Origin of the sequence: Tardiphaga robiniae, from assembly GCF_013359755.1 — a bacterium.
Classification (GTDB): domain Bacteria; phylum Pseudomonadota; class Alphaproteobacteria; order Rhizobiales; family Xanthobacteraceae; genus Tardiphaga; species Tardiphaga robiniae.
The window spans coordinates 56,474-113,163 of the sequence record NZ_JABMCJ010000071.1 but is presented as its reverse complement, the minus strand read 5'-3'; the positions used below and the strand labels follow the sequence as shown (position 1 = coordinate 113,163).

Annotated in this window: 54 protein-coding genes (1 of these 54 cut by a window edge); 25 read left to right on the top strand and 29 right to left on the bottom strand. The window is 61.7% G+C overall.

The genetic code is table 11. The features are described from left to right. Both HP556_RS05210 and HP556_RS05205 read right to left on the bottom strand, forming a co-directional pair. Positions 1–3,208: the 5' portion of a bifunctional diguanylate cyclase/phosphodiesterase gene (locus HP556_RS05210; protein WP_175366154.1), read on the bottom strand. 269 nt of this gene lie to the left of the window's left edge; only the first 3,208 of its 3,477 coding nucleotides appear in the window; its start codon is at positions 3,206–3,208; its stop codon lies off the left edge, out of view. 326 nt (positions 3,209–3,534) lie between these two features. Beyond that, complete coding sequence (locus HP556_RS05205; protein ID WP_175366153.1) at positions 3,535–4,263, bottom strand: TSUP family transporter; 729 nt, start codon at positions 4,261–4,263, stop codon at positions 3,535–3,537. Between the two features lie 77 nt (positions 4,264–4,340). Here HP556_RS05205 and HP556_RS05200 point away from each other — a divergent pair, with 77 nt between their 5' ends. Further along, the gene (locus HP556_RS05200) at positions 4,341–4,727 is read left to right on the top strand and encodes a tautomerase family protein (protein ID WP_175366152.1); all 387 of its coding nucleotides are present in this window, start codon (positions 4,341–4,343) and stop codon (positions 4,725–4,727) included. Here HP556_RS05200 and alr read toward each other — a convergent pair. Further along, positions 4,724–5,914 (bottom strand): alanine racemase, encoded by a 1,191-nt coding sequence (gene alr, locus HP556_RS05195; RefSeq protein WP_175366151.1) that lies wholly within the window; start codon positions 5,912–5,914, stop codon positions 4,724–4,726. The genes HP556_RS05200 and alr overlap by 4 nt on opposite strands. 99 nt (positions 5,915–6,013) lie before the next feature. Next, positions 6,014–7,513, bottom strand: coding sequence for a replicative DNA helicase (locus tag HP556_RS05190; RefSeq protein WP_068731048.1), 1,500 nt, complete (start codon positions 7,511–7,513; stop codon positions 6,014–6,016). 357 nt (positions 7,514–7,870) lie between these two features. Here HP556_RS05190 and HP556_RS05185 point away from each other — a divergent pair, with 357 nt between their 5' ends. Beyond that, positions 7,871–8,101 (top strand): hypothetical protein, encoded by a 231-nt coding sequence (locus tag HP556_RS05185; RefSeq protein WP_175366150.1) that lies wholly within the window; start codon positions 7,871–7,873, stop codon positions 8,099–8,101. Positions 8,102–8,107: 6 nt separating this feature from the next. Here HP556_RS05185 and HP556_RS05180 read toward each other — a convergent pair whose 3' ends face one another. Then, positions 8,108–9,358 (bottom strand): SAM-dependent methyltransferase, encoded by a 1,251-nt coding sequence (locus HP556_RS05180; protein ID WP_175366149.1) that lies wholly within the window; start codon positions 9,356–9,358, stop codon positions 8,108–8,110. A gap of 289 nt (positions 9,359–9,647) precedes the next feature. Here HP556_RS05180 and HP556_RS05175 point away from each other — a divergent pair, with 289 nt between their 5' ends. Continuing rightward, positions 9,648–10,757: a hypothetical protein gene (locus tag HP556_RS05175; RefSeq protein WP_246297408.1), complete on the top strand. Its 1,110-nt coding sequence runs from the start codon at positions 9,648–9,650 to the stop codon at positions 10,755–10,757. 91 nt (positions 10,758–10,848) lie between these two features. Here HP556_RS05175 and rplI read toward each other — a convergent pair whose 3' ends face one another. The 4 genes from rplI to rpsF form a co-directional block, all read right to left on the bottom strand. After that, the gene (rplI, locus tag HP556_RS05170) at positions 10,849–11,433 is read right to left on the bottom strand and encodes a 50S ribosomal protein L9 (RefSeq protein WP_089263933.1); all 585 of its coding nucleotides are present in this window, start codon (positions 11,431–11,433) and stop codon (positions 10,849–10,851) included. A gap of 49 nt (positions 11,434–11,482) precedes the next feature. Further along, positions 11,483–12,451 (bottom strand): hypothetical protein, encoded by a 969-nt coding sequence (locus HP556_RS05165; protein ID WP_175366147.1) that lies wholly within the window; start codon positions 12,449–12,451, stop codon positions 11,483–11,485. Between the two features lie 124 nt (positions 12,452–12,575). Next, positions 12,576–12,815, bottom strand: coding sequence for a 30S ribosomal protein S18 (gene rpsR / locus HP556_RS05160; protein WP_002711478.1), 240 nt, complete (start codon positions 12,813–12,815; stop codon positions 12,576–12,578). A 5-nt stretch (positions 12,816–12,820) separates the two neighbouring features. Further along, a complete protein-coding gene (rpsF, locus tag HP556_RS05155; RefSeq protein ID WP_068731054.1) occupies positions 12,821–13,294 on the bottom strand; it encodes a 30S ribosomal protein S6 in 474 nt (157 codons plus the stop codon). A gap of 369 nt (positions 13,295–13,663) precedes the next feature. On the opposite strand from rpsF, the gene fabD reads away from it, so the two are divergent. From fabD to HP556_RS05095, 12 genes are all read left to right on the top strand, one after another. After that, a complete protein-coding gene (gene fabD, locus HP556_RS05150; RefSeq protein WP_175366146.1) occupies positions 13,664–14,623 on the top strand; it encodes an ACP S-malonyltransferase in 960 nt (319 codons plus the stop codon). A 21-nt stretch (positions 14,624–14,644) separates the two neighbouring features. Next, on the top strand, positions 14,645–15,382 hold the full coding sequence (gene fabG / locus HP556_RS05145; protein ID WP_089263936.1) for a 3-oxoacyl-[acyl-carrier-protein] reductase: 738 nt from the start codon (positions 14,645–14,647) through the stop codon (positions 15,380–15,382). Positions 15,383–15,678: 296 nt separating this feature from the next. Beyond that, entirely contained in the window at positions 15,679–15,918 is a 240-nt protein-coding gene (locus tag HP556_RS05140) for an acyl carrier protein (RefSeq protein ID WP_006020277.1), read from the top strand. 124 nt (positions 15,919–16,042) lie between these two features. Next, a complete protein-coding gene (gene fabF / locus HP556_RS05135) occupies positions 16,043–17,308 on the top strand; it encodes a beta-ketoacyl-ACP synthase II (protein WP_120292331.1) in 1,266 nt (421 codons plus the stop codon). A gap of 114 nt (positions 17,309–17,422) precedes the next feature. Beyond that, positions 17,423–18,706, top strand: a complete 1,284-nt coding sequence (gene mltG / locus HP556_RS05130; RefSeq protein WP_175366145.1) for an endolytic transglycosylase MltG — start codon at positions 17,423–17,425, stop codon at positions 18,704–18,706. A gap of 120 nt (positions 18,707–18,826) precedes the next feature. Next, positions 18,827–19,714 carry a YicC/YloC family endoribonuclease gene (locus HP556_RS05125; protein ID WP_175366144.1) on the top strand — a complete coding sequence of 296 codons (888 nt, stop codon included), beginning with the start codon at positions 18,827–18,829 and terminating at the stop codon, positions 19,712–19,714. A gap of 2 nt (positions 19,715–19,716) precedes the next feature. Beyond that, positions 19,717–20,391: a guanylate kinase gene (gene gmk, locus HP556_RS05120; protein WP_089263940.1), complete on the top strand. Its 675-nt coding sequence runs from the start codon at positions 19,717–19,719 to the stop codon at positions 20,389–20,391. Between the two features lie 4 nt (positions 20,392–20,395). After that, entirely contained in the window at positions 20,396–21,016 is a 621-nt protein-coding gene (locus tag HP556_RS05115; protein ID WP_175366143.1) for a TIGR00725 family protein, read from the top strand. Between the two features lie 85 nt (positions 21,017–21,101). Further along, positions 21,102–21,890 (top strand): ABC transporter permease, encoded by a 789-nt coding sequence (locus tag HP556_RS05110; RefSeq protein WP_116662420.1) that lies wholly within the window; start codon positions 21,102–21,104, stop codon positions 21,888–21,890. Next, positions 21,887–22,927, top strand: coding sequence for an ABC transporter ATP-binding protein (locus HP556_RS05105; protein ID WP_089263943.1), 1,041 nt, complete (start codon positions 21,887–21,889; stop codon positions 22,925–22,927). Before HP556_RS05110 ends, HP556_RS05105 begins: the two co-directional genes overlap by 4 nt. Before the next feature lie 11 nt (positions 22,928–22,938). Beyond that, entirely contained in the window at positions 22,939–24,018 is a 1,080-nt protein-coding gene (locus tag HP556_RS05100; protein WP_089263944.1) for an extracellular solute-binding protein, read from the top strand. 72 nt (positions 24,019–24,090) lie between these two features. After that, positions 24,091–24,915, top strand: a complete 825-nt coding sequence (locus HP556_RS05095; RefSeq protein ID WP_175366142.1) for an ABC transporter permease — start codon at positions 24,091–24,093, stop codon at positions 24,913–24,915. A 13-nt stretch (positions 24,916–24,928) separates the two neighbouring features. Here HP556_RS05095 and HP556_RS05090 read toward each other — a convergent pair whose 3' ends face one another. The 5 genes from HP556_RS05090 to HP556_RS05070 all read right to left on the bottom strand — a co-directional run bounded on the left by HP556_RS05090 (position 24,929) and on the right by HP556_RS05070 (position 29,901). Next, on the bottom strand, positions 24,929–25,405 hold the full coding sequence (locus tag HP556_RS05090) for a hypothetical protein (protein ID WP_175366141.1): 477 nt from the start codon (positions 25,403–25,405) through the stop codon (positions 24,929–24,931). 27 nt (positions 25,406–25,432) lie between these two features. After that, positions 25,433–25,900, bottom strand: a complete 468-nt coding sequence (locus HP556_RS05085; RefSeq protein ID WP_147421726.1) for a hypothetical protein — start codon at positions 25,898–25,900, stop codon at positions 25,433–25,435. 59 nt (positions 25,901–25,959) lie between these two features. Next, positions 25,960–27,339, bottom strand: a complete 1,380-nt coding sequence (locus HP556_RS05080; RefSeq protein WP_120292551.1) for a caspase family protein — start codon at positions 27,337–27,339, stop codon at positions 25,960–25,962. Positions 27,340–27,410: 71 nt separating this feature from the next. Next, complete coding sequence (locus tag HP556_RS05075) at positions 27,411–28,469, bottom strand: alcohol dehydrogenase (RefSeq protein ID WP_175366140.1); 1,059 nt, start codon at positions 28,467–28,469, stop codon at positions 27,411–27,413. Between the two features lie 118 nt (positions 28,470–28,587). Beyond that, positions 28,588–29,901 (bottom strand): HdeD family acid-resistance protein, encoded by a 1,314-nt coding sequence (locus HP556_RS05070; protein ID WP_175366139.1) that lies wholly within the window; start codon positions 29,899–29,901, stop codon positions 28,588–28,590. 95 nt (positions 29,902–29,996) lie between these two features. On the opposite strand from HP556_RS05070, the gene HP556_RS05065 reads away from it, so the two are divergent. Then, complete coding sequence (locus HP556_RS05065) at positions 29,997–31,166, top strand: MFS transporter (protein ID WP_175366138.1); 1,170 nt, start codon at positions 29,997–29,999, stop codon at positions 31,164–31,166. Here HP556_RS05065 and rsmA read toward each other — a convergent pair. From rsmA to lptF, 6 genes are all read right to left on the bottom strand, one after another. Beyond that, a complete protein-coding gene (gene rsmA / locus HP556_RS05060; RefSeq protein ID WP_175366137.1) occupies positions 31,150–32,022 on the bottom strand; it encodes a 16S rRNA (adenine(1518)-N(6)/adenine(1519)-N(6))-dimethyltransferase RsmA in 873 nt (290 codons plus the stop codon). The genes HP556_RS05065 and rsmA overlap by 17 nt on opposite strands. After that, complete coding sequence (gene pdxA / locus HP556_RS05055; protein WP_175366136.1) at positions 32,019–33,023, bottom strand: 4-hydroxythreonine-4-phosphate dehydrogenase PdxA; 1,005 nt, start codon at positions 33,021–33,023, stop codon at positions 32,019–32,021. Before pdxA ends, rsmA begins: the two co-directional genes overlap by 4 nt. A 42-nt stretch (positions 33,024–33,065) precedes the next feature. Further along, positions 33,066–33,995 carry a SurA N-terminal domain-containing protein gene (locus HP556_RS05050; RefSeq protein WP_420878646.1) on the bottom strand — a complete coding sequence of 310 codons (930 nt, stop codon included), beginning with the start codon at positions 33,993–33,995 and terminating at the stop codon, positions 33,066–33,068. A 94-nt stretch (positions 33,996–34,089) separates the two neighbouring features. Further along, on the bottom strand, positions 34,090–36,540 hold the full coding sequence (locus HP556_RS05045) for an LPS-assembly protein LptD (RefSeq protein WP_175366135.1): 2,451 nt from the start codon (positions 36,538–36,540) through the stop codon (positions 34,090–34,092). Positions 36,541–36,590: 50 nt separating this feature from the next. After that, the gene (gene lptG, locus HP556_RS05040; protein ID WP_175366134.1) at positions 36,591–37,688 is read right to left on the bottom strand and encodes an LPS export ABC transporter permease LptG; all 1,098 of its coding nucleotides are present in this window, start codon (positions 37,686–37,688) and stop codon (positions 36,591–36,593) included. After that, complete coding sequence (gene lptF / locus HP556_RS05035; protein ID WP_068731073.1) at positions 37,685–38,854, bottom strand: LPS export ABC transporter permease LptF; 1,170 nt, start codon at positions 38,852–38,854, stop codon at positions 37,685–37,687. The genes lptG and lptF overlap by 4 nt, the downstream gene beginning before the upstream one ends. A gap of 499 nt (positions 38,855–39,353) precedes the next feature. Between lptF and HP556_RS05030 the strand changes: the two genes are divergently transcribed. The 3 genes from HP556_RS05030 to HP556_RS05020 all read left to right on the top strand — a co-directional run bounded on the left by HP556_RS05030 (position 39,354) and on the right by HP556_RS05020 (position 41,996). Continuing rightward, a complete protein-coding gene (locus HP556_RS05030) occupies positions 39,354–40,856 on the top strand; it encodes a leucyl aminopeptidase (RefSeq protein WP_175366133.1) in 1,503 nt (500 codons plus the stop codon). A gap of 9 nt (positions 40,857–40,865) precedes the next feature. Beyond that, complete coding sequence (locus HP556_RS05025; protein WP_175366132.1) at positions 40,866–41,318, top strand: DNA polymerase III subunit chi; 453 nt, start codon at positions 40,866–40,868, stop codon at positions 41,316–41,318. Between the two features lie 84 nt (positions 41,319–41,402). Next, positions 41,403–41,996, top strand: a complete 594-nt coding sequence (locus tag HP556_RS05020; protein ID WP_246297406.1) for a hypothetical protein — start codon at positions 41,403–41,405, stop codon at positions 41,994–41,996. Positions 41,997–42,036: 40 nt separating this feature from the next. Here the strand turns inward: HP556_RS05020 and HP556_RS05015 are convergent, their stop codons facing one another. The 3 genes from HP556_RS05015 to HP556_RS05005 all read right to left on the bottom strand — a co-directional run bounded on the left by HP556_RS05015 (position 42,037) and on the right by HP556_RS05005 (position 44,590). Continuing rightward, the gene (locus HP556_RS05015; protein ID WP_089263954.1) at positions 42,037–43,899 is read right to left on the bottom strand and encodes an ABC-F family ATP-binding cassette domain-containing protein; all 1,863 of its coding nucleotides are present in this window, start codon (positions 43,897–43,899) and stop codon (positions 42,037–42,039) included. A gap of 85 nt (positions 43,900–43,984) precedes the next feature. Then, positions 43,985–44,161, bottom strand: coding sequence for a hypothetical protein (locus HP556_RS05010; RefSeq protein WP_175366131.1), 177 nt, complete (start codon positions 44,159–44,161; stop codon positions 43,985–43,987). A gap of 180 nt (positions 44,162–44,341) precedes the next feature. Next, positions 44,342–44,590 carry a sulfur globule protein precursor gene (locus HP556_RS05005; protein WP_175366130.1) on the bottom strand — a complete coding sequence of 83 codons (249 nt, stop codon included), beginning with the start codon at positions 44,588–44,590 and terminating at the stop codon, positions 44,342–44,344. Between the two features lie 278 nt (positions 44,591–44,868). On the opposite strand from HP556_RS05005, the gene ndk reads away from it, so the two are divergent. Beyond that, positions 44,869–45,291, top strand: a complete 423-nt coding sequence (gene ndk / locus HP556_RS05000; RefSeq protein ID WP_068731078.1) for a nucleoside-diphosphate kinase — start codon at positions 44,869–44,871, stop codon at positions 45,289–45,291. An 83-nt stretch (positions 45,292–45,374) separates the two neighbouring features. Next, positions 45,375–46,208 (top strand): TerC family protein, encoded by an 834-nt coding sequence (locus tag HP556_RS04995; RefSeq protein WP_089263957.1) that lies wholly within the window; start codon positions 45,375–45,377, stop codon positions 46,206–46,208. A gap of 74 nt (positions 46,209–46,282) precedes the next feature. Here the strand turns inward: HP556_RS04995 and HP556_RS04990 are convergent, their stop codons facing one another. Continuing rightward, on the bottom strand, positions 46,283–47,449 hold the full coding sequence (locus tag HP556_RS04990) for an autotransporter outer membrane beta-barrel domain-containing protein (RefSeq protein ID WP_175366129.1): 1,167 nt from the start codon (positions 47,447–47,449) through the stop codon (positions 46,283–46,285). Between the two features lie 463 nt (positions 47,450–47,912). Between HP556_RS04990 and HP556_RS04985 the strand changes: the two genes are divergently transcribed. Continuing rightward, positions 47,913–48,116, top strand: a complete 204-nt coding sequence (locus tag HP556_RS04985; RefSeq protein WP_089263958.1) for a cold-shock protein — start codon at positions 47,913–47,915, stop codon at positions 48,114–48,116. A gap of 119 nt (positions 48,117–48,235) precedes the next feature. Here HP556_RS04985 and HP556_RS04980 read toward each other — a convergent pair whose 3' ends face one another. Further along, positions 48,236–48,619 carry a hypothetical protein gene (locus HP556_RS04980; protein ID WP_093758309.1) on the bottom strand — a complete coding sequence of 128 codons (384 nt, stop codon included), beginning with the start codon at positions 48,617–48,619 and terminating at the stop codon, positions 48,236–48,238. 285 nt (positions 48,620–48,904) lie between these two features. Between HP556_RS04980 and HP556_RS04975 the strand changes: the two genes are divergently transcribed. Both HP556_RS04975 and HP556_RS04970 read left to right on the top strand, forming a co-directional pair. Then, a complete protein-coding gene (locus HP556_RS04975) occupies positions 48,905–50,872 on the top strand; it encodes an adenylate/guanylate cyclase domain-containing protein (RefSeq protein ID WP_175366128.1) in 1,968 nt (655 codons plus the stop codon). A 57-nt stretch (positions 50,873–50,929) separates the two neighbouring features. Continuing rightward, complete coding sequence (locus HP556_RS04970) at positions 50,930–51,511, top strand: TetR/AcrR family transcriptional regulator (protein ID WP_175366127.1); 582 nt, start codon at positions 50,930–50,932, stop codon at positions 51,509–51,511. Here HP556_RS04970 and HP556_RS04965 read toward each other — a convergent pair whose 3' ends face one another. Both HP556_RS04965 and HP556_RS04960 read right to left on the bottom strand, forming a co-directional pair. Beyond that, positions 51,512–52,462 carry a fatty acid desaturase gene (locus HP556_RS04965; RefSeq protein ID WP_175366126.1) on the bottom strand — a complete coding sequence of 317 codons (951 nt, stop codon included), beginning with the start codon at positions 52,460–52,462 and terminating at the stop codon, positions 51,512–51,514. It abuts the gene before it with no gap. A gap of 20 nt (positions 52,463–52,482) precedes the next feature. After that, positions 52,483–53,520 carry an alpha/beta fold hydrolase gene (locus HP556_RS04960; protein ID WP_175366125.1) on the bottom strand — a complete coding sequence of 346 codons (1,038 nt, stop codon included), beginning with the start codon at positions 53,518–53,520 and terminating at the stop codon, positions 52,483–52,485. A gap of 337 nt (positions 53,521–53,857) precedes the next feature. Here HP556_RS04960 and HP556_RS04955 point away from each other — a divergent pair, with 337 nt between their 5' ends. Continuing rightward, positions 53,858–54,682 carry an alpha/beta fold hydrolase gene (locus HP556_RS04955; RefSeq protein ID WP_175366124.1) on the top strand — a complete coding sequence of 275 codons (825 nt, stop codon included), beginning with the start codon at positions 53,858–53,860 and terminating at the stop codon, positions 54,680–54,682. Positions 54,683–54,876: 194 nt separating this feature from the next. On the opposite strand, the gene purN is transcribed toward HP556_RS04955, so the two are convergent. Then, entirely contained in the window at positions 54,877–55,533 is a 657-nt protein-coding gene (gene purN / locus HP556_RS04950; RefSeq protein ID WP_175366123.1) for a phosphoribosylglycinamide formyltransferase, read from the bottom strand. Between the two features lie 7 nt (positions 55,534–55,540). Continuing rightward, positions 55,541–56,614, bottom strand: a complete 1,074-nt coding sequence (gene purM, locus HP556_RS04945; RefSeq protein WP_175366122.1) for a phosphoribosylformylglycinamidine cyclo-ligase — start codon at positions 56,612–56,614, stop codon at positions 55,541–55,543. Between the last annotated feature and the right edge of the window lie 76 nt (positions 56,615–56,690).

Sequence of the window (56,690 nt, the reverse complement as noted above, 5' to 3'; positions counted from 1 at the left end):
GTGCGAAGGATTTGTCGATCTTGATCCTGTCGAACGGGAAATTGGTCAAATAACTCGCCGTTGAATAACCAGTGCCAAAATCATCGAGCGCTATGGAGATGCCGAGATTCTTCAGCTGCCGTATCGTTCCCAGATGCGCCGTCGCGTTCTCAAGAAGAGCCGTCTCCGTAATTTCCAACTCCAGCCGTTCAGGCGAAAGACCAGTCTCCATCAGAGTATCCAGCATGACGTCGAGCAGCTTTCCCTTACTGACTTGAACCGCAGAGATGTTGACCATGATCTTGAGGTGAGCCGGCCACGACGCTGCATCCGTGCAAGCCTGGTGCAGGATCCACTCGCCAAGAGGAAGGATCAGCCCCGTCGCTTCCGCGAGCGGAATAAATTGATCGGGAGCGACGAGTCCTTTCGACGGATGCCGCCAGCGGACCAGCGCCTCGGCGCCGCGGATCTGCCGTGTCTTGGCGTCAACCACCGGCTGATAGTGCACTTCGAATTCATTTCGCGCGATCGCGTCTCGCAGTTCGTTTGCCAATATCTTCTGCGAGTGGGCAGCCTCGATCATTTCGGACTGGAACAGGCGGAAATCGTTTCGCCCGCCCGTCTTGGCGTCGTAGAGCGCGAGATCTGCTTTTCTCAACAGGTCCTCGGGATCGACGCCCTGTTCCGGAGCGAGGGCAATTCCAATGCTGATCCCGATGCTGGCCTGGTGGCCGTTGAGATCAAATGGCTGAGCAATGGCATCGATGATCCTGAGGGCAAGCACTATTGCACCCTCCTGCGGATTGGGTCCTCCGTCCTGGATGATCGCAAACTCGTCACCCCCAAGGCGGGCCAGCACATCGGTTTCGCGAGTCGATGATTTCAGCCGTTGAGCGAACTCAACAAGCAAACGATCCCCTGCAGGATGTCCCAGCGTGTCGTTGACGGTCTTGAATCTATCGAGGTCGAGCATGACCACGGCAAAGCCATCGTCATGGCGGCTAAGACGCTGGCTCGCCTCCTCAAGTTTCTCGGTAAACAGTGTTCGGTTGGCAAGTCCCGTGAGCGCATCGTGACGCGCCAGGTGAACGATCTCGGCCTCTGCGCGCCGCCGTTCGGTGATGTCTTCGTGCGTTGCAACCCAACCGCCGTCCTTCATCGGCTGTCGGGTGACGAGCATCAATCGCCCATCCGCAAATTCATCGACCCTGGCCGAGCTTGAATCGGTCGAGTGCTGGCCCAATTCAGCTATCTTTTTCCTGATGGCTGGTTCGCTCGTCCCGCCCTTGAGAATGCCACGGGAGACGCGATCGGCGATGATAGCCTCATGAGGCGTCCCGACTTTCAACAAAGCCGCAGGCAACTGGTATAGTTCCGCATAACGATCATTCCAGACAACGAGCCGTTTCGCTCCGTCGAACATGCAGAGACCCTGCGACATGTTGCTCAGCGCAATGTCGAAGCGTTCGTTGGTCTGCTCCAGCTCCACGGCTTTCGTGGCCAGCAACTGCTCCCTGTGTTTTTGCGCCGTGACATCTTCATGAGTCGCCAGCCACCCTTCGGTCGGCATCAGATGGCGCGTCATCGAAATGAGGCGCCCGTCGACAAGCTCCTGGACCTCTTTCTCCAGTTTCAGTTTGGCGTCGACAAGGACATCCGCAGCCATTTCGCAATTTGTTCTCTTCGCCCGGCGATATTCAATGATTTGCCGCAGCGTAGTCCCTGGCTTCACCTGTTCCTCGCTGAGGTGATAGATTTCCGCATAGCGCGCATTTGAAAGAATGATCCTCTGCTCACCATCAAATAGCGAAAGACCCTGCGACATGTTGTTCATCGCGGCGTCGAAGCGCATGTTGATCCGCTCAAGTTCAGCAGCTTTATCAGTCAACAAGCGCTGTGCGCGTTTCTGCTCGGTGATGTCTTCATGGGTTGCGACCCATCCGCCATCCGCAATCGACCTGCGTTGAATTAAAATCACGCGACCGTCGGCAGTCATAAAAATCTGTCTTTGCTTCGTCGGAATCTCCTGAACATCCCCCTCGATGGACAAATCGTGCTTTCCGCGATCTTTGAGGGCCTGCAGCATGAGAGACAAAGGTGTTCCGGGCCTGACGAGTTCTTCCGGGAAACCGTACATCTCGCGGAAGCGGCCATTCGAAACCACCAGATTCTTGTTCGCGTCAAACAGGCAGAGCCCTAGCGACATGTTGCTCAAGGCAGCATCGAACTGCATGTTCGTTCGTTCCAGAATCCTAGTTTTCACGGCAAGACTATTCGTCTGGCGCAAAATCCTAAACGTGCCGAACAAGATGACGGCAACGATCATGGCGACGAGCGGGCCCACCATGTAAAGGTGCTGGCGCCATGGTCCCAGCACCTCACTGCGGGCGTATGTGATGACCAAGACCAGCGGCAGTCCGGGCACAGCCTTGTACCCCGCGAGGCGCGCGATGCCGTCGATAACGCCTATCGTCTCGTAGGTGCCCGCTTCCGATTTTGGCAGATATTCGGAGACGAGCGGGCTATCCGCGAAAGATTTTCCGATGGCTCCTTTTCTCGCGGGCTCTCGCGCAAGAACCCGCCCCGTGCCCGCGCGATGCAGCAACAGCACGGATCCGCCCTTGCCGACATCGATCGCGCGATAGACCTGCGTGAAATGTGTCGGGTCGAGCGGCGCAGTTACGACCCCTGCAAAGCTGCCGTCGGCGTTGCTTAACCGGCGCGACGCCGCCGTCAACCATTTGTCGGTGACAGCCGAGGGATAGGGGGGCGCCATAAACAGCCGGCCATCGGCCTGATCGCGTTGAGCGGTGAAGTGCAACATGTCGGAGATATTGCTTCGCGGCGGCGTGCGATCGTAGGAATGCGCCAGAAGGTTACCGGCTGCATCTGTCCAGCCGACGGCAACGACGATCGATGAGGCCTTCTTGAGAAGACGCAAGGCGGTATTTGCGGCTTCGGGCGTTGCATACTTTCCCGAAAGGTTATCTTCGCGAATTCTCTCGGCTTCGAGCAGTGTTCGATCGATCCCCTCAAAGGTCAGCGCCGTGTGTTCGGCGAGAATCTCGGCGATGTTCAGTGCTGCCTTTCTTGCCTCAGAGAGCGCCGCATGATGGCGCGCCTGCAGATCCACCAAAAACACAACGATGATCGACGTCGCAAAGAAGACGCCGAGCACCACCAATGAAAATCCTGGCAGCCGGGCCAGTCTTCCATAGAACGCGCGCATGAAGCGTCCAGTAGTCGTTACAAATGAAACAAATGAAATTCCGGATTTCAGCGTGGATGACGAACCTTAATAATAGGTTGGAAATATTGGCTTTACTGTACGCGGCGAGGCAAAGGATTATGTTGCACTGCGCACGTTGGAAATGCGGATTCGCGAGATACTAATACCTGTTGCTGGTTGATCGCCATCTATGAACATCAGTCGTGCGTACTTGTAAGTAATAGATACAACTTTAAACAGCGCCAGTTTTCAGCGGCCTGCTGTCCGGTTGAGGCTGCAATTAGCGGGGTAGCGGACATACTTACCGCGATTTGTGAGTCCACTCCCTAGATCAGCGCCATGCCTGACAGCACCAGGCTTGCGCCAGCCAGAAGCATGATCCCGTCCATGACCAGGCGGAACGTCTCGACGCTCAGTTTCAGTACGTAGCGCTTGGCGATGAACGCGCCGGCCATCAGCGAGGCGCCGGCGATCAGGCCTTTCACAAGCACGTCGAGATCGAGGGCGCCAAACCGCTGGAAGGTGACAGACTTGCTGAGATACAGGCCGAGCGAACTCGCTGCTTCGGTGGCGAGGAAGGCGCCCTTGGCGAGGCCGTAAAACAGAAACAGCGGCACGCTGAGTGGGCCGCTGGAAACGACGATGCCGGTGAGATAGCCGATGATCGCGCCGCCAAGCGCGAGTTGCCACAGGCTGATGGTGAAGGAGCGCCGCGCCAACCAGTGGCGCAGCGGCACCATGGCAATGAAGAACAGTCCGATGGTGAGATCGACCACATGCGACGGCAGCACCAGCAGCGTGCGTGCGCCCAGGGCTGCAGCCGGAATGCCGGTGAGCGAATAGGCGGCGGTGGCGCGCCAGTCGACCTCGCGCCACCAGGCGAGGATGCGCGACAGGTTGGCCATTACGGCGGCGACCGCCATGATCGGCACGGCTTCCTTCGGGCCGAACTGCCAGACCAGCACCGGCATCAGCATAATCGACGAGCCGGTGCCGACGATCCCGGAAATGGTGCCGGCGATAAGGCCGACCGTGCAGACGAAGATGAAGTTCACGGCGCGACTCCCCAAGCGCGGGACGTTACAAGAGCGCTCCAGTCGTGTAGGTGCAACCGGTCCAATGGGAGAGGGCGATGCCAGTCACAAGAATTGTCACCGGAGATTGGGCGCGGGGCCGCGAGATCGAGGTCATCGAGGCCGTGCAATCGGCCATGCTGGCGGCGCTCAAAATTCCCGACTGGGACCGCGACGTGACGGTGGACACCTATAGCGACACGCAGCGCATCGTGCCGACCGGGCGCTCGCAGCGCTTCACCCGGGTCGAGATCACGATGTTTGCCGGCCGCTCCATCGAGGCCAAGCGCAGCCTCTACAAGATGATCGTGCAGAACCTTGCGGCGCTCGGCGTGCCGGAACTCGAGATCAAGATCGTGCTGAACGAACAGCCGTTGGAGAACTGGGGCGTGCGCGGCGGCTTGCCGGCCTCCGAGATCGAACTCAGTTTCAAGGTCGAGGTCTAGGACGCGGCAGCGGGCTCTGCGGCGGCGGTGCCGTCGCCGCCCGTGTAGACCCGCAGGTAGCGTCGGCCGAGGCTGGTCAGCACCTCATAGGCGATGGTGCCGTAGTGATGCGCGAGTTCGTCGACAGTGATGCCGTCGCCGATCAGCGTTGCCAGATGGCCGCGGCGGGCGGCGTTGTGGGGCAGGTCGGTGATATCCACCGCGAGCAGATCCATGGAGATGCGGCCGGCGATTGGGCAGCGCTGGCCGGCGATAATCACCTCGGCGCCGCGGGTGCCGTCGCTGCTGCCGGCAGCGCGGAAATAGCCATCGGCATAACCGGCCGCGATGACCGCAAGTCTGGTCGGACGCCGCGCCACCCAGGTGGCACCGTAGCCGACGCTGTCGCCGCGCTCGACACTGCGGGTCTGCAGGATGCGCACCTTGAGATCGACCACAGGCGCCATCGGGTTGTCGGCTTCCGGCGTCGGATTAACGCCGTAGAGCGCGGCACCCGGACGCATCAGATCGAACTGATAGGCCGCGCCGAGATAGATGCCCGACGAATTCGCGAGGGATGCCGGCACGCCGGAGAACAGCGAGGACGCCTCGCGGAAACTGGAATATTGCCGGGCGTTCATCGGATTGTGTAGTTGTTCAGCACAGGCGAGGTGGCTCATCACCAGCGTGAAGCCGTGATCGCCCGAGCCGAGGCGCGGGATTAGGCCCTGGACGTCAACCAGGCCGAGGCCGAGCCGGTTCATGCCGGTGTCGATATGCACCGCCGCGCCGCCCTTCCAGCCGGTGCGGCGGCAGAACATGTCCCATTCGGCGAGTTCGTTGAGATCGCCGATCACGGGCTGCACATTGATGGCGGCCAGCGCATCGCCGGAATTTGGCGGGAAACCGTTCAGGAGATAGATCGCGGCTTCGGGTGCGGCCGCGCGGGCGGCGCGAGCTTCGTCGAAGGTCGCGACAAAAAAGGTCTTGCAGCCCGCCTTCGCCAGCGCGCGCACCACGGGGGTGATGCCGCAGCCATAGGCGTCTGCTTTCACCGCTGCGCCGCATTCGGCGGGCACGCCATGCTTTTCGAGCCTGCGCCAATTGGCGACGATGGCGTCGAGATCGATGGTCAGGATGCCGCTGGCGTCTGCGGGCAACTCCGTTTCAGTGGGAGTTGTCGGTTTCGGGTCGGAGACGCTGGTCATCGAAATATCCTGGCGCAGGGATCGCGCGATGGGAGCACGCGGTCGATCTTCTGCGCCGCACAATATGCGCGCGTCAGAGCCGGTTCAACCGCACCCGCGTCACTCCTGCGGGGCGCGGAACTGGGCGCCACCGGCGAGATCGCTGAAGCGGGTGAACTGGCCTTCGAACTGCAGGTCGACGGTGCCTGTGGGGCCGTGACGCTGCTTGGCGATGATGACTTCGGCCTTGCCGTGCGCAAGATCCATCTCGAGCTGCCATTTCTCGTGTTCGGGAGTGCCGAGTCGCGGCTCCTTGGCCTGCAGATAGTATTCCTCGCGATACACGAAGACCACCACGTCGGCGTCCTGCTCGATCGATCCGGATTCACGCAAGTCGGACAGCTGCGGATGCTTGTCTTCACGATTTTCGACCTGACGCGAGAGCTGCGACAGCGCGACTACCGGGCAGTTCAGTTCCTTCGCCAGCGCCTTGAGGCTGGTGGTGATCTCGGTGACTTCCTGCACGCGGTTGTCGGAGCGCTTGCCGGAGCCCTGCAGCAGCTGGATGTAGTCCACCATGATGACGTCGAGGCCCTTTTGCCGCTTCAGGCGGCGGGCGCGGGCGGTGAGCTGCGAGATCGACAGGCCGCCGGTTTCGTCGACGTAAAGCGGCAGGTTCTGCAGCTTGATGGTGTAGTCGCGGATCTTGTCGAATTCGGCTTGGGTGATGCCGCCGCGGCGGATCGCGCTGGAGGAAATCTCGGTCTGCTCTGCGAGAATACGCGTGGCGAGCTGTTCGGCGGACATTTCGCAGGAGAAGAAGCCGACGACGCCGCCATTGATGGTCTTCATGCTGCCGTCGGGCTGCACTTCGGACTGATAGGCGGCAGCGATGTTGTAGGCGATGTTGGTGGCGAGCGAGGTCTTGCCCATGCCGGGACGTCCGGCGAGCACGATCAAGTCGGAGCGCTGCAACCCGCCCATACGGGCGTCGAGGTCGCGCAAACCGCTTGAGATGCCCGAAAGCTTGCCGTCGCGCTGATAGGCGTTGGCGGCCATGTCGAGCGCGGTGGTCATCGCCTGGGAGAAGCGCTGGAAGCCGCCGTCATAGCGGCCGGCTTCGGCCAGCTCATAGAGCCGGCGTTCGGCATCCTCGATCTGGGCGCGGGGAGCGAAGTCTACCGGCGCGTCATAGGCGACGTTGACCATGTCCTCGCCGACATTGATCAGCTGGCGGCGGATTGCCAGTTCGTAGATCGTGCGGCCGTAATCCTGCGCATTGATGATGGTGGTGGCTTCGGCGGCGAGGCGGGCGAGGTATTGGCCCACGGTCATGCCGCCGAGATCCGTGTCGGTCGGCAGGAAGGTCTTCAGCGTCACGGGTGTGGCGATCTTGCCGGCGCGCACGATGGCAGCGGCCGTTTCGAAGATCGTCTGGTGGATCGGCTCGAAGAAATGCTCGGCCTTGAGGAAGTCCGAGACCCGGTAGAAGGCGTCGTTATTGACCAGGATCGCGCCCAGCACGCCCTGTTCCGCCTCGATATTGTGCGGCGCCGACCGATAGGCCGGGGTGCCCGCCTCGGGGGTGAGCTTGAGAACGTTCGAATCGAATGCGGCCATGGTCTCTATTGGGTCTTCCGAATTGGGCGGATGAACGGCGTGGTCACGCGGGCGTCGGCGACTAAGCGCCTGACGGTCTCCGAGTGGAAGGACGAAGCGGCCTTATGCACGATTCACACATCAAGGCGGGGGAATTCCGGCCGGTCGCGCGCATTGCGCTTGACGCTTCCACCGCAGCAAGGGGAGGGGTCTGAATCATTGCTTAAGGAACCCGGAAAAATTGCGCCCCGCGCCTGAACCGAATGGCGATCTCTCGCACTTATAAGAGAGCCAGCCGCTGGCAGGCACGGCAGTGCCGGAACCCCGCGGGGAGCCGGGCGTTGGCTTAAAAACGAATAAGAGGCGAAGGATAGATCCATGGGCCAGCGTCACCAGCATCCCGATGCCGGAACTCAGGCTACCGGAACCGATGGTTCTGCGTGGTTGTCCACGCTGATCGACACGTTCGAGCGCACCGCGCAGCTTGAAAATGTCCCATGCGATACGAAAGCGCTCTCCGCCGCTAAAGCGCGCCTCCAGCGCCCCGCCATTTTGCGGCCACGGCCTGTCTTGCGCCGCCGGCAGGCGACGCTCCTATTCCAGCACTAAACCAGCCTATTCGCCGGCAATTTGCAGACGCGGTTGCTGGGTCCGTTCCCTGGCTCGAAGCCGATCTTCCTCCCGCCCGATATAATCCCGCGTGAACGGCACCACGTCCTGACGTTTGGTGAGCTGGATCTGGAAGTTCATCACGTTCTGCATGCGAAACGACATTTCGGACGCCGCCAGATAGAACTCCCACATCCGCGCAAAGCGCTCGTCATAGAGCCGCACGGCTTCCTCGCGTCGTGCCATGAAGCGCTCGCGCCATGCCTTGAGCGTCTCGGCATAATGCAGCCGCAGGATTTCGATGTCCGAGACCAGTAACCCGGCCCGTTCGATCGCCGGGAGAACTTCCGACAAAGCGGGGATGTAGCCGCCGGGGAAAATGTACTTGGCGACCCATGGATTGGTGATACCGGGTCCCTCAGGGCGGCCGATGGAGTGCAGCACCATGACGCCGTCCTCTGTCAGGAGTTCAGCGCATCGCTTGAAGTAGGTGTCGTAATGGTCGACGCCGACATGTTCGAACATGCCGACGGAGACGATGCGGTGGAATGGACCGGGGATGTCGCGATAGTCCTCGAGCAGGAATTTTGCGCGGTATTTGAGGTTTTTCTCGCCGGCCCGGGCATTGGCGACCTGCAGCTGTTCGGTGGACAGCGTAACGCCGGTGACATTGGCACCGGTCATCTCTGCCAGATAGAGCCCAAGCCCTCCCCAGCCGGAGCCGATGTCGAGTACGCGTTGGCCTTTTTCGATGAGCATCTTGGCCGCGAGGTGGCGCTTCTTGGCGAGCTGGGCGTCGTCCAGGGTCGCGTCCGGTCCTTCGAAATAGGCGCAGCTATATTGCTTGTCGGCATCCAGAAATAATGAATAGAGCCGGGCGTCCAGATCGTAGTGATGGGCAACGTTGTTGCGGGAGCGCTTGCGGGGATTGAACTGCTGGGCGTGGCGCAGGACGTAGCGGAGCCACCATTGCAGCTTGGCCCAGCGGGGCGCCATGTCGGGCTGGTTCAGGGCGATCGCGAGCAGGTCGGCAATGGTGCCACGCTCCATAACGAGGAGCCCGTCCATGAATATCTCGCCGAGCGCCAGTTCGGGATCGAGAAGTAGTCGGCGTTGGGCGGCTTTGGTGACGAAGCGGGCAGAGACGGGAGGCCCGGAGCCATCACCGAAGGTAAACTGTTGGCCGGAGGCCGTGGTGAAGGTTATTGCCCCTCGGCGAATGTACTGACTCAGGAAGAATCGCAACAGACGGTCCATCGAAATCACCCCAATGATCCGATCACGCGCAAACTGAAGCAACAGCGTAACTTCCCGCCGTGCACGAGATCAACTGTCTCCCTAGCTCTTGTGTAGAAGATAGTAGCGGTGCACCGCCTGTGCCAATGCGCACGCTGCAATGCCGCTATCCCGATTGTTCCGATCACATCGTTGCGATATGTCGATGCTTCCATTCACGTCACAATCGGATACAAGGTGATCCGCGTGATTAAGCTAGCCACATCAGGAGATTGAAATGTTGAGCCGAGCGCTCAGTTTAGCGACGGTGATGCTCCTGATTAGCTTCGCGGCAGTCCCGGCACAGGCCCAAAACCTCGAAGCCGGAAAGTCACCCTCCCAGATTTTCGCGGGCGGCTGTGCCGTCTGCCATAAAAGTCCGCGCGGGCTGCTGAAGACGGTGGCGCCCGGTCAGTTGCCGGCCTTCCTGCGCCAGCACTACACCACAAGTACAGATATGGCGGCGTCCATGGCCGCTTATGTCGTGTCCAACGGGGCGGCCGACCGCCGTCCTGCCGGGGATAACCTGACGCGTCAGGGCCGTGAACTCACGACCGAGCAGAGGCCGGCCCCGGCCGATGCCAAGCCGGGTGCTGCGCCGCCGCCCGAGGCTCCGCCGCCGGGCCGCCGGCTACGTCCGCAGGAGGCCGCCAAGCCCGAGGCCGATGTTGCACCAGCTCAGGCCGAGCCCGGCACGCGCCAGGGCCGCAATGCCCGGCGACAGGCGCGCCCGGCGACAGACAATCCGGAAGCGAAGCCCGATGCGGCCAAGCCCGTAGACGCACAGTCGCCGGCTGCCGCCGAAGCAGAGCGTCCCGCGCAGAAGCAAAAGCTCGGCAAGAAGGGGCGCCGTCATCAGGAAGAGCCGCCGAAGGCCGAACCTGTGAAGGACGAGCCCAAGGTCGAACCCAAGACTGAGCCGAAGGCTGAACCCAAGTCTGAGCCACGGCCGGAGCCAGCCAAGACCGAGCCTGCGAAGCCCGCTGAAGAGAGCAAGCCTGAGGCGAAGCCCGAAGCCAAGCCTGAGACGCCGGCACTTCGTCCAGATCCCGTTCCGTCGGTCACGCCGGCACCGAAGGCGCCTGAAGGGGAAAGCCGTCCGGCGCCAGCCGAGCCGGCGCGGCCTGCGCCGGCAGCCCCAGCGTCTCCGCCCGCAGCAACGCCGGCCCCGGCACCTGTGGCTCCAACGCCTCCGCCAGCCGCTGCTCCGCCGCCAGCGGTCGTGCCTCCCGCCACTCCGCCAGTGCCCGCGCCGACTCCTGTAGCTCCAGCTGCGCCTTCGCCGGCACCGGCCGCGCCGCCACCACCGCCTCCGGCGTCGGCTGCACCACCGGCGCCTCCGGCCTCGTCAGGCTCGCCGGTGCCGCCGATCTCGCAGTAGACGGTTCAACCGCCTCTCAACAACGGAACAAAAAAGCCCGGCCAATCTGGCCGGGCTTTTCTCGTTTGAGCAGAAGCTCCGAGGTGCGTGCTTAGCCGTTGTCTTCTTCGGCATTACCCTGTGCGTCCGGATCGAAGAACTCGCCGGCGGCGGCAAGTGCTTCGGCGGCTGCGTCCTGATCTTCCTGACGGCTCGAAATGTCTTCGCCGCGGTTGATGCGCTCGGCTTCGTCGGCCGAACGGGCAACGGTGACGCTGACGCTGACTTCGACTTCCGGATGCACGGCGATCGAGATCTTGTGCTGGCCGATGGTCTTGATCGGCGCGTCGAGCAGCACCTGGCTGCGGGCGAAGGTGACGCCGTCAGCTTCGAAGGTGGCGATGATGTCGCGCACCGACACCGAGCCGAACAACTGACCGGTTTCCGATGCCTGACGGATGATGACGACGTTGCGGCCGTCGATCTTCTCGGCAACCGTGGTGGCTTCCGCCTTGGCCTTGATGTTGTTGGCTTCGAGATCAGCCTTCATGCCGTCGTACTTGGCGCGGTTGTCGGCGGTGGCGCGCAGCGCCTTGCCACGCTTCAGCAGAAAGTTGCGGCCGTAGCCGTCCTTGACGCGGACGACTTCGCCCATCTGGCCGAGCTTGGCGACGCGTTCGAGCAAAATGACTTCCATAATCGTTCTCCTTTAAGTGTTGAGCAGGTGTTGAGTTGAGGTGAGTTGGTCAGGCCACCGTCGAAGAAGGTGGCTTGCGTGCGAGAAAACGTTGGCGAAATCCGAAGAAGGCATCGGCGAGGCCGAGGCCAACCATGGTGAGGATGGGCCAGCCGAGGACGAGCACCATGGCGTAGGTCAGACCGAGCACCATCACGCGGCTTTTCATGCCCATGGTCAGCGTATGCAGCGCGGCGAAGCCGGTGAGGGCATAGGCCATCATCAGCGCCGAGGTGACGATCTGCGAAAAGATGCCGACGATGCCGCCCATGAAGGACAGCGCGATGGCCAGACACAGCGCGACCATCGTCATCGGCGGCAGTGCTGCGGATTTCAGCTCAGGCCACGGCCGATTCAGCCGGCCCGATGTCACGATGATGCGGCCGGCAAGCCAGAGATTGAGCGTCAGCGTCATGATCGCGACGATAGCGGCAGCAGCCGGCGCGATCGTCACCAGCGCATTGATGACCTGTTCGGAGTCGCCAGCGCCGCCGCGCGATCCCAGGATGCGGGTCAGAGCGCGGCGCAGCGCCGAGACGATAGTGTCGCCATCGGTGCCGAGCGTCAGCAGCGCGCCCATGGTCGTGAATGCGGCGAAACCCGCGGTCCACAGTAACATGCGGCCGACCGGATACCATTCGACCACGGGGGGTGTCGCGGCTGCGCCATTCACGCCCGGCACTTCTGCAGCAACAGGGCGGCCGAGCAATGCGAGATGGCCAAGCCACCAGGCGGGCAGGGCCACAGTGAAGACGAAGGCGGCGAGATAGGGCATGCCGAACAACAGGCCGAGCGAGGTGCCGGCTGCGATGCCGCCGATGGCAGCAGTCACCGGACCCCAGCCGAGAGCGGCCACCATCAAGGGCAGCGGCGCGAGATAGAACAGCAAAAGGGAAATCAACGCGCCCGAAATGATCGAGGCGAACATCAGCGCTGAGGCAGCGCCGGCGGCAAACGCGATGAGAAGACTTGCGATCATCAGCTGTCCCGCCCCCTTTGAGCGGTTAGAGGCACTTGCCCCAACCATCGGCGACCGGACGACCCGGAAGCCTTATGAGAAATAAAAGCGACCGGCGGCACGAGGCCGCCGGTCGAAAACCGCCTTAGCGGATAACGTAGGGCAGCAGACCGAGGAAACGCGAGCGCTTGATGGCGCGAGCGAGTTCCCGCTGCTTCTTGGCGGAGACGGCCGTGATGCGGCTCGGCACGATCTTGCCGCGCTCAGAGACGTAACGCATCAGCAGCTTGGAATCCTTGTAGTCGATCTTCGGCGCGTTCGGACCTGTGAACGGGCAGGTCTTGCGACGGCGGAAAAACGGACGACGTGCACCAGCTTCAGCCATTATTCTTACTCCTCAACCGATGCTGCTTCGTCGTCACGCGGACGACGCGGACCACGATCACCACGGAAGCCACCGCCTTCACGGTCGCCACGGAAACCGCCGCCTTCGCGGTCGCCACGGAAGCCACCACCACGGTCGTCGCGTTCACGATCACGATCAGCCTTGCGCATCATGGCGCTCGGGCCTTCCTCGTGCTCTTCGACGCGGACGGTCAGATAACGGATGACGTCTTCGCTGATACGCTCCTGGCGCTCAATCTCGGTGACCGCCGCGGACGGGGCATCGAGGTTCATCAGCACGAAGTGCGCCTTGCGATTCTTGTTCATGCGATAGGTCAGGGAGCGCACGCCCCAGTTTTCCATCTTCACGACCTTGCCGCCGAGACCTTCGACGATGCCGGTCATCTGGGTGGTGAGGTCTTCGACCTGCTGTGCGCTCGCATCCTGACGTGCGAGAAATACATGCTCATAAAGAGGCATGGCTGTCCTTTCCAAGGTTAGCGCGTTTCCCGGCGGCAAGCCCTTCGAACCCTTATGGAAAGGACTCGATATTGCTCAGAAGGCGGGAGCACGGGACGACGGACCAACTGGCCCTATCGCAACAAACCTGTGTGTGATTTTGCTGTGACCGTCCGTTCAGCTCCCGGCCGGGATCTGCGGATCGGGGCCTTATACGGATTTTCCCAGTAATGGCAAGCGAAACGGGGGCCAAATGAGCGGATTCCGGGAGCGGGCGGGAACCCGGATCGTGGTGCATCCTGGGCGCTGCGGCTTGACATTCCCCGTCGTGCCAGTGTCTTACGGCGCACGTTTGAACGAGTTTAAGCCAAAAAACATGACGGGGCGTCAATGACCGCAGCATTTACCTTTCCGGGGCAGGGGTCCCAGGCGGTCGGCATGGGCAAGGCGCTTGCGGATGCATTTCCCGCCGCCAGGGCCGTGTTCGACGAGGTCGATTCGGCTCTCAGCGAGAAGCTGACCGGCATTATCTGGGACGGCCCGGCCGAAACCCTCCAATTGACCGAAAACGCCCAGCCGGCGCTGATGGCGGTGTCGCTGGCGACCATGCGAGTGCTCGAGGCCGAGGCCGGCATCTCGCTGGCCCGGGACGCCGCTTTCGTGGCCGGCCACTCGCTCGGCGAATATTCGGCGCTGGCAGCGGCCGGAAGCCTCTCAGTCACGGATGCGGCCCGCCTGCTGCGGACCCGTGGTCTGGCCATGCAGAAGGCCGTGCCGGTGGGTGTCGGCGCCATGGCGGCGTTGCTCGGCCTCGATTACGAGACCGCCGTGGCCGTGGCTGAAGAAGCTGCACAGGGCGAAGTGTGCCACGCCGCCAACGACAATGGCGGCGGTCAGGTGGTGGTGTCCGGCAACAAGGCTGCGGTCGAACGCGCGCTGGAGATAGCTAAGACGAAGGGCGCCAAGCGTGCGATGTTGCTGCCGGTGTCGGCGCCGTTCCATTGCAGCCTGATGCAGCCCGCCGCCGACGTGATGGCGGAGGCGCTGGCCAAGGTCACGATCAACAAGCCGGTGGTGCCGCTGGTGTCCAACGTGTTGGCCGCGCCGATCTCGGATCCCGATGAAATCCGCCGCCGCCTGGTCGAGCAGGTCACCGGCACCGTGCGCTGGCGTGAATGCGTGTCCTATATGGCAGGCCAGGGCGTGACGCGTTTCCTTGAGGTCGGCTCCGGCAAGGTGCTGAGCGGGCTCGTCAAACGCATTGCCGAAGGCGCCGTCGGCGTCGCCGTCGGTGGACCCAATGACATTGCCACCGCCAAGGATGCGCTCGCAGCAGCGCGTTCGGCGTAAGCGGCCAGAGGAGAAGACAAGATGTTCGATTTGACAGGAAAGACGGCGCTCGTGACCGGCGCGACCGGTGGCATCGGCGAAGCCATCGCCACGGCTTTGCATGCGCAGGGCGCGACGGTGGCACTGTCCGGAACGCGCAAGGCGGTTCTCGAAACGCTGGCCGCGAAGCTCGGCGATCGCACGCATGTGCTGCCGTGCAATCTTTCTAACGCCGCTGAGGTCGAAGAGTTGGTGCCGTCAGCCGAGAAAGCCATGGGCCAGCTCGACATCCTCGTCAGCAATGCCGGCATCACCCGCGATAATCTGTTCGTCCAGTTGAAGGACGAAGACTGGGATGACGTGATCAACGTCAATCTGACCGCGACCTTCCGCCTCGCACGCGCCGCGACCAAGCTGATGATGCGCAAGCGCTTCGGCCGCATCATCGCCATCACTTCGGTGGTTGGCGTCACTGGAAATCCCGGGCAGGGGAATTACACCGCGGCGAAAGCCGGCCTGATCGGCATGATGAAAACGCTGGGCGCGGAATACGCCAAGCGCAATGTAACGGCCAATTGCATTGCACCCGGTTTCATCGCAACGCCGATGACCGATGTGCTGAACGACAAACAGCGCGAAACGATTCTGACCAAGGTGCCGGCAGGGCGTCTCGGCTCGCCGGAAGATATTGCGGCAGCAGCGGTCTATCTGAGCTCAAATGAGGCGGCTTACGTCACCGGACAGACGATTCATGTCAATGGCGGCATGGCGATGATCTAAGCGTCGGGGAACCCCAACGTCGTGATTTAATTGAGGTTTGGACAGTCGCCGGGTTATGTGGCCAAGCCAAATGAAGTATGGTAACCGAACCTCCAACGGTGGGGCAAAGAAGGCCATTGCAGGAATTTGAAACCCTGTATATTGGCGGGGACGAGCCTGCCGTTTTCGCGAGGCTCCGTCCGGGACGACGGGGTCAATCCAGAGGCGCGCAACTGCGCAAGGTTTAACGAGTTAAACGCTCCACGATGGCTCGTATCGTCTGCGGACGGGCCCAATGTAACAAGCACGAGGTTGATATGAGCGAGATTGGCGAGCGAGTGAAGAAGATCGTGGTTGAACACCTTGGTGTTGAACCCGAGAAGGTGGTCGATGCCGCGAGCTTCATCGATGATCTCGGCGCTGACAGCCTCGACACGGTCGAGCTCGTGATGGCGTTCGAAGAAGAGTTCGGCTGCGAAATTCCGGACGATGCCGCCGAGACGATTCTGACCGTCGGCGACGCAACCAAGTTTCTCGAGAAGAACGCAAAGAGCTGACACCTTCGCGCGACACATTTTGAAGCCGGCCGGATCGCGTTTGTGCGATCCACCGGCTTCTTGCTGTGACGCGTAGGCATTGCTCAAAGGCATTGGCTCAAGGATGGGCCATGGAGGTACGACAATGAGGCGGGTGGTCGTCACAGGCCTTGGCATGGTGTCGCCACTTGGCTGCGGCGTCGAGCCGACCTGGAAGCGCATCCTCAACGGTGAGAGCGGCGCAAAGCGGATCGATACATTCGATGTATCCGATCTCACCAGCCAGATCGCCTGTGTGATTCCACGCGGCGACGGCACGGGCGGTACCTTCAATCCCGACCAGTGGATGGAGCCGAAAGACCAGCGCAAGGTCGACGACTTCATCATCTATGCGATGTGCGCCGCCAAGCAGGCGCTCGACGATGCCAACTGGCACCCCGACAATGAAGACGATCGCTGCGCCACCGGCGTGATGATCGGCTCCGGCATCGGCGGTCTGTCCGGCATTGCCGATACCGCATTGCTTCTGAAAGAGCGCGGCCCGCGCAAAGTGTCGCCGTTCTTCATTCCCGGCCGCCTAATCAATCTCGCTTCGGGATATGTCTCGATCGAGCACGGCCTTAAAGGCCCCAATCACTCCGTCGTCACCGCATGTTCGACCGGCGCACATGCGATCGGCGATGCCGGCCGTCTGATCGCGCTCGGCGACGCCGATGTCATGGTCGCCGGCGGTACCGAGTCGCCAATCAGCCGTTTGGCGATGGCCGGCTTCGCGGCAGCACGCGCGCTGTCGACCAATTTCAACGAAGCGCCGGAGAAAGCGTCGCGGCCTTACGACAGGGATCGCGATGGTTTCGTCATGGGCGAGGGTGCCGGCGTCGTGGTGCTCGAAGAGTACGAGCACGCCAAAGCGCGCGGCGCACGCATCTATGCCGAGATCATCGGCTACGGTATGTCGGGCGATGCCTATCACATCACCTCACCGACGCCCGATGGCGATGGTGCGTTCCGCAGCATGAACGCTGCGATGAAGCGCGCCGGCATTGCCGCGGCCGACATCGACTACATCAATGCGCACGGCACCTCGACGCCACTCGGCGACGAGATCGAACTCGGCGCGGTTCAGCGCCTGCTCGGCAATGCCGCGTCAAAAGTGTCGATGTCATCGACGAAGTCGTCGATCGGCCACCTGCTCGGTGCGGCTGGTGCGGTCGAGGCCATCTTCTGTGTGCTTGCGATTCGGGATAACATCGCGCCGCCGACGATCAATCTCGACAATCCGTCGGTGGAAACTGCGATCGATCTCGTCGCATTGACCCCGCGCAAGCGCGAGATCAACATTGCCTTGTCGAATTCATTCGGTTTCGGCGGTACTAATGCGTCCGTGATCCTACAGCGCGTGGCTGGTTAGAGAACCTCCACCGTTTCGCCGTATTCCGCGCTAATTCCTACACTGGGCGTATGTTATTGACGGGGATCGTGTTTGTCCCCGTCACGATTGAACCGACAGGATCAGGTACTATCGATGAGTGAGAGGCCGCCCATTTCGCCGAGGAGTCCGCGTGCCGCGCTGGAGCCGGAGCAGGTTCCGCCGCCGCCGAAGCGTTCTGATCATGCGCGTAATCCGCTCGTGGTTGCCGGTAATGCCATCATCACCATCATTATCGTCGCCATGCTCGGTGCTGGCGGCGCGTATGTCTATGGTCGCCAGGCGCTGGAAGCGCCGGGGCCGCTGCAGGAAGAGAAGGTCGTCAATATCCCCGCGCGTGCGGGCAAAGGCGACATCGCCGAAGCGTTGCTGCGCGAAGGCGTGATCTCAGCCAATCGCTGGGTTTTCATCGGCGCCGTGTTTGCGTTGAAGGCCAGCTCGGAACTGAAGCCCGGCGAATATCTGTTCCAGAAGAACGCCAATCTGCGCGATGTCATCGGCACCATCGTCGAAGGCAAGGTCGTGCAACACTCCATCACGATTCCCGAGGGCCTGACCTCCGAGCAGATCGTCGCGCGTTTGACCGATAACGACATCTTCACCGGCTCGATCCGTGAAATGCCACGCGAAGGCACGTTGTTGCCCGAGACATACAAATTCCCCCGTGGCACGCCGCGCGACCAGGTGATCCAGCGCATGCAGCAATTGCAGAAGCGCGTGCTGGCCGAAGTCTGGGAACGCCGTAACGCCGACATTCCGGCGAAGACGCCTGAACAACTGGTGACGCTCGCCTCGATCGTCGAGAAGGAAACCGGCCGCGCCGATGAGCGCAGCCGGGTGGCCGCCGTGTTCGCCAACCGCTTGCGCCAGAAGATGAAGCTGCAGTCGGATCCGACGATCATCTATGGCATCGTCGGCGGCAAGGGCACATTGGGCCGTCCGATCAAGCGCAGCGAGATCCAGCAGCCGTCGCCCTACAATACCTATGTGGTCGAAGGCCTACCGCCAGGCCCGATCGCCAATCCGGGCCGTGCGTCGCTCGAAGCGACCGCCAACCCGGCACGCACCCGCGACCTCTTCTTCGTTGCCGATGGCACCGGCGGTCACGCCTTTACCGAAACCTACGACGCGCACCAGAAGAACGTCAGCAAGCTGCGCGCGCTCGAGAAGGCCGTCCAAAACGACGCTGTCGAGCCGCCGGAAGAGGCTACTGCTGCGCCTACCGGAGCGGCGACGGATCCTGCCGCCGCGACGGGTACAAGTCCGGTCAGGCCCGCCGCACCGGCCAAACAGCGTGCCCGTACGGCTCCTGCGCCAGCCGCGCCGGCCCGTCAGGGCGCTGCGCAGTCGACGGGTACACCGCCGGTTGTCCAGCAATAGGCCGTACCACCAAGCCCTGCGCTGGCTTCTGCTTCGAATTCCCCTTGGCCTGAAAAGGCCCTAACCTGAGCCGGTTCGCGCCTTGCGAATCTTACTCGTATTCTTTGGAGACGTTCCGCGATGGCGTTGTCGAGCATGACCGGCTTTGCGCGAAGCCACGGCACCAGCGGGCCTTATAGCTTCGAGTGGGAGCTGAAATCCGTCAACGCCAAGGGCTTCGATTTGCGCTTCCGGATGCCCCCGGGTTTCGACGAAGTCGAGGCGGTCGCCCGCAAGCGCGCCACTGAAGTGCTGTCACGCGGCACGGTTTACGCGAACCTCACCGTTAAGCGCAGCAATGCGGCTTCGACCGTGCGGATCAACGAAGAGGTGCTGAATTCGGTGCTGCGTATTGCCGCCGAATTGGCCAGCAAGATCGACGCCGTCGCGCCGAGCGTCGATGGCCTGATGAATATCAAGGGCGTCATCGAAGTGGTCGAGCCCGAGGCTGACGAGGCCGAGGACAAGGCGGCGAAGGCTGCCGTGACCGCAGCATTCGAAGAGGCTCTCACCGCGCTGGTCGCCATGCGCAAGCGTGAGGGCATGACGCTTGGTGACATCCTGTCCCAGCGTCTGAACGAGATCGAGGCATTGTCGAAGAAGGCCGAGGCGGCACCCGGCCGCAAGCCGGAAGCCATTCGTGCACGGCTTGCCGAACAGATCGCGACGTTGCTCGAGGCGTCGGATCGTTTCGATAGTGATCGGCTGAATCAGGAAGCGTTGATGATGGCGACCAAGGCCGACATCCGCGAAGAACTCGATCGCATCGCGTCGCATATTTCGCAGTCGCGCGAGATGATCAAGAAGGGCGGTCCCGTGGGGCGGCGGCTGGATTTCCTGTCGCAGGAGTTCAACCGCGAGGTTAACACCTGCTGCTCGAAATCCAACGATCTGGAATTGACCAGCACCGGCCTCGAAATGAAGAACGTGGTCGAGCAATTCCGTGAACAGGTACAGAATCTGGAGTGACCATGTCCGGGGGCAGCCGAAATTTTCAAGAAGCTGGCTTTGACGGAGTCGAGCGGCGCGGGCTGATGTTCGTGCTGTCATCGCCATCCGGTGCCGGCAAGACGACGCTGACGCGGCTGCTGATCGACCGGATGCCGGGGCTGCAACTGTCGGTCTCGGCCACGACGCGCCCGATGCGGCCCGGCGAGGTTGACGGCAAGGACTACATCTTCGTCGACAAGCCGCGCTTCGAGAAGATGGCCAAGGGCAATGAACTGCTCGAATGGGCCACGGTGTTCGATAACCGCTACGGCACGCCGCGTGCGCCAGTGGAAGCCGCGCTCTCAGCCGGCAATGACGTGCTGTTCGATATCGACTGGCAGGGTACGCAGCAATTGCGCGAGAAGGCGCGGGCCGACGTCGTCAGCGTCTTCATCCTGCCGCCCTCGGCGGCCGATCTCGAAAAACGACTTCATACCCGCGCGCAGGATTCGGACGAAGTGATCCGCGGGCGCATGAGCCGCGCCAGCCACGAGATGAGCCACTGGGCCGAATACGACTACATTGTCATCAACCACAATGTGGAAGAGGCCTATAGCGAGGTGCAGTCGATCCTCAAGGCCGAACGTCTGAAGCGCGAACGTCGTACCGGGCTGACATCTTTCGTCCGCGGATTGCAGCAAGAACTCGAAGGCTAATACCATGCAGGCATTATTCTGGAATGAGCGCACGCAGCAGCTCAGCGATGGTGCACGGGTATTCGATCCGCTGGCGTTGAATTGGCACGATAGTGCCGCGCAGGGCGGCGAAGCGGTGACCGCTTCCGAAGCACTGCTGCGGCTTGCAGCAACGCGAAAGCTGCGCCGTGTGCCCATCGGCATCATCGGGCCGCGAGACGCGACACAAGCGCAATACGATCTCGCCGAACAGATGGGCGCGGCATTGGCGCGCCATGGCCTGCAACTGTTGTGCGGCGGCAAGAACGGCGTGATGGAAGCGGCGTGCAAGGGCCATGCACAGGAGGGCGGCATGCCTGTTGGTCTGCTGCCCGACGAGGAATGGCACGCAGCCAATCCCTATGTGGCTATTCCGATCGCGACGGGCATAGGCCCCGCACGGAATGCCATTATCGCGCGCGCATGTCTCGTGCTGGTCGCGATTGGCGGAGGTGTCGGGACACTCTCGGAGATGGCGCTCGGACTACAATTCAATCGCCTGGTGTTGGCGATGGCCGATGCGCCTGAGGTGAATACGGTCGAGCGCGTCGCTGATGTCGACGGCGTCATCGCTCGCATCGCAGCACGCCTTCTCGCAAATGCATAACTTTGCCGCTCTGTCATAAAACTGATATGCCGCCGTTATACTGAGGCGCAGACTTCAGCATCACATTTGACAGGGGACATGGCTCGTGCCGTTCGTCGCGATCGCCTATCTGATTTTTCTCGCGGCGCCAGTCCTGTTGTTGTTCGTCGGCTCTTTTGGAGAAGTCTGGAGCGGGACGCTTCTGCCGTCAGGCTTCACCTGGCGCTGGTATCAGGAAGTCGCCGGTGATCCGAGCTTTCGCCGCGCTTTCACCACCAGCCTGAAGATCGTCGCGACCACCTGCATTCTCAACATCCTAATTGGACTTCCGCTGGCCTACGCCATTCATGCCGGCGCGCGGGGTGGTGTGCGGCTTGCGGCGCGGATCGTCACGCTGATGCCGATTGCCGTGCCCGAACTGGTTCTGGCTTTCGGCTTCATCCTCGTCTTCTCGTCGGACGCATTGCCGTGGCTCGGCAGTTTTTGGCTGCTGGCGGCGGGGCACCTCGTATTGACGCTGCCCTATACGGTGACGGCTCTTGTCGCCGATATGGATCAGCTCGGGCTCGCCGAATATGAGCACGCAGCCGCAACGCTCGGCGCATCGTTTCCGGCACGTATGTGGGACGTCACACTGCCGCAGCTGCATACGAGCCTGCTGTCCTGCATGCTGACAGTGGCAGCGCTGTCGATCGGTGAATTTCAATTATCCAATCTGGTCTCTGGCTTTCTGTCGCGCACCTATCCTGTGGTGCTGTTGCAGGCGTTCTATGGCGCGACGGGCTTTGCCTGCGCGGCCACCGTCGTATTGCTTGGGCTTGCGATGATCGCATCGCTGACCAGCGGGCTGACGGCGCGGGTCACCGGCCGGCGTAAAGTGGGGGCAGGCGCGTGACGCTGCGATACGATCAAGTGAGCTACAGCTATCCCGGCACGAGCACTGGTGTGTTCGACATTGCCCTGGAGATCGGCCGCGGCGAATTGCTGGCGATCATCGGCGCGTCGGGGTCGGGCAAGTCGACGATTTTGAAATTGCTGGCGGGATTCCTCAAGCCTGACACCGGGCGCATCCTGATCGATGGCAAGGATGTCGGCGCGTCGCTGCCCGAGGCGCGTCGTCTGGGTGTCGTGTTTCAGAACTATGCGTTGTTCCCGCATATGCGGCTGTGGGAAAACATCGCCTATCCACTGAAGGTGCGCGGTATCGCCAAGCAGGAACGGCGCGCGCGGGCCATCGAGATGCTGGGACGTGTCGGCATGGGCAAGCGCGCGGAAGACTATCCAGCGGAATTGTCGGGCGGTCAGCAGCAGCGCGTCGCGCTGGCGCGTGCGTTGGTGTTCGAGCCGCAAGGCCTGCTGCTCGACGAGCCGCTGTCGGCGCTCGATGCGGGGTTGCGACTGGAAATGCGTGACGAAATTCTGCGTGTGCAGCGGCAGGCAGGAATCGCGACATTGCTGGTGACGCATGATCAGGAAGAGGCGTTGTCGATTGCCGACAAGGTCGTGATGATGCGCGACGGCCGCATCGTGCAGATCGGCACGCCGCGCGAATTATACGAGACACCGGCCGATGCCAGTGTCGCGGCCTTTGTCGGTCAATCCAACCTGTGGCCCGGCAGCATTTCCGGTGACGGCATGGTGACAACGCCGGTTGGCGCGCTGGCCTGCGACACGCAGGGCAAGAGCATCGGTGCGAAGGTCACTGTGTTCGTGCGTCCTGAACGGGTCGAGCCTATCACAGGACCCGTCGATGCGAGCAATCCATGTTGCTTCGCCGGCTCCATGTCCGCCGACCGTTACCTCGGCCCTGTCAGGCGCATCGATATGGCCGTCGCCGGCGGGGCCATCCGTCTCGAAACCCATCTGCGCGGGCCAATCACCGGCGTGACGATCCCGCACGATGCCATCCGCCTTCTTCCCCCGACCTCATAAAGGAGATCGACATGAACCGACGCAAGTTTCTGAGCGGCGTTGCCGCAGCTTCCCTCACGATTGCCATCAGCCCGGCCGCATGGGCCTTCGAAGGCGCCGAACTCTATGCCGGTGAAAAGGCGCTGTACGAAGCCGCCCGCAAGGAAGGCCTCGTCGTGTCGTTCGATACCGGGCCGACCTGGGCCAACTGGGCCAACCAGTTCAAGGCCTTCCAGAAGCGCTATCCCGGCGTCGAGATGGTCTATAACGACCTCGGTTCTGCGGCGACCGTCGTTGCCCTCGACAAGGCGCGCAATCGTCCGCAGGCCGATACGGCCTATTACTTTGCAGCGTCCGCTCTGGACGCAGCAAAGGCCGGCGTCGTCGATGGTTTCAAGCCGGTGAATTTCGACAAGCTCGCCGATCCGCTGCGCGAGGCCGAAGGCCGCTGGTTCACCATCCACACGCTGAGCGTGGCGTTCCTCGTCAACACCAAATTGGTCAAGACCGTGCCGCAGAGCTGGGCGGATCTTTTGAAGCCGGAATACAAGAACGCCATTGTGTATCAGGACCCGCGCTCGACGGGGCAGGGCCAGGTGGTGGCTTTCGCTGCGGCTTTCGGCAATGGCGGCAGCATGGACAATGTCGCGCCGGGTATCGACTATCTGGGCAAGCTGACCAAGGCCGGCAACGTGCTGCGCACGGTCGGCACCACGCCTTACGCGCAGTTCCTGAAGGGCGAGATCCCGATCTGGATCGGCTACGAGAACGACGGCCTGAAAGCCAAGTTCACCGACGGTCTCGGCGATGGCGTGTCCGTCGTCATTCCGAAGGAAGCCTCAGCCGCCGCGCCTTACGCGATCTCGCTGGTGAAGAACGGCCCAAACCCGAATGCCGGCAAGCTCTGGCTCAACTTCATCATGAGCGATGAGGGCCAGAAGATCTTCGCCGAGGGTTATGTGCGTCCGGCCGTGCCCGGTGTCGCCCTGCCGCCGAGCGTTGCCGACAAGATGCCGGCCGCGCCGCAGGTGCAGGCGATGGATATCGCCAAGGCCACCGCGAAGAAGGCCGAGATCGATGCCGGTTGGGCCAAGGCCGTTCTCGGCCAGTAAGCCGAACTCACCAAAGCGATCTCCGCGATAGCGCGGGGATCGCGTTTTCGTCATTACGGAATAAAGATCACGATGAGCGCGCGCGTTCCGACATCCATGCTCGCTGCCTTTGCCGTTCCCGGCAGCGTGGTGCTGGGACTGTTCTTCCTGATCCCGGTTTGCGCGGTGCTGGTCGGCGCTTTCGCGGATAGCGGCAGTGCGTTCGGCCGACTGGCTGGTGATCCGGTGTTCTGGAACGGCCTGCGCGGCACGATGGTGCTGGGCACCGTCGCGCCGCTGTTCTCGCTCGTTGTCGGCTTCTGCGTTGCACTTGCACTGGCGCGGTTCGCGCCAGGCCTCCGTACGGCAGCCTTGATCGCGATCTCGCTACCGCTGACATTCTCCGGGCTGATCGTCGCTTACGGTTTCATTCTTCTGCTCGGCCGCGCTGGCTTCGTGACGCTGTTGCTCGCCAAACTGGGCTTCGATCCCGCTGTCATCGGTGGCTTCATCTTTTCACCGGTGGGACTGGGTCTGGCTTATTCCTATTACTTGGTGCCGCGCGTCGTGTTGATCGTGCTGCCGGCGATCAGCAATTTCGATCGTAATCAGATGCTCGCTTCGCGCTCGCTCGGTGCAGGGAGCTTCCGCACGCTGACTGAAGTGATGCTGCCGCAGATATTGCCGAGCCTGATCGCAGCCTATTGCCTGACGGCAGCGGTCGCCGTCGGCGCCTATGGCACGGCGCTGGCGCTGGCCGGCACGCAGGTGAACATCCTGCCGCTGGTGCTCTACAGCAAAATCTCGGAGACGGGGACCGATCTGCCGGCCGCATCCGCAGCATCCATCGTGCTGGTGGCGATCTGCGCCGTCGTGGTGTCCATCGGCGAAGCGATGCGTCCGCAGCGCAAGTCGTAGTCGCTGCCGCCGATCATTGCTTGCCGGCCGTCCAGCGACCGGTGCAGCCATTCGACATTTGCATCGAGCCGCCGCCACCGCGGCCGGACAGGCGGCCGGTCATGACCGCGCTCACACTGCCGTTGCTGCCGACCCCTTGCAATACGCCGCTTGGACTGATGCTACCGCCCCCGCCGACGCTCCCACCGGAGATCGTCAATGTGCTGCTGGCGGTTTTGCCCGCGCACACCGCCGACTGACCGGTGAAAGTGATCTGCCACATGCCGTCGAATCTGGCGGCGCTGCCGCCCTCACCAGCGCCGCGGCGGGCTGGAGCTGCACGCTGCTCGGATCGCTCGCGGCGGGCTGGCTTGGCGGCAGGCGGCTCGGAAGACGAGCCGGACAGCGTCTTGTTGTCATTGCCGAGGCTGCCGCCGGTTGCGCCCTGACTCCATGCGTCGCTGCCGCCGAGTGCGATGATGAGCAGACAGGGGAGGATGACGGATTTCATGATGATCTGCGGGATTGTCATGGGCGGTTACTGCTTGCTTGCGACCCAGCGGCCCGAGCATCCATCGGATCGCTGGAAAACTCCCGAACCGGTACGGCCGGAGAGGCGACCCTGGCTGGTGACGCGGATGCCGCTGTAGTTTCCGCTTCCGCGCACTGTCCCGTTGGCGCTGACCGGGGCGCTGCCGTCTTTGCCGATCATCCTTCCGTTGGCCACGACGAAGCTTTCCGTGAATGTGTCGGAACAGCCGGAGGTGCCTACGCTCGATATCGACCAGGCGCCGTCGAAATTTCCGCCGCCTCCCGCGCCCTCGCCACGGTTGCGCGGCGCGGTCTGACGGCGCGGCGCGCGGCGTTCGGAGCTTTCGCGTTGGGCAGGCGCCGCTGATCGGGATTCGGGGGAGGAGCCCGACAGCGTCTTGCTGTCATTGCCAAGGCTGCCACCGGTTGCGCCCTGTGCCAGAGCTGTGTCTCCCGAAAATATCAGAATGGCCAAACCAATCAGAAGTCCAGATCGAAAAATCATGTTCAATAACTTTCAAAAAAAGATCGAACTTACAATTTCGCGTCAGGCCCCATCGTGGCGTTGGCGCAGATGGCGCCGACAATCGGACATGATTTTCCTGTTTTGGTGCATTGATCGATGGCCGCATCGCGCGCCTGTGCAAGCGTGGGCCGCGCGACAAGCGACCAGTTGCCGCCGAGAGCTGCGAAGGCGCCGCAATTCGCTCCGTAAAACGACAGTTCGAGCGGGCAGGGAGCCGTGCCGCATTGGGCGCGTGCCTTGGTCACGGCTGACTTGCGGGACGGTTGATCCCACGACATGCCCCATTTCTTGTTCTTGATGTCATAGACGATCGAGCCCCATTGTTTCTGGTCGCTCGCGCTGCGCAAACGCTGCAGCAGGCCCTCGGTCGCTTCTCCCGTTGGTGGCATGCCGCCCTTGACCTGGAAATCGCGGATCGCAACCGCGATTCCATTCTTGCTGTTCAGCGGTTCGGGATCGAAATTCAGCTCATAAAGCCGATCGCTGATTTCCGTAAGCTTGATTGGATCGGTGATCGGCAATTTGTCGAAGTCGATCCGTGGCGCATCGGGCAGGCGTGCTTCCTGCACGGCCTTCTGCGGCACGACGAGCGGCACGGTGGCGGTTGGTGCCACGAAGTAGAATGTGCCATCGATCGGCGATGACGACACCCAAGGCTGTTGCGAGCCGCCGGTGGCGCGCTTCACGGCAAGGCCGACCTGATTGAAGGTCTGGAAAATATCAAGCCCAGCCTGACGCACGGTACTCGCCAATGCCTTGGTATAGGGGCTGTTACCATCGCTGCCGTCCTGCGCCACGCTGCCGGGCTGGGTCGCATAGGAGATCAGGGTGCCTTCCGGTGCGCGCATCTGGGCAAGGCCGCCTTCCGAGGCGCGCAGGCCACGCGACCCGAACGGATTGTTCCGGCATGCGTCCAGGATAACCATGTTGAGCCGCGTGCCGGAGCCCTGCATCTGGCGCAGCACCAGATTGATATCGACCATCTGGAAATCGACATCCGCCTCGCGGGTCGGATTGGCGTTCACCGGCACGAGGTAATTGGAGCCGCTGACCTGCACGCCGTGGCCCGCGTAATAGAACAGGGCGACGTCAGCGCCCTGAACCTGCCGCCCGAAATTCTGCACGGCGAGATCAAGTGCGCTTTTGTCCAGGTCCAATTGCGCAGTGCCGCCGATCAACGTGAAGCCGAGACCGCTCAGCGTCTCCGCCATCAGCTTCGCGTCGTTCTTCGGGTTATCGAGGCGGGTGATGTTCTGGTAGCCGGAGTTGCCGACCACAAGCGCAATGCGCTTCTCGGCCAATGCAGCGCTGACCGAGAGCAGCAAAGTCAGGGCTATCAGCGCGGCAATTCGCGCAAGCGACCTGACCGGTTGGACGAAATGGTCCATGAATCCCATCCTGCAATGGGACATATCCTAGCCCGGATCGCATGAAGCGCAATCCGGGCCAAGGCCTCAGCTCAGTTGGTCAGCATGATCCGGCCGACGACCTTGCCGGCGCGCAGTTCATCGATCCACTTCTGGGCATCGCCCATCGGTTCCGCCTTCATCGGCGTCGGCTTGAGTTTGCCGGCGCGGGCCAGAGCCATCAGCTCCTTGGCTTCCTCAAGCGTGCCGACCATGAAGCCCTCGACGGTCATACGCTTGTAGATCCATTGCACCATGGGCAGGCTGAACTCGCCGCCCATCAGGCCGGACACTACGATCTTGCCGCCCCGCGCCACGGTGGCCACCGCGAAGTTCATGGATTTGTCGTTGCCGGCAAAGTCGACCACGCCATCGAAGCCGCCATCGTTTTCCTTCACCATGCGCCTGGCGACATCGGGCTCGGAAGGGTCATAGGCGAAGGCGGCGCCGTTCTTGAGCGCGGCTTCGCGTGCCGCCGGATTGAGATCGGCCACCGAGATCGGCTGCTTGAACATCGCCTGGGCCAGCGCGAGACCCGCCATGCCGACGCCGCCGAGACCCACCAGCAGTAGGTTGCGCTGCCGCGGGCGATCGACGAGACGCTTGAGCGCGCCGTAAGCGGTGATGCCCGAGCACATCAGAGTCGCCGCCATGTTGATCGGTAGCGGATCGTAATCGAGCAGATACTTCTCGTCGGGCACAAGCACGTGCGTCGCGAAACCGCCGTCGAGCGACACGCCGAGGAAGCGGTTCTTGGCGCAGAGGTTCTCATCGCCTGCAAGGCAGTCGCGGCATTTGCCGCAGCCGATCCACGGGAAGACGGCCTTCTTTTTGCCGATGAGCGATTGATCGCCATCGGGGCCGACTTCATCGACGATGCCGGCGATCTCGTGGCCGAGGGTGAAGGGAAGCGTCATGCCGCGCGTGGTGTCGAGCTTCTTGCCGCCGCCGAGATCCGCATAGCCGTCCTGGATGTGCAGGTCGGAATGACAGAGTCCGCAGCACTCGATGCGGACCAGCACTTCCTTGCCCTGCGGCTTCGGTGTGTCGACGATGGTTTCGCAGAGCGGAGCGTCGAATTTCACCAGAGACTGGCGTTTCAAAAGAGCCATTTTTGTTTTCCCTAGACTTCGTTGCATCCTAGCAATCACAGGATGGGGGCGAGTTCAAGGGTGCGAAAGAGCGCCAGGTTCGCACCTTCTTGCCCACGTCGCGGTCGTCTTGAGAGACTCATGTCGCGCGCATGCGGGCCCGGGCTGCGCGACGAATGCTGAGCCTTCTAAGGCGCGACCATGCGGGGGAGATTTGTTCTGGCTCGGGCTCGACCACCGCCTGCAGCAGCCGCGCATAGTCGAGGATCAGGCCGGGCGTCCATGCCATTGCTTCGGCGCGGCGTCGCAACACGCTTGCAACCCACAATTCGGGCGTGGCCACGGCCTGGAAAAATGCACGCCAAGGCCGATCGGTGCGTCCAAGCACACCTTCGAGGCCTGCATCGAGCGCGTGTGCCACGGCGGTCGAGCAGTTGCGGCTGGTGAGGTTGTAGGTCGTATCAACGCGGTATGTGCGCCAGAAGTGGCGGACGCGAACGCGGTCGATACGCGTGAAACGGATATGTGCAGTGGCCTCGCACCATCCGTCTGCTTCTTCGGGATAGCTCGGCTGGAAACGGCCGGGCAGGTCGTTCTCGACGCCAGCGCGCAGCACGCGGCCGAACTCATCCGGCGCGCGATCAATTTCGACGGCGGGGTAGTGGCTGACATAGACATTGGGCGCCAGCTCGAGTGCTGCATGTCCGGTGGAGACGATGCCATTGGCGTCGACGGCTGCAATATAGCGGTCCACCAGCGGTCGGCGCCGCGCGCTGCGGCCGGGCCCTGTGGGTGTCCAGACATGCACGACGAGATCGTCCTTGCCGGCATCATCCGGCGTGGCGGGCACCCACAATGCGGTCGGAAACGCGCCGCCCACCAGCATCGAGATCGGTGCATCCGGTGGCAATCGCCGCAAGCGATTAGCCAGCAACGTCGTGCTCAGTCCCGATACGATCAGCAACGCGCCGATGTTAAAGCCGATCGTGCCCTCGTACCAGGTCGGCCACGGCTCCAGCGTGGTGGCGGCGAGCATCAGTTCGACCGCACCAGCACCGATCGCCATCCGCCAGTTCTCGAAGCGCACCAGCCAGGCGCTGACGATGCGCGCGCTACCGTCGAGTAGCAGCACGCCGCCCAGCAGCATCGCGATCAACAGGTTGGAATGACGCGGCAGCGCGATGATGATAACGGCCGGTACGATCAGGATAACGGCCTTGGCGAACTGATAGGGCCGACGTTTGACGGCAAGCAGAGCAGCCAGCAGGCTGACAATGCCTTCCAGCAGCAGCAGGTAGCCGAAGTAATGCGGCCGCACGATCGTGCTGCCATCGAACGCGTCGATCACGATAGCGAGGCCCAAGGCAGCCCACAGCACGCCGATCGCGAGCAGCAACCGCCAGCGTCGTTGCACCACTTCCGCGCCCAGCAGGAGGAGCAGCAGTCGTATCATCGGTTACCCATGATCCCGGTTTTCCAGGGCAGATATAGCCAGCGGATGATTAATGTTTTTATGCGAGGAGCTCTGCGTTCACCGTGGGGTCACGCATGCAGTCTCCAGCCGGTTCCATACCCGGTTCCACGCTCTGGTCGCGCGCCGCAGTGATCATGGCAGCGATGATCTTCGGCCTGACTTACAGCCTCAGTGCCGCACTGATTGCGCTGGATCTCGCAGAACGCGGCTCGTCCGACGCGTTCATCGGGGCGAATGCTGCGATGCATGCGGTCGGTGTGCTGGCGATGGCATTTGTACTGCCAAGATTCGCCGCCCGTATCGGCATGCGGCGTATGGTGATCGGTGCGCTGGCCGTCGCTGTTGTGGTGCTCTTGCTGTTTCTGGCCGTGCCGTCGATCTGGCTCTGGTTTCCGCTCCGCATCGTGCTTGGCGCTGCGTCCGAAACCCTGTTCGTGATGTCGGAAACCTGGCTGAACAGCCTGAGCACCGACGCGACCCGTGCCCGCGCCATGGCAGCCTATACTGCCGCGCTTTCGGTTGGTTTCGCGCTGGGGCCGCTCACGCTGTCCCTTGTGGGGACGCAGGGCGCAATGGCCTATTGGGTCGGCGCGGGCTTCTCCATCCTTGCCTTGATGTGTCTGGCGATGCCCGGGATTGCGCAGCCGGTGTTCGATGAACCCGTGGATGCCAATCCGCTGCGCTTCATCATGCTGGCGCCGATCGCGATGGCGGCAACGGTTCTGCATGCAACGGTGGAAAGCGCTGGGCTGTCGTTCCTCGCGCTTTATGCCGTGAAGCTCGGCTGGCTCGAGACCGAAGCGACGCAATTGATGTCGTGCATGATGATAGGCGCCATTGTGCTGCAGCTCCCGATTGGCTGGCTTGGCGACAAGCTCGACCGACGTCGCATGATCATCGCTTTGGCGGGGCTGGCGGTGATCGGTGCGCTCGTGTGGCCATGGGCGCTGTTGTCGCCGTGGACCATCTATCCTTTGCTGTTCGTGTGGGGCGGTGTGTTCGTCGGGATCTATACGATCATGCTGACCATTGTCGGCAGTCGCTTCAGCGGCAGCCAGCTGGTTGGTATCTATGCGGCGATGGGACTGATGTGGGGCGCAGGCGCGCTGATCGGCCCGGTCTTCGCCGGCGCTGCGATGCAGGGACTGACGCATGGGCTGCCGATGTTCGTGGCACTCGCCTGCACATGTTTCATGTGGGCCGCGATCAGGAGCCCGGCGCAGGAGATCAAGGCGTCGGCGTAACGCTCTTGGTTTTTCGGATCTTGGATAATTCGCGCGCCATCGCGACAAAGCCCGACACCGGAACCGTCTCGGCGCGCCGGGTAACGTCGACATCGGCAGCTGCGGCGAGCCGCTCCGGATCGACGCCGAGGGACTTCAGGCTCTGCCGCAGCATCTTGCGGCGCTGATTGAATGCTGCAGCGGCCACCTGTTCCAGCAGGCGTCGTTCGCAGGCCTCTGGCTCCGCGCGGGGAACGAGGCGCACGACCGATGACGTCACCTTCGGGGGCGGCGTGAAGGCGGCCGGCGAGATGTCGAACAGGATTTTGGTTTCGGCGCGCCAGTTCGACAGCACACCGAGCCGGCCATAAGCCTCGTCATCTTCGACCGCGACGATGCGTTCGGCGACCTCGCGCTGGAACATCAGCACCATCATGTCGTACCAGGGCGGCCACGGCTCGGTGCACAGCCAGTCGATCAGGAGCTGCGTACCGATATTATAGGGGAGGTTGGCGACGATCTTGGCGCGCTCGCCTGATAGCATCGAGCGCGGATCGAAGGTCTGGGCGTCGCCGATGACGATCTCGAGCCGACCAGGATAGTGCGCGGCGATTTCCTTGAGCGGGCCGAGCGCGCGCTCGTCACGCTCGACGGCGATGACGCGCCTGGCGCCGGCGGCCAGCAATGCACGGGTGAGGCCGCCGGGACCGGGGCCAACCTCGATGACCGTGCAATCTTCCAGCGGGCCGGCGGCGCGGGCGATGCGTGCGGTGAGATTGAGATCGAGCAGAAAATTCTGGCCGAGCGATTTGCGCGCCTGCAGATCGAAACGTTTGATGACGTCACGCAGCGGCGGCAGATCGTCGATCCCGCTCATGCGGATTGCGTCGCAGCCATGCGGGCCGCGAGTTTCAGCGCCGCAATCAGGCTCGACGGATTAGCCTTGCCGGTGCCGGCGATGTCGAAGGCGGTGCCGTGATCGGGTGAGGTGCGGATAAAGGGCAGGCCGAGCGTGACGTTGACGCCTTCATCGAAGGCGATGGTCTTGATCGGGATCAGCGCCTGATCATGATACATGCAGATCGCGCAGTCATAGGTCGCGCGGGCTGCCGGATGGAACATGGTGTCGGAGGGCAAAGGCCCGCGTGCGTCGATGCCTTCGTTCTGCAATACGGTGACCGCGTGCATGATGAACGCCTGCTCCTCGTCGCCCATCGAACCGTCTTCTCCGGCATGCGGATTGAGGCCAGCAATGGCCAGTCGTGGCCGCTTGATGCCGAAACGGGTCTTCATGTCGTTGACCACGATGCGTGCGGTGGCAGTGATCAGCGGGCCGCTCAGTTGGGCAATAGCATCGCGCAGCGAGACATGGATCGTGACCGGCACCACGGCCAGTTCGGGCGACCACAACAGCATCACCGGCAGCGGGACCTTTCCGTCGCGGGCGGCAAGCTCGGCGAGAAATTCGGTGTGACCTGGATGGGTGAAACCGGCGCGATAGAGCACACTCTTGGCGATCGGATTGGTCACGACGGCGCCGGCATGGCCGGCTTCCACGTCCGCGACCGCCTGACGGATCGAGGCAATGGCTGCGGGTGCGCTGGACGCGTCAGGACGACGGGGAGGCGCGGTGACCGTCTGCCCGATCGACACCACCGGTAACGCGTCAGCAAACGTCTCAGCGGCACCGGCGGGCGTTACATCGGCCAGCCTGACGTCGAGGCCGAGCGTCTTGGCACGTTCCGCCATGAAGTCTCGGTCACCAAGCAGATAGAACGGGGGCAGGTCGAGTTCGTGCCGACGCAGCCAGGCAGCGATGGCAATGTCCGGGCCGATGCCGGCCGGTTCGCCCAATGTCAGCGCAAGAGGTTTGGTCATGGTGCCGCCCTAAGCCAGTCGCGGCCTAAGCCGGATCGGAAACTACCGATATTCGATCATCGCCGCTTTGCGCACTTCCTGCAGGTAGGATTTCGACTTCGCTTCGAATTTGTCGGCAAACATCTTGTCGCGGACTTCCCGCTTCTTCGGGGTATCGACCTTGGTCGGCTTGCGCGCGCATAGAGCGACCATTTCGACACCCTGGCGGGTCACTTCCGGAGGCGTGAGACGTCCGATCGGGGTCTTGTCGAGCAGTTCTCGCAGCGACGGCGGCAGATCGGCAGAGGTCTTGACGACCGTATCGCGGATGGTCGCATTCTGCATCGACTTGAAGGTACGGTTGGCGTCTTCGCAGCTCTGGATACGCTCGCGTAGCCCTTCGGCTTCCTTGTGCCGCGCTTCCATCATGCCGGACGCCGCACCGCGGGGCACGACCAGCACAACCGGCCGCATCTGATATTCGAACGCTTCGGTCATGGCATCGCCGCCAGCGCTCTGGACGGCTGCATCGACTTCCTTTTCGCCGACCTGCAGGCTCTGCTTGAAGCGCCCGCGGACAATCGCGTTCCAGACCATGTCGGCCTTCAAACGGCTTTTCAGCGTGTCCGGGCGGATGCCTTTGGACGCCAGTGACTGCACCAGCTGATCCGGCGTGAGGCGCATGCGCGAGCTCATGTTCTGAAATGCACCATCGACTTCCGAAGCACCGGGATCGACGCTGTATTTCTTGCCTTCCTTGATCTTCACCTTTTCGCTGATCAACTCCTCGATCACGTCCTGGCGGCTGTTCGTCTTCGCGCCGGACAGTGCATTCAACTTGGTGCGCTGTTCGATATCGAAATTGGTGATGGGCTCGCCGTTCACCATGACAGCGACGGACTGCGCCCGAGCCGGTGATCCCGCACAAATGAGAAGGGTAACTGCCGTCGCCAAAGTGGCTTGCAGAACGCGTCCGGAAATCATCGTACCCATCATTGTCAAAACCGCGGTGTCAAAGCTCTCTTGAAAGCAGAATTCGCATACATCGCGACGGAAAACGGAGATTTCACGGCACAAACGACCGATACTAGTAAGTGCCGCCGGTTCCGCTCGCAGACGTGGTATTGCCAATTGTCCGCAGGCCAATCTGGAACATGAATGTATGGCTCAGAACGGGCGGCGTGCTCAGGTTACTCACGTAGTTGTAGGACGTGACATAATTGACGCCGAGCACGAAACAATCGTCCACATAGCCGGCACCGACCGTGTACTGGTTGATCTTGTTGGCCTCAAGGTCCCAGCGCGCGCCACCGGTGACCACCCAGTTCGATGCCAGTTTGATCGAACCGGTGCCGAGGAGGCCTTCGCGGCGAGTGAGGTAGCCCAATTCCGCCTGCGGTGCATAGTTGCCATACATCAGGCTGACCGACCAGCGGTCGAAGCTCGCGCGACCCTCCGCCTCAAAGCGCGAGATGTTGCCGGTTGCTTCGTCGATGCGAGCACGGGTACTGACCGTATAAGTGCGGTTCGGCGAATAGGCGAGGCTGGCGACGTAGTCTGACCGCGAGGTGGCCAGTCCTGAGTTGACGCCGGTGTTGGTCGTATCGGCGACTGCGAACGAGTTCAGGCCGAAAAGTTGATAGGACTGACCGAACAGGACTTTGACGGAACCGCCACGATCAAACTGTGTGGTAGCCTGCACGCCGACGTTGGCGCGACCACCGCCTTCGACACGGTCGTAACCGGAGAACTTGTTGACGCTGAACAGATTGCTCGCGTCGAAGCTCATGCTCTGCGCGTCTTCGTTCGGCAACTTACCGGCGTAGGTTTCGTTCGGACGAATGATCACCTGAGCGATGGGTTCGAGTGTCGTGGTGCCCCACGGCTGAACGTTGATGAACGGATAGCGATATTCGACGCCTACGGTCGGCATCACCCGCAGCGCTGTCGTGTCACCGGTCGGCAGGAAGTTGGACACGCCGGGCTGGTTTGAGATCGAGGCATCGATCGCATCGACGCGCAGGATCGCGAACGGCGTGAAGATCTGGCCGAACGAGTCCGTATAGGAACGGCGCCACTGTGCTTCGCCGGTAACGCGGGTATAGGTGCCGGGAATGCCGTTCATCAGGCAGTTTGTTGGCGTCCGTGAGGCCGTGTCCGCCGAGAGAATATTGCAAGGGCTCAAGCCGGTCAGTGGATCAATCTTACTATTGATTGCAGTGAACGCTGCCTGATCACGGCTCAGGCTGGTCATGTTGAACTTGTAGCTGAACTCGCCGCCGAGAATGTTCTGGTTCAGGACGTTGTTGTAATCGATCACCGGATGGATGACCGGGACCTGGCTCTGGCTGCCGGAGAAGCTCAGGTAGTAGATTGTGCGCGCATCGAAGAAGCTGCGCTTGCCGACGCCCGTCAGATAGAGCTGCGAAACGGCTTCCGTCTGCAGGTTCAGGAACGAGGCATAGGGGTCCCGGTACATCGACAGCCGGTAATCCTGCAGGAAATTGTAGTCGCTCAGTGCGACCGCATCCCAGCCCCAGACCCATTTGTCGTTCAGCGCGAACTGGCCTTTGGACTCCACGCCGCCGCGCCAATCCTTCTGGCCGACCTGACCAGCATAGGCATTCGGATCCTGTTGATTGATGCCGTAGGCACGGATCTGGTACGCACCATCCATCAGGCGTTGGCGGAATTCACCCTGGAGCAACAGGCCCTGTTTGGTCATGTAGCGCGGCGAAATCGTCGCGTCGTAGTCGGGAGCGATCGCCCAATAGAATGGGGTTTCGACACCGAAACCGTAATTGGTGTTCTGCGAGGGCGACGGCATCAGGAAGCCGGTCTTGCGCTTCACCGTCGGATCGGGCGTCGAAAAATACGGGATATAGGCGAGGGGCACGCCGAAGAACTCGATCCGGGCGTCCTCGAAATACATCATCTTTTCGGTCTGGTCGTGGATGACACGGGCACCCTTGACCTGCCACAGCGGCGGCTTCTTCGGATCTTCCTTACAGGCGGCGCAGGCCGTGTAGACACCGTTCTGGAACACGGTGTAGTTGCCGGCGGTGCGCTCGGCGCGTGTCGCGGCCATGCGCGTCGCATCGGCCGTATCGACGCGCAGCGAATCCACGAAACCGTCGCGGTAGTCGTCGCTGAGATCGAGCAGGTTAGCATAGGTGATCTTGCCGTCGGCGTCCGTCATGCGGACATTGCCTTCGGCGTGCAGGCGCTTGGTCTTCTGGTCGTAGATGACCTTGTCGGCTTCGACGGACGTACCGTTGTAATACATCTGCACGCTGCCGACTGCGGCGACGCGCGAGTTGTTATAGTCGTAATTGACCTCGGTCGCCTGGACCAGCATCTGCCCGGTCTGGGCGGCAGGCGGCGGCTTCGGCCGGGTGGCGGGGCGATTGTAAGTGAAACTCTGGGCAGCCGCCGGGGTCGTCGCCGCGACGCCAAATGCAGCCGCCAGACCCAAAACGGTTGCGAGCACCGGGGCCAGTACGCCAGACGTGCAGAAACGGTCACCGCGCACGGTCATGCGCAGCTTCCAATCAAATGCCTGCTCACGGAGGGCGGCAAACACAGCCACTATCCGTCCTCCTGGTACAACAAGGCCAAAAAGCCGGTGAGGCCGCCCACACACACAGGCAGCCACGCCGCAGCAATCGGATGCATCAACTCAGCCTTGCTCAAATCTTCCGTAACTTTCGACAGGACGTAGAGCAGAAAGCCTGCGCCCACGCCACTCAAAACCATCTTCTGGACACCGCCCATCCGAAAGAACCTCAGGCTCACGGAAGCAGCCAGCATCACCATCGCAACCAGCAAAAACGGCTGTGCGATAAGCTTATGATACTGCAAGCGATACCCCGCCGTCGCGAAACCCGAACTCTCTGAGGATTTGATATACGAAGGAAGTTGCCAAAATGACACTGTTTCGGGGGTCGAAAAACTGTTTCTGACCTGCAGCGGGGTCAGGGTCGTGGCCAGGTACATGCTGTCCTGCTCAACCACGGGCGAATCGAGGGTGTAGCGTCGCACCCCTTTGAACAACCAGCGGCCGGGCTCCAGCGATGCCTCGCGAGCTTCGATCCGTTCCTTGAACTGGGATTCGGTGTCGAACCGGAACACGGTCAGGCCGGTCAGGCGGACGCCCTGCTGCTCGCTGCGGGCGGCATTGATGATGGATTGGCCCTCGCGGTTGACCTGGTTGATCCAGAAGCCGGAGGCGTCCTGGACGCCGCCGCCCGGCGCATCGCCGAACATCTGGGCCTCCATCCGCTTCGATTCCTCGCGCAGGTTGGCCGACAGGGGATTGTAGCCCACAGTAGCCAGCACGCCCAGAATGAGAGCGCTGGCCAGTGCAGGGGAAATAAACTGCCAGGCCGAGACGCCGGCGGCGCGGGCGACCACCAGTTCGAGCCGCCGCGACAGCGCGAGATAACAGGTCATGGCGCCGATCAGGATGCAAAACGGCATCATCTTCTCGAGCAACTGGGGCACCCGGTACAGCGACGTCTGCGCCACCATCAGAGCGGAGGCCGAGGCCAGCCCGGAGGTGCGCCTGACCATCTCGATGTAGTCGACCAGCACCAGCAGCATGAAGATACTGGTGAACACGCCCAAGGCTGCCACCAGGAAGCGACCCGCGAAATACCTGCCGATGGTGTTGGTGATCATGCTCATGCGGCGGCTGGCCGTCGGAAGAGGCGCAACAACCGCTCGTTGGATCTGTTGATTGCTTCCACCAGCTTGGCCGGCGGTTCCACCACAATCCCGGCTGAGATGATCCAGAAGCTGACGCCGATCGCTGTCGCCAGCAAGGCATATTGAAGCGGTGCGGCGAAGTCCGATTTCGCTGCCACGACGGAGCAAGCAAAGCCCGCCATGCGCAGGCCGAACACCGCGGCAATCGCGCTGCCCATCGAGAAGTTGCGGCTTTGCCGCGTGGTCCGTGGCGAGCCCAGGAATGCAAAGGTCAAGGCGGCAAAGGCCAGCGGATAGATCGGCGCCATCAAGCGGTCGTGCATCTCGGCGCTAAACTGCCGCGGGACCTGCTTGTAAAGCGGGTCATCCACGGGCGGCACCATCAATTCCCAGAGATACCGTTCGCGAATTCCGTAGGTGACGTCCTGGCTGCGATTGGAGAATTTCGACATATCGAAAGCATAGCGGCCGAACGCCACCATGGCGGGGTCGGTCTTACCCGTCTCAAAGCGCTGCAGATTGCCGTCTTCCAGAATCAGGAACGAACCATCCTTGTTCTTCAGCACCGTGCCATGGTCGGCAATGATGGTGACGCGCTCTTTGGGATCGCGACGATCATCAACAAAAATCCCGACCAGTAATCCGCCGGGCTGACGCTCCCGGACGCGGATAGTCAGGTTCTGATCGAGCTGAGCGAAGCGGCCTGGCTGCAGGATATTCGCCAGAACGTCGGCCGTGATCTCGGCGTCCCAGCGCTTCAGCCGGCGCATACCATCCGGTGCCAGATATGAGCCAATGAATGCCACGAGCAACGATACGACCATTGTCGCGAACAGGAAGGGACGAAACAGCCGTCGCGGCGACAGGCCGGCGGCATTCATCACGATGATTTCGGAGTCGGTCGCGAGCTTGGTCAGGGTGTGGGACACCGCGATCATCAGGGCGATTGGAGCAATGATCAGCACGAGAACAGGAATCGCCAGGCTGGTGACGCCGAGGAAGGTCAGAATGGTCTGACCCTGGCTCGTCATCAGGTCGATTCCGCGCAACGCTTGCGTGATCCAGATCACGCCCGTCAGGCTGACCAGAACCACCGCAAACGAAGCTAGCGTCGTGCGGAAAATATACCTGTCGATAGACCCCATCGGTCCGATCAATCCCCATTCCGGCCGTTAAAGCCGCCGGCATGTCCAATCCCACGAGGGGACCCCCAAAAGGACATGCCGCGACCTTCACAAGCCCATCATCTCACTTAGCATCCCTTTGATTGGTCAACAAAATGGCCGGGGGATGGCTCGCTCAAGATATGGTTAATTATGTGCCTGATGTGTCCCTTGGGCCACTGAAATGCTTCGCAACCCGCGTGGCGACGAGGGGGCGGATCCGTCGGTGGGGCCTATTCGTTGGCAAGACCGTCACCTAAGGCCAGAGTCGACACATTCGGACACAGGCAATGCCCGAATCGTGGGTTACGGGCGGTTTGGTTTCCCTCGGGGACAAGAAACTATCGATCCTTGGCGGTTTCGGTCAGAACCTGTCTTGACGGTTCACGCTGCGACGACAACAAAACACTTGAACCCCGCCGCACTGACCGGATTCCGCGCCGACCCCTGCGACAGCCCTGATCTTCTGGAGGAATTTGCCATGTCCGACGCCGTCAAGGTCGGCTTCGTCCCGTTTGCCACTGCTGCGCGCGGTGCTCTTGTGGTGTTCTGCGACGAAACGCTGAAATTCGGTCCTGCCGCGACCAAGGCTCTCGGGGACGCCGCAGCAACTGTGAAGCGCGCGGCTACAACCAGCAAGTTCAAGGGCAAGAGTGCATCGACGCTCGACATCCTGGCCCCGGACGGCATCAAGGCGTCGCGTCTCATCGTGATCGGCACCGGCAAGCCGGCCGATCTGAAGGAGACCGATCTGCTGAAATTTGGCGGCGTGCTCGCCGGCAAGGTCGGCGGTGGCAGTGATGCAGTGACCGTGATCGCCGAACTCGCTTCGGGGGCCATGACGCCGGAGCAGGCGGCATCGGTCGCCTCCGGTGTATTGCTGCGCGCTTACAAATTCGATCGTTACAAAACCAAGAAGAAGGATGCCGACGAGACGCCCGGCAGCGTCGCGGTTTCGTTGGCCGTCGGTGACGTCGCCGCAGCCAAGAGGGCCTTTGTACCGGGCAATCATATCGTGAACGGCGTCGTGCTGGCCCGCGAGCTCGTAAATGAGCCGCCGAATGTGCTGTTTCCCGCTGAATTCGCGCGACGCGCCGGTGAGTTAAAGAAGCTCGGCGTCACGGTCGAAGTGCTCGATGTCAAGGCAATGACCAAGCTTGGTATGGGCGCGCTGCTCGGCGTGTCCCAGGGATCTGTGCGTCCCGGCCGCATGGTGGTGATGCGCTGGAACGGTGGCAAGAAGGGCGAGCAGCCCGTCGCCTTCATCGGCAAGGGCGTCACCTTCGATACCGGTGGCATCTCCATCAAGCCGGCCGGCAGCATGGAAGACATGAAGGGCGATATGGGCGGCGCAGCCTGCGTCGTTGGCCTGATGCATGCACTCGCGGGCCGCAAGGCCAAGGTCAATGTGGTCGGCGCCATCGGCATCGTCGAAAACATGCCGGATGGCAACGCGCAGCGTCCGGGCGACATCGTGACGTCGATGTCCGGTCAGACCATCGAAATCATCAACACCGACGCTGAAGGTCGCCTCGTACTGGCCGATGTGCTCTGGTATGTGGCGAAGAAGTTCAAGCCAAAATTCATGGTCGATCTGGCGACGCTTACCGGTGCGATCATGGTCGCGCTCGGTACCGAATATGCTGGCATGTTCTCCAACAATGATGAACTCGCAGAGCGTCTGTCCACCGTGGGACAGACCACCGGCGAACGTGTCTGGCGGATGCCGCTCGGTCCGGAATACGACAAGCAGATCGACTCGCAATTCGCCGACATGAAGAACACCGGCACGCGCAATGGCGGCTCGATCACTGCGGCGCAGTTCCTGCAGCGTTTCGTCGACGATACGCCGTGGGCGCATCTCGATATCGCCGGCACCGCCATGGGCGCGCCGAAGACAGAGATCAATCAGAGCTGGGGCTCGGGTTACGGCGTGCGGCTGCTGGATCGGCTTGTGGCCGACTATTACGAGGCGAAGAAGTAGTCCGACACGATGACCGAGGTCCTGTTCTATCACCTGCAGAACATGACGCTGGAGAGCGTGCTGCCGCCGCTGCTCGAGAAGTCACTCGAGCGCGGCTGGCGTGTCGTCGTGCAATCCACGTCAGAAGAACGCGCCGATGCGCTCGATGCGCATTTGTGGACCTATCGTGATGATTCATTTCTGCCGCACGCCACCTGGCGTGTGGCGGACGCTGCGGATCAGCCGATCATTCTCGCGATCGAAGAGGGGAATCCCAATCGTGCCCAGGTCCGGTTCCTTGTGGACAGCGCAGCAGTGCCGGCGGATGCCGACGGCTATGAGCGCATGGTGCTGGTATTTAACGGTGACGATTCCGATGCGCTCGCTGCAGCGCGAGCAGCCTGGACTGATTGTAAGGCGAGGGGCTTTACGGCCACTTACTGGCAGACCGATGAACGTGGCCGGTGGCAGCGCAAGAATTAGCTGCCGATTGGCGATCTGCTGCAATTAATGATAATTGTAGATTTCCTCACCGGTATCTGCCGCTGTGTCATGGTGGTGCCGCAAATGAATGATGTTACAGGCGCTTATCGCCTGTCTTGGGGTTGCGTAATCGTGCGACAAGAAAAGCTTCATCGAAACGGTCTGCTCGTGCTGCTGCTTGCTGCGCCATTGCTTGCTGGCTGCGCCGGCGTGGGCGGTGACGCATTCTCCACGGACCTGCTGTCAAAGGATGCCGACTGGTTCTCCAAGCCAGGTCGCGTGTTCATCAAGAATGTTTCGATTGAGACGCCGCCGCTGTCGCCTGAGCAGGCCGTCAGTCCGCAGGATCTCATCAGCGCGGACGGTGCGTGCCCGGGCATGGCGCCGCGTGATGCCAACGCGCTTGCCGATGGTACCGCAGGTGCGCCGGTTCAAACTGGCGTCGTGGCGCTCGGCCATACCGAATGCGACGTGGCGCGTGGTGCAGGCGCACCCGACAATGTCAGTCTATCGACCAGCCCGCGCGGCGATCGCGTTGCCGTGCTGACCTATCTGCGCGGTCCGCGCGCTGGCATCTATACGTTTACCGCCGGTCGTCTGACCGTGGTCGAACGCGGTCCGGAAGTTGAGCAGCCGAAGACCGCGCGTCCGAAGGCGAAGAAGCGCGCCGCGACCTGATCTTTTCGTGATGATGTCGAAGTAAGCGACCGCTGCGTTTTCAGCCGTTCGCTTCTTCATGCAGAGAACTCGCGCTAAGCCATTGCTCTTCGGCGCGTTGCAATGCGTCCGCCGCAGCGGCGCGCGCTTTGGTGAGTTGCGTGGCCTGCTTCGGATCTTTCTTGAACAGGTCAGGCAATGCGAGCGCAGTATCGATCTTGGCGATGATGGCGGTGATCCGCTCCATCTCGGATTCTGCTTCGGCGACCTGCTGCTTGAGCGGGACCTTCTTTTCTTTAGGCTTCGCCAGCTTTTCGCGGTCCGTGTTTGCGCGATCGCGTGTCGGCGTGCGTATGCCGCGGGCTTGCATGACGACTTTGCGATAGTCGTCGAGATCGCCGTCGAAATTGGTGACGGTGCGGTCAGCCACGACCCAGAGCTGGTCTGCGCAGGCCTCGATCAGATAGCGATCATGGGAGACCATGATCACTGCGCCGGGGAATTCGTTGATCGCCTCGGCCAGCGCTGCGCGGCTGTCGATATCGAGATGGTTGGTCGGTTCGTCCAAAATGATCATGTTCGGACCGTAGAAAGTCGCGAGCCCCAGCAGTAGCCGCGCCTTTTCGCCGCCGGACAGGCTTTTTACGATCGTATCCGCGGCCTTGCCGGAAAAGCCGATATTGCCGGCACGCGCGCGGATTTTCGATTCCGGCATGTCGGGCATCAGCTTGCGCACGTGATCATAGACCGAGTTGTCCATCACCAGCTCGTCGAGCTGATGCTGGGCAAAGTAAGCAATCGACAGTTTGTCGGCGCGCGTGATCGATCCTGAAAATGGCTTCAGCTTGTTCGCCAGCAGCTTGACCAGCGTCGACTTGCCGTTGCCGTTGGAGCCGAGCAGGGCAATGCGATCCTCGGTATCGATGCGGAGTGTCACCTGATTGAGGACCGGCTTGCCGGGCTCATAGCCGACCGACACATTGTCCACCGCGAGAATCGGCGGCGACAGGATCTTTTCGGGCGCAGGGAAGACGATCTCGCGCACGTCTTGCGTTACTAGCGCCGAGATTGGCTTCATGCGCTCAAGCATCTTGACGCGCGATTGTGCCTGACGTGCCTTGGAGGCCTTGGCCTTGAAGCGATCGACGAAGTCCTGCAGCCGCTTGCGCTCGGCTTCCTGACGCTTGACGTTCTTGGCGTCGAGCGCCTCCTTGTTGGCGCGGAACTCTTCGTAATTTGAGTAAGTCCCGCGATAATGCACGAGCTTGCCACGGTCGAGATGCAGGATCTCGTTCACCGACGTATCGAGCAGGTCGCGGTCATGGCTGATGACGATGACCGTGCGCGGATAGTTGGCGAGATGATCCTCAAGCCACAGCGTGCCTTCGAGATCGAGATAGTTGGTCGGTTCGTCCAGCAGCAACAGGTCCGGCGCCGAGAACAACGTGGCCGCAAGCGCGACGCGCATGCGCCAGCCGCCGGAGAATTCGGAACAGGAGCGCAACTGGGCTTCAGCCGAAAAGCCAAGGCCGCTCAGAATCGCTGCGGCGCGAGCGGGCGCGGAATGCGCATCGATATCGACAAGGCGGGTCTGGATGTCGGAAATGCGCTCCGGATCGGAGGCGGTCTCGGCTTCCTTCAGCAGTGCGTCGCGCTCGAGATCGGCTTTCAAGACGACGGAGATCAGGCTTTCGGGGCCGTCCGGCGCCTCCTGGGCGAGGCTGCCGATACGCCAGCGGGGCGGAATCGAAATACTTCCGGTTTCGGTGGCCAGATCGCCGCGAATGGCGTGAAAAAGTGTCGATTTACCGACGCCGTTGCGGCCCACGAAACCCACGCGGGCTCCCGGCGCAATCTGTACCGTGCTCTCGTCAATGAGCAGGCGTCCGGCGATCCGGATCGAAATGTCTGTGATGGAAAGCATGCGGGGTTGTCACCGCTGCGACGCACAAAGGCAACCCCGATTTGCTCGCTGCTGGTGCGCGGAAGGTCAATTATGCCGTCAGCGGCTACCGCTTTTCGTCCTGCTGCCGCATCCGGTCGATCAACGTCTGGAGATGGGAGGGCAGGGTGTCATCATCCGACCCGATATCACGGCGCAACCGCTCGCCGATGGCATTGCAGATCGCCACGCTGGTGGTGCGGTCGATGTGTTCTTCGCCATCATTGATGAACTGGTTCTGCATTGTCTTCCCGGCGCTCGTGGCAGTTGAATGACACTAAGGCAAGTCGTCCGGGCCGAAATTGTTTCAAGATTTATGGATTTGAGGCTGTTTGAGTCAAAATTCGATGAATCGTCAATGGATCTGCCAAGAAAAAGCCCGGCCGAGGGAACGGCCGGGCGGTATTTCTCTGCTCGTGGAGCGTCAGTAGCAGCGATTGACCAGTCGCCAACGCGGTCCCCACGGGGTCGGAACGACCCTGCGGACGAGACATCCGCCGCCGCCATAGCCGTAAACCGGCCCGCCGACGAAGCGTGGTCCGCCCCAGCCGCGATGCCAGCCACCGCCGTGCCATCCGCCGTGGCCGCCCCAGGCGGAAGCCGAGGTCGGAGCCAGCGCCGCGGCGCCCAATGAGGCCGCTGCAACCAAAGTCAGTGCGATCTTGCGGAACATTCTCATCTCCTCTGGTACGGCGCGTGTTGCGCCTGCCGTGAACATGGCACCGGGGGCAAATGCCGTTGGCCGGGGTCATTGCAGGCAGTCTAGGAGGAGGAAGCTGAACCGGATCGCGCCAATCCTGTCAGGAATGGTTCATGTGGATGACATCTCGGTAATTTCGGCACGGGATTGGCCAAAAAGGGGCCTGCGACATTTAGACGGATCGCTTGCCGTTCCCGGATGGCGTCGATATAAGCCGCCATCTTCCAGCGACTGTTATTCAAGGATAAATCATGGCTATCGAGCGTACCTTTTCGATTCTGAAGCCCGACGCGACCGAGCGCAATCTGACCGGTGCGATCAACGCGCTGATCGAAAAGGCCGGCCTGCGGATCGTCGCGCAAAAGCGCATCCGCATGACCCGCGAACAGGCCGGCACCTTCTACGCCGTTCACAAGGAACGCCCCTTCTTCGGCGAACTGGTGGACTTCATGACCTCGGGTCCGGTTGTCGTGCAGGTGCTGGAAGGCGAGAACGCCGTCCTCAAGCATCGCGATGTGATGGGCGCAACCGATCCGTCGAAGGCTGCTGATGGCACCATCCGCAAGCTTCACGCCAAGTCGATCGGCGAGAACTCGGTTCATGGTTCGGACGCTCCGGAAACTGCGGCGATCGAGATCGCACAGTTCTTCTCGGGCAACGAGATCGTCGGCTAAACTTCCAGCCGAATTGACGACCGGTCGGCGCGCGGGGGCGCGCCGACCTTTCCAATCAAAACGAACAAACAAAGGGGCGCGCTGTGGACTGGTTGCTGCATATTCTCGATCCGGCGACGATCAAGTCGGTTTTCGTTCAATTTCAGGTCGAAATGCAGCAGCCCGCATTCTGGGTAGCCGTTGGCAAGATCATCTGGATCAACGTTCTGCTGTCCGGCGACAACGCGCTCGTGATCGCACTGGCCTGCCGTGGTCTGGAACCGAAGCAGCGCATGTGGGGCATGATCCTCGGCGCCGCTGCCGCCGTGATCCTTCGTATCATCTTCACCGGCATCGTCGCCTCGCTGATGGCGCTGCCCTATCTCAAGCTGGTGGGCGGCCTCGCACTTATCGTCATCGCAGCCAAACTGCTGGTACCCGAACCGGAAGAAGAGGACGGCGTGAAGGCCGCCTCGCATCTGTGGGCCGCTGTGCAGATCGTGGTCGTAGCCGACATTGTCATGAGCCTCGACAACGTCATTGCAGTTGCTGCCGCTGCCAATGGCAGCGTGCCGCTGCTGATCCTCGGCCTTGCCATCAGCGTCCCGCTGATCGTCGCCGGTGCGGCGCTGATCATGGCGCTGCTGACCCGTCTGCCCGTTCTGGTCTGGCTCGGTGCGGCCCTGCTGGGCTGGGTCGCCGGCGAAGTGATCGCGACGGATCCTGCGGTCCTGCCGCTGATGCACAGCTTCTTCAGCGGTTCGGTCGGCACTGGCCTCGACAGCCTAATGTCATCGCTGGGCCTTGGCGTTCGCTTCACCAATGGGGGGCATGGTGGCGAGATCGTCTGCGGTCTGATTGGTGTCGCTGTGGTGCTCGCTGTCGGAACGCTGTGGCGTCGTCGCAGCATGGCAGGGCACGCCGAGCAGGCGGCCTAACTCAATAAAAACGCAAAGCGGGCGAGGGGCATTTGCGTTTCGCCCGCTTTTTTGTTTCTGGAATCTGATGGTTTCTAGAACTTGAATTCGACGCCCAGCGTTCCCTGATGGGACTGCGAATAGGCGCGGAACTTGCCATCATAATTGAGATAGAGACGCGCGGTGTTGCTGAGGCTCAGCGACGCCGATGCGCCGGAATCCGCGCCGTACTGGCTTTCGCCGATCCCCTGAACGGTGATGCTCTCGGAACCCAGGCTAACCGTAACGTTGCTAAAGCGCTGATGCACGTTGTCGACGAATTTGGCATAGCCCGACAGATCCAGAATCTTCTGATCGAATATCCAGTAACGACCGACTTCTGCGCCAATCAGGATACGCGCACGCTCGGCTGAGGCGCCGCTCGCATTGACAGGATTGAGGCCGCCAAGCTCCTGCATCGCGCCGGTTGTCGCGCGGGTGTATTCGAATGCCGCCTTGGGCACGATCCGTGCCTGTTCGTAACTCCAGTAATAGCTCAGCTCGGTGAGCGCGGCGTCGATCCGCGCATTGTAGCCGGCGCTCGCGAGCCCCAGGCCGGTGTCGCGGCGCGAGTTGATGTCGCCGAAGCCGTGCACCAATGCGATTGCCCAGGTCCAGGCGCCTTGGTCGACCGAAGCGTTGACTCCGATCTGCGTGAGGTCGAGCGTTGCAGACTGCAGGGCGAGCGGAACATCGATCGTGGTGTGACTCTGGTCCACCGACAGTCCGACATTGACACCTGGCATCAGCCGCGCGCCGATCCCGGCGACGCCACCGATGGTTCGGCGCTTGTCGCCGACGAAATCCCCGATCGTGCTGGTATGCGCGCCAACGCCGTAGAATTCGGCCCAGCTTCGGAAGCGCGGCGTCTCGGTGGTCTCCGACGCACCGCCGCCGCCGGGATTGGCGCGCGACGCGCGGTTGAAGCCGTAGCTCGCCTGATCGCCGAGGCGGCGCAGGAACTGGCTACCGAGATCGCCAATGGCAATGCCTGCGGATTGCCCGGCATTGAAGTCGGTCGATGATGGCACCGGTGCGGCTGGCAGCGGCGGTGCCGGCGGAGGTGTGGTTGGGGGCGGCGTGGTAGGCGGCGGCGCGACCTGGGCGGATGCAAGCGAAGGCGCAACGACAAGCGCGACGGCAAGGCCGAGTACAATGGTCCGGCGTTGCCGACTGGCAGCTGGGCTCCTGTCCGTTTGGGCGTATCGCGATGGATCGCGCATTGTCACTCGTTTCGAAATTGTCGCTGCAGTGCCGTTCGATTGCGGCAGAGCATACGCGATCCAATGAGCATTGCCGCTGCGCATTGAGCGCCTCTGGTGGCGATTGACGCGTATTGTTGTGCGATTGCCACAGCGGATTCGTGTCGCTTTTCATCACGTTATGGCCATTCACGCAGAGCGGGCCGACGATACTTCAATCCGGCACGTCTGCTCATGGGTCCGGTCAGCGGCTTTCGATAGGTACGCTTGAACGCGGCCGGTGATATCAAAACCTCTGCCGTAAAAAGCCAAAGACTTGCGTAGCCAAAATTTTCATGTTGGAATTCTTGCGCAATCGGATTGAGGCCGTTCGACTGTGCGTTTTGCGAGCAGGACATTCAGCAGACACCGGGAAGCCCGCTTGTGGCGTGGTACGCATGATGCGTGGCCGCGTCTTTTTTGTATCTAGATCGGGAGACAGACGATGCAGAAGGGCACCGTCAAATGGTTCAACCCCACCAAGGGTTATGGCTTCATCAAGCCGACTGTCGGCGACAAGGATGTCTTCGTGCACATCTCCGCCGTCGAACGCGCGGGCCTTAGTACCCTCAACGAAAACCAGACCATCGAATACGACCTGGTGGAAAATCGCGGCAAGGCGTCTGCCGAGAACCTCAAGGTCTCATAACCGAGTTTTGCCCTGCCGGCCCTGACATGTGGGCCGGCCGACTGATGTAATTCCGGCGCAAGCCGGGCCTTTTGTAGCTCCGGTGCGGATCGTGCCGAGCGGGCGAGGTTATGCCCGCATTATCGCTTCTTTGGCTTCTTCGCCTTTTTGGCCGTTTTCTTGGCGGGTACAGCCTTCTTGGCGGCCTTGTCCTTTTCGGCGTTCTGAGCCTTCATCGCTTGCGCTGCTTCTGCGATCTGAAGTGCTTCAACGGCCTTACGCATCGATCGCGCATAACTATCGGCGGCATTATCGGCGGACATCTGAAGGCGCTTGGCGGCGGCCATGCCTTGCTCGGTCGCGTCCTTCGCCAGTTGCTTGAAACGGTCCTTGGCGGTCTTGTCCTTGGCCTTGGCGGCCAGGCCCGCATAGCGATCGCGTTGTGCCTTGACGGCTGCCATCAGTGTCTTGTTTTGCTGCTTAGCAGTCTGCCGGATGATCACACCCAGATCGGCGCCCGTCATTCTTCATTTCCTTAAGTGACAGCCAGAATAGTCAATTGTTTCAATTATGCAGTTGCCATTGAGGCATTGCAATCGTCGCAGCTCGTGGCGCTTGCCGGCGTACTGGACGAGGTGAGCTTATTGTCCGATGTCGTAAGCACAGATCGGGTTTCTTTACCGTAAAGATACTCGGCAATTGCGCTTGTGTGACGGAATCATGATACCGCGAGACTTCCCGTCCGGCGCAGCCAGGTCTGGCCTGTCGATATGCGGTGCCAGATTGGCTGGCGTGTGGAGCATCCTGCGATGACGGTGCCGGCGAGATCGCGTTTTCGGATTGGCTTCAGGACGTCGATCATTGCGCTGTTCGTCGGCGTCGTCCTTACCGTCGGCCTGGCGCTGGTTTATCTCAGCTTCAGCAGGGTCAACACGATCATCCGGACGGCGGCTTCGTCGTATCTCAGCGTGGTCGCGCAGGCTGCGACCGATCGCATCGATGCGCAGCTCAAGAGCGTCCATGACAATCTGGATATCCTGCGCGGCATCACATCGGTCCAGTCCGCGGAGCTCAAGAATAACCCGCGGCTGAATATCCTGCTGGCGTCGATGCTCCGCAACAACAAGCAGCTCTTCAGCCTGTACATGGGATATGAGGACGGCTCGTTCCTGGAAATGGACCTAATCGACCGAACGGGAGCTGGGGTGAAAGCGCGCTTCGGGGCGCCGGACGGGGCCAGATTTCGCCTGTTCACGATCGTGAAAGCAGGCGATTTTGGACCGCTTCAGACCACGACCGCCTATCTCGACGATGCGCTGCGGCCTTTGGCAAGTCTGCCCGGGCCTGTCGATTTCGATCCTCGCGTTCGGCCGTGGTATCGCGGCGCCTTCGAGCCCAATGCCAGTCTGCTGACCGAGCCCTATATTTTCTATCAGACCGGTGACATCGGCTACACGCTGCGAATGCCCATTGTGGAGGGGCAGCGGGGTGTTGTGGCCGGCGATATCCTGCTCAGTGAAGCCGAGGCCATGCTGCGTAAGCAGCAACTCGGGCATTCGGGCGTGGCCTACCTGTTTGATGATGCCGACCGGGTGCTGGCGCATCCCGAGATGTCCCGCTGGCTTGAAGCCACGAGCGTGCCGAACAAACTGTCGGAGCTGCCGCGACTGAGCGATGTCGATACGATCGGCGCTACTGCGGCCATCAAGGCGTGGCGCCAGATCGGCGTTGAGCAACAGTTCTTCGATGACGGAACCGGGCGTGCCTATGCGGCGGCATTCAGGCCCGTAGAGATGGCTGGATCGGCCAATCTTCGCGTTGGCTTCTTCGCTCCGCTCGATGAATTCTATGCCGAGATAGAGCAGGAGAAACGCACGCTCTTCATTCTCGCATTTTGCTTCGTCATCGCCGCCGTACCGATTGCGTTCTGGATCGGCAACAAACTGTCGCTGTCGCTGCGGATTCTGGCGCGCGAGGTCGATCGCATCCAGAATTTCCGGTTTTCGTCGATGCCGCAACTGCGTTCGCCGATCCGCGAAATCGACGATCTCAGCCGATCGGTCTTCACCATGCGTACGCTGGTGCAGACATTCTCGAATTTCGTTCCCAAGCGTCTGGTTCAGCAACTGGTCGAAACCGGCACGGCCATGCAATTGGGCGGAGAGCGCCGCGAAGCGACCATCCTGTTCACAGATGTCGAGAATTTCACGGGAATGACGGAGAACGAAGATCCGACCCGGGTGATGCTCTACACGTCGCGCTATTTCGCTGCGATTTCGGACGTCATTGCTACGCATCAGGGCACGGTCGATAAATATATCGGCGATGCGGTTATGGGGCTGTGGAACGCCCCCGTCGAGCACACCAACCATGTCGCGCAGGCTTGCGCCGCTGTGCTCGATTGCGTCGAAGCCAATCGGAAGCTCAATGAGGAATTCGAGCGTGAGGGCTGGCCCGTCTACAAGACCCGGTTTGGCCTGCATGTCGGCGATGTCATGATCGGCAATATCGGGTCACCCGACCGCATGAACTACACGGCGCTCGGCGCGACCGTAAATCTCGCGTCACGGCTCGAGACGCTGAACAAGGACTACGGAACCAGCGTCCTGGTCAGCGAAGCCGTCAAGGAGCGGGTGGACTCATTGTTTCTTTTCCGCAGCGTCGCCCGGATCAAGCCGAAAGGCTTTGCCGCCGAAGTGCAGATCTATGAGTTGCTCGGCGCGCGAGACCAACATTCCGTCGCCGCGTCTGATCGCCACGCCAATTTCCCTGTTTGATCGATGGGGGCCGCGCTATAGTGAACGCATGGCAGCCGACAGAGAAATATTGCGACGATGACCGACGTGACCCCGGTGCGGCGAGGTCGTCCTCGATCGGTCGAGACCGAGGATGCGATCCTGGACAGCGCCTATCGCATGATGGCAGCCCAGGGGCTCGCTGCGACGACCATCGATGCGATTGCGCGGGATTCCGGCGTCTCCAAGATGACGATCTATAAATGGTGGCCGTCGCGCGAAGCGGTGCTGATCGATGCATTCCTGCGGCAGGCGTCCACCATGCTGCCGCTTTCCGCGAGCGGCGATCCGTTCACGCGCATCACGAAACATGCCGCCGCCTATGCCGTGGCGCTGAACAGCGATTTTGGCAAGGTACAGCTCGCTGTCATTGCCGAATGCATCTCTCGGACGGGTTCAGCGAAAATCTTCTCCGAACGCTATCTCGGTATCCGCCGGGACATATCGCTGGCGATTATCAAGGACGGCCAGAAGGACGGCAGCATCGTTGCTTCGGAGCCAGCCGGCGATCTCTATGACCGGATCTATGGCACGCTGTTTTATGAGTATGTCTTTGGATTTCGGCCGCTGACGGCCGACTATGCGCGCAAGCTCGTCAGATCCGTATTGTCGGCGCAATAGTCAGATGCCGCCTTGCCGCGCGCGGCGAAACCAGCGCCAGGTTTCGCGCGTGACGGCCCGGTAGCCCTGACCGCGATGCGCGATGCGCTCGTCGATGATGGCATTGAGCTTGGGCAATGCGTGGAAGGGGACGGACGGGTAGGCGTGATGTTCGACATGGAATGGCATGTTCCAGGTGAACCACTTCGTCAGCCTATCGGTATAGGTCGTGCGGGTGTTCTCATAGGCGCTGCGGGTACGCTCGCAGCCGGTGTGTTCGGCATAGAGATAGGGCCGCAGGAATAGCTGGCCGACATAGAGCGGGACGAGCCAGCACCACAGCAGCATCGTGCTGGAGAAGGCGATGGAAGCGATCAGCAGCGCCAGATAGACGAGGGCATAGATGCGGGCTTCGCGCACCACCATGCCTTGCTTGGATTCCGGGATCCACGGCGCTACGGCTTGTCCGGTCACGGCACGCCGGACCAGCAGGCGGATCCGGTTGGTCAGTTGCACGATGCCGGTATAGGCGATGGCGAGTCTGGTGTCGGACGAGGGGATCGTTGCGGTGACGAGTTCAGGATCGCGGTCGGGATCCTGCGTGAAGCGGTGATGGTCCCAGTGAAATAGCGCATAGTGTTCATAGGGTAGAACGATCATCAGCGACGAGACATGGCCGAGGGCCTCGTTCAGCCGCCGGCTGGTGAACACAGTCTTGTGCGCGGCCTCGTGCACCGCCATGAACAGGAAGGCGATGAGATAACCCTGGATGACGATCAGCGGGGTCGTCCACACCATGCCGTAGCGGGTGGCGACCTGCCAGATCAGCGTTCCAACCAAAGCGATCAATGCATAATGGCTGATCGAGCGAATGAGCCCCGGAAGATTGGCGCGAACCGACAGGTCCTTCAGCTGTGCGGGCGTTAGGGCGCGGGTTTCGATCTTGCCATGGCCAACTGCATCCATCGTCATCGGTTCGTTCCGTTCTCGGTTCAGGCGTCGGCGGCGAGCAGCGCGGAGACCTTCGTGTTGATGAAGGCTGCGTCGGCTGGAATCTTGACGGGATTGCCGGCGCGGTGTCCGTGCAGCGAGGGGATCGGACACAGTTCGGCCGCGCGTGCGTTCGTCAGCAGGGGGAGTTCGTCTTCGTTGTCGCCGACCTGAAAATAGTTGTCCGTCTGCCCAGGCATCAGCAGAACGCGTGCCTTGATAGCAGCCATGGCTTTCCGGAAGTCGGCACGGAATGCATCGCAGCGGCTGATATCGCCATTCTGCCAGGTCCAGAGCTGGGCCAGCAGATTATTAGCATCACGATGCGCAAAGGCGACATCCCATGATCGTGTCAGATAGTCTTCCAGCGAGGTGAAACCGGCCTCACGCCAGAGCTCATCGCGGTAGAAGCCGTGCGACATCGCCCAGCCGGCATAGACGCGTCCCATGGCGCGAAGACCGGCAGACGGCTTCGAGACGAAACGGCCATCGACAAAGGCAGGATCGGTGGTCAAAGCGGCCCGCACACTTTCGAGGAATACGGCGTTGAACGGCGAACAACGGGCGCTGCCGCAGACCACTGCCGCGCGTGCCACCATGTCCGGATAGCGGGCGGCCCAGTGATAGGCCTGCATGCCGCCCATCGACCAGCCATAAACCAGTGCCAGACGGGCGATGCCGAATTGCTCGGTCAGCAGGCGATGCTGGATCGAAATGGCGTCATGATAGCTGATGTTCGGATAGGGGGCGCCAGCCAGAGCTTCCAGCGAATTCGATGGCGATGACGACAGCCCGTTTCCGAACAGATTGGGGATGACGATGAAGTAGCGGTCCGGATCGAGTGCGGCGCCCGGCGCGATCAGCCACTCAGTGTCATAGTGTTGTGCGCCGAACGACGTCGGATAGAGGATGACGTTATCTTTGGCAGCATTGAGTGCGCCATAGGTCTTGTAGGCAAGCTGCAGGCGCGGGTGCCGCTGGCCGGATTGCAGCAGCACGTCACCCGCCTCGAAAATCTGGTAGTCGCTCGGCGTATTCATGTTGCAGCTCCGGAAGGTCCGTTGACGCTTGCCGAGGGTGCGACAAGCGATCCGCTCGACAAAATTTAATAATTGTACTATTAGTATATTAATTGACGAAGAGCGCAATGCCGAAACTTCGGCATTGCCGCCTGAATAGAATGCAGCTGGTCGTCGCCCGTTGGCGGCTCGGCGACATCTTGTTTTTGTATTCGAAACGTACAAGAGACTTGCGGCCCGTTAGTCTATTCACTGGCCTGTCATCGGCGCAGAGGCGGAAAGCGGCCAGGTTATCCGCATAAGCCGCTGCGAATTCGAAGTCGCGCTTGCCCGCAACCCACTCAAAGGAGTCTGGATCATGGGAACCATCACCACCAAAGACGGCACCGAGATTTTCTACAAGGATTGGGGCACCGGGCAGCCGATCGTGTTTCATCACGGCTGGCCCCTTAGTGCGGACGACTGGGACAACCAGATGATGTTCTTCCTCAATCAGGGCTATCGCGTCATCGCGCACGACCGCCGTGGCCATGGTCGCTCCAGCCAGACCGCGACCGGTAATGAGATGGACACCTATGCGGCCGACGTCGCCGAACTCACCGACAAACTGGATCTGAAGGACGCCGTGCATATCGGTCACTCCACCGGTGGCGGCGAAGTTGCGCGTTACGTCGCACGTGCCAAGAAGGGACGCGTCGCCAAGGCGGTGCTGGTCAGCGCCGTGCCGCCGATCATGCTCAAGACCGAGAACAATCCCGGCGGCCTGCCGCTCGAAGTGTTCGACGGCTTCCGTGCTGCGCTTGTTGCCAACCGCGCGCAGTTCTACGTCGATGTCCCGGCCGGGCCATTCTACGGCTTCAACCGGCCGGGCGCGAAAGTCTATCAGGGCGTGATCGACAACTGGTGGCGGCAGGGCATGATCGGCGGCGCCAAGGCGCACTATGATTGCATCAAGGCATTTTCGGAAACCGACTTCACCGAAGACCTGAAGGCGATCGATGTGCCGGTGCTCGTTTTGCACGGCGATGATGACCAGATCGTGCCTTATGCCGACGCTGCACCACTGACGGTGAAGCTGCTCAAGAACGGCACGCTGAAGACCTATCCGGGCTTCCCGCACGGCATGCTGACCACCCATGCCGACGTGATCAATCCGGATATTCTGGCATTTGTTCGCAGCTAAACGAAATGGTCCGAACGACGCAGCACGTGTTGCGTCGTTCGCATTGTCTTTGATGGTCCTGCGACCGGTGCTCGCGAACTGAACAATCCCCATTGACGACGGACACACGACAGTCCGGGGCGCCTCCCGAACAATAAAGTGCGTTGTCCTCGTTGCGGAAAAGTTACGATCGCGCGAATCCGCGGACGTCTCGCCTAGATCACCGTCGGCGAGATCAGCGTGTCGTCGCGGCTGGCGCTGGCACCGGTACTGGTGGTGCAGGTGTCGCCGGTGATGCCGACGCTGTTGGTGGCCAACAGCCGTAACGCCTGCGGATAGATCTTGTGCTCGATGTCGAGCACGCGCGCGGCGAGGGTGTCGGGGGTGTCGTTATCGGCCACGGCCACGGCTCCCTGCATCACGATCGGGCCGGCATCGGTCTCCGGAATGACGAAATGCACCGTGGCGCCGGAAATCTTGACGCCGGCGCGCAATGCCTGGCCGTGCGGATCGAGGCCGGGGAAGGAGGGCAGCAGCGACGGGTGGATGTTCAGCATCCGGCCGTACCAGTGTCGCACGAATTCCGCCGTGAACAGGCGCATGAAGCCGCCGAGGCAGATCAGCTCGATCTTGTGCTCGTCGAGGGTCGCCTGCAGCAGCTTCTCGAAGCCGGCGCGGTCCTTGCCGAACGGCTTGCTTTCAATCACCAGCGTCTTGACGCCATTGGCCTGCGCGATGGCGAGGCCCGGAGCGCCGGCCTTGTTCGAAATCACCAGCGCAATCTCGGCTGGGAAGCCATCTGCGGCAGCGGCCTCGATCAGCGCCGTCATGTTCGACCCGCGGCCGGAAATCAGGATGGCGACGCGACGCATCACGGCCTCACAGGTTGAGTTCGAGATGTCCGTCATAAACGACGCGCTCGTCGCCTGTGGCCTCGATGACGTCGCCGAGCAGCGACACGGTCTCGCCGCCCTCGCGCAGGATGTCCATCACCTGCTGCACAGCTTCGCGCTTGACGATGGCGATCATGCCGACGCCGCAATTGAAGGTGCGCAGCAGCTCGAGTTCGGCGATATCGCCTTCCTTTGCTAGCCACTTGAACACTGGCAGGACGGTGAGAGAGGGCAGGTCGATGCGAACGCCGAGGTTCTTTGGTAGCACGCGCGGGATGTTGTCGGTGAAGCCGCCGCCAGTGATATGGGCGAGCCCCTTCACAGCGCCGGTTTCGCGGATCGCGCGCAAGCAGGATTTCACATAAAGCCGGGTCGGGGTCAGCAGCGCACCGCCAAGCGTCATCACCGGCGAGAACGGCGCCTTGTCGGCGTAAGAGAGGCCCGTGCGCTCGACAATCTTGCGGACCAGCGAGAAGCCGTTGGAATGGACGCCAGACGAGGCCATGCCAATGACGGCATCGCCCACGCCGATATCCTTGGTCGGCAGCAGCGTGCCGCGCTCCGCAGCACCCACCGAGAATCCGGCGAGGTCGTAGTCGCCGTCCTTGTAGAGACCGGGCATTTCGGCGGTTTCGCCGCCGATCAGCGCGCAGCCGGATTCACGACAGCCCTCTGCGATGCCAGCGACGATTGAGGCGGTGGCTTCTGGGTTGAGCTTGCCGCAGGCAAAGTAGTCGAGAAAGAACAGCGGCTCGGCCCCCTGGACCACGAGGTCGTTGACTGACATGGCGACGAGATCGATGCCGATGCCGTTATGGATACCGGCTTCGATAGCGATCTTGACCTTGGTGCCAACGCCGTCGGTGGCGGCGACGAGAACCGGATCCTTGAAGCCGGCGGCCTTGAGGTCGAACAGTCCGCCGAAGCCGCCGATCTCGGCGTCAGCGCCGGCACGGGCGGTTGCGCGAACCATCGGCTTGATGAGGTCCACCAGACGGTTGCCAGCATCGATATCGACGCCCGCGTCCGCGTAAGTGAGGCCTTTTTTCTGGTCGGTCATGCCGGGTATCCTGCCGGAGCTGCGAAACTGTGTATTTTCGGCTGGTTACGTCGGAATCCCCGCCTGCGCAATGGCT

Excerpts from the sequence above, each read along its gene's own strand:
- HP556_RS05200 (WP_175366152.1), top strand. The coding sequence starts at position 4,341 with ATGCCAGTCACAAGAATTGTCACCGGAGATTGGGCGCGGGGCCGCGAG.
- alr (WP_175366151.1), bottom strand. The coding sequence starts at position 5,914 with ATGACCAGCGTCTCCGACCCGAAACCGACAACTCCCACTGAAACGGAG.
- HP556_RS05190 (WP_068731048.1), bottom strand. The coding sequence starts at position 7,513 with ATGGCCGCATTCGATTCGAACGTTCTCAAGCTCACCCCCGAGGCGGGC.
- HP556_RS05185 (WP_175366150.1), top strand. The coding sequence starts at position 7,871 with ATGGGCCAGCGTCACCAGCATCCCGATGCCGGAACTCAGGCTACCGGA.
- HP556_RS05180 (WP_175366149.1), bottom strand. The coding sequence starts at position 9,358 with ATGGACCGTCTGTTGCGATTCTTCCTGAGTCAGTACATTCGCCGAGGG.
- HP556_RS05175 (WP_246297408.1), top strand. The coding sequence starts at position 9,648 with ATGCTCCTGATTAGCTTCGCGGCAGTCCCGGCACAGGCCCAAAACCTC.
- rplI (WP_089263933.1), bottom strand. The coding sequence starts at position 11,433 with ATGGAAGTCATTTTGCTCGAACGCGTCGCCAAGCTCGGCCAGATGGGC.
- HP556_RS05165 (WP_175366147.1), bottom strand. The coding sequence starts at position 12,451 with ATGATCGCAAGTCTTCTCATCGCGTTTGCCGCCGGCGCTGCCTCAGCG.
- rpsR (WP_002711478.1), bottom strand. The coding sequence starts at position 12,815 with ATGGCTGAAGCTGGTGCACGTCGTCCGTTTTTCCGCCGTCGCAAGACC.
- rpsF (WP_068731054.1), bottom strand. The coding sequence starts at position 13,294 with ATGCCTCTTTATGAGCATGTATTTCTCGCACGTCAGGATGCGAGCGCA.
- fabD (WP_175366146.1), top strand. The coding sequence starts at position 13,664 with ATGACCGCAGCATTTACCTTTCCGGGGCAGGGGTCCCAGGCGGTCGGC.
- fabG (WP_089263936.1), top strand. The coding sequence starts at position 14,645 with ATGTTCGATTTGACAGGAAAGACGGCGCTCGTGACCGGCGCGACCGGT.
- HP556_RS05140 (WP_006020277.1), top strand. The coding sequence starts at position 15,679 with ATGAGCGAGATTGGCGAGCGAGTGAAGAAGATCGTGGTTGAACACCTT.
- fabF (WP_120292331.1), top strand. The coding sequence starts at position 16,043 with ATGAGGCGGGTGGTCGTCACAGGCCTTGGCATGGTGTCGCCACTTGGC.
- mltG (WP_175366145.1), top strand. The coding sequence starts at position 17,423 with ATGAGTGAGAGGCCGCCCATTTCGCCGAGGAGTCCGCGTGCCGCGCTG.
- HP556_RS05125 (WP_175366144.1), top strand. The coding sequence starts at position 18,827 with ATGGCGTTGTCGAGCATGACCGGCTTTGCGCGAAGCCACGGCACCAGC.
- gmk (WP_089263940.1), top strand. The coding sequence starts at position 19,717 with ATGTCCGGGGGCAGCCGAAATTTTCAAGAAGCTGGCTTTGACGGAGTC.
- HP556_RS05115 (WP_175366143.1), top strand. The coding sequence starts at position 20,396 with ATGCAGGCATTATTCTGGAATGAGCGCACGCAGCAGCTCAGCGATGGT.
- HP556_RS05100 (WP_089263944.1), top strand. The coding sequence starts at position 22,939 with ATGAACCGACGCAAGTTTCTGAGCGGCGTTGCCGCAGCTTCCCTCACG.
- HP556_RS05095 (WP_175366142.1), top strand. The coding sequence starts at position 24,091 with ATGAGCGCGCGCGTTCCGACATCCATGCTCGCTGCCTTTGCCGTTCCC.
- HP556_RS05090 (WP_175366141.1), bottom strand. The coding sequence starts at position 25,405 with ATGAAATCCGTCATCCTCCCCTGTCTGCTCATCATCGCACTCGGCGGC.
- HP556_RS05080 (WP_120292551.1), bottom strand. The coding sequence starts at position 27,339 with ATGGACCATTTCGTCCAACCGGTCAGGTCGCTTGCGCGAATTGCCGCG.
- HP556_RS05075 (WP_175366140.1), bottom strand. The coding sequence starts at position 28,469 with ATGGCTCTTTTGAAACGCCAGTCTCTGGTGAAATTCGACGCTCCGCTC.
- HP556_RS05070 (WP_175366139.1), bottom strand. The coding sequence starts at position 29,901 with ATGATACGACTGCTGCTCCTCCTGCTGGGCGCGGAAGTGGTGCAACGA.
- HP556_RS05065 (WP_175366138.1), top strand. The coding sequence starts at position 29,997 with ATGCAGTCTCCAGCCGGTTCCATACCCGGTTCCACGCTCTGGTCGCGC.
- rsmA (WP_175366137.1), bottom strand. The coding sequence starts at position 32,022 with ATGAGCGGGATCGACGATCTGCCGCCGCTGCGTGACGTCATCAAACGT.
- pdxA (WP_175366136.1), bottom strand. The coding sequence starts at position 33,023 with ATGACCAAACCTCTTGCGCTGACATTGGGCGAACCGGCCGGCATCGGC.
- HP556_RS05050 (WP_420878646.1), bottom strand. The coding sequence starts at position 33,995 with ATGGGTACGATGATTTCCGGACGCGTTCTGCAAGCCACTTTGGCGACG.
- HP556_RS05045 (WP_175366135.1), bottom strand. The coding sequence starts at position 36,540 with ATGACCGTGCGCGGTGACCGTTTCTGCACGTCTGGCGTACTGGCCCCG.
- lptG (WP_175366134.1), bottom strand. The coding sequence starts at position 37,688 with ATGAGCATGATCACCAACACCATCGGCAGGTATTTCGCGGGTCGCTTC.
- lptF (WP_068731073.1), bottom strand. The coding sequence starts at position 38,854 with ATGGGGTCTATCGACAGGTATATTTTCCGCACGACGCTAGCTTCGTTT.
- HP556_RS05030 (WP_175366133.1), top strand. The coding sequence starts at position 39,354 with ATGTCCGACGCCGTCAAGGTCGGCTTCGTCCCGTTTGCCACTGCTGCG.
- HP556_RS05025 (WP_175366132.1), top strand. The coding sequence starts at position 40,866 with ATGACCGAGGTCCTGTTCTATCACCTGCAGAACATGACGCTGGAGAGC.
- HP556_RS05020 (WP_246297406.1), top strand. The coding sequence starts at position 41,403 with ATGAATGATGTTACAGGCGCTTATCGCCTGTCTTGGGGTTGCGTAATC.
- HP556_RS05015 (WP_089263954.1), bottom strand. The coding sequence starts at position 43,899 with ATGCTTTCCATCACAGACATTTCGATCCGGATCGCCGGACGCCTGCTC.
- HP556_RS05010 (WP_175366131.1), bottom strand. The coding sequence starts at position 44,161 with ATGCAGAACCAGTTCATCAATGATGGCGAAGAACACATCGACCGCACC.
- HP556_RS05005 (WP_175366130.1), bottom strand. The coding sequence starts at position 44,590 with ATGTTCCGCAAGATCGCACTGACTTTGGTTGCAGCGGCCTCATTGGGC.
- ndk (WP_068731078.1), top strand. The coding sequence starts at position 44,869 with ATGGCTATCGAGCGTACCTTTTCGATTCTGAAGCCCGACGCGACCGAG.
- HP556_RS04990 (WP_175366129.1), bottom strand. The coding sequence starts at position 47,449 with ATGCGCGATCCATCGCGATACGCCCAAACGGACAGGAGCCCAGCTGCC.
- HP556_RS04985 (WP_089263958.1), top strand. The coding sequence starts at position 47,913 with ATGCAGAAGGGCACCGTCAAATGGTTCAACCCCACCAAGGGTTATGGC.
- HP556_RS04980 (WP_093758309.1), bottom strand. The coding sequence starts at position 48,619 with ATGACGGGCGCCGATCTGGGTGTGATCATCCGGCAGACTGCTAAGCAG.
- HP556_RS04975 (WP_175366128.1), top strand. The coding sequence starts at position 48,905 with ATGACGGTGCCGGCGAGATCGCGTTTTCGGATTGGCTTCAGGACGTCG.
- HP556_RS04970 (WP_175366127.1), top strand. The coding sequence starts at position 50,930 with ATGACCGACGTGACCCCGGTGCGGCGAGGTCGTCCTCGATCGGTCGAG.
- HP556_RS04965 (WP_175366126.1), bottom strand. The coding sequence starts at position 52,462 with ATGACGATGGATGCAGTTGGCCATGGCAAGATCGAAACCCGCGCCCTA.
- HP556_RS04960 (WP_175366125.1), bottom strand. The coding sequence starts at position 53,520 with ATGAATACGCCGAGCGACTACCAGATTTTCGAGGCGGGTGACGTGCTG.
- HP556_RS04955 (WP_175366124.1), top strand. The coding sequence starts at position 53,858 with ATGGGAACCATCACCACCAAAGACGGCACCGAGATTTTCTACAAGGAT.
- purN (WP_175366123.1), bottom strand. The coding sequence starts at position 55,533 with ATGCGTCGCGTCGCCATCCTGATTTCCGGCCGCGGGTCGAACATGACG.
- purM (WP_175366122.1), bottom strand. The coding sequence starts at position 56,614 with ATGACCGACCAGAAAAAAGGCCTCACTTACGCGGACGCGGGCGTCGAT.